This is a genomic window from Limibacter armeniacum (assembly GCF_036880985.1).
Taxonomy (GTDB): Bacteria; Bacteroidota; Bacteroidia; order Cytophagales; family Flammeovirgaceae; genus Limibacter; species Limibacter armeniacum.
The window spans coordinates 2,190,608-2,248,278 of record NZ_JBAJNO010000008.1; the positions used below are offsets into that span (position 1 = coordinate 2,190,608).

Below are 57,671 nucleotides of genomic sequence, written 5' to 3' on the forward strand. Positions count from 1 at the left end.
TCATGCTTTCATTTGCCCTTTCAGACAAGAATAAACTTTTCGAGAGTGGTAAGGGAAAAAACCTTGAGGACATGATCAAGACACAAAGCAAGGTCACGCTTGTATTGGAAGAAAAACTGAAAGAAAATACAAGACAGCTTTCAGAAAAGCAGCAATTGATCCATCAAAAGGAGCAGTTTATTGAAGAACAGGAAAAACAGTTGCATGAGCTGAAAGAATCGCTGTTTGAAAAGGAGTCAGAGGTGTTGAATGAGAAAGAAAGTAAGCTGAAGGTAGAAACGAAAGCAACTAAGCTGAAAAGAGAGCTGGATAAAGGGAAAGAAGTTGCTGCTTTAGTACAGTCAAGTATTGCGGCCGGATTTCAGAACCTCAATGCATTCGAATCTTCTTTTGTATTAAATATTCCTAAAAACGAGATTGGTGGTGATTTCTGTTGGAACCACACAATGCCTGACAATAAACGCATTGTTGTAGTGGCTGATATCAGTGGTGATGGACTTGAGGGAGCGCTTACCACACTATTTGTGGAAAGGATTTTGAAAGAAATAGTGTTGGTTGATGGATGCAGTTTATCTGGTGAAATCCTAACCAGATTGAATCAGTCAATCATCAAGCATGCAGCAGTAGAACCTGCTTGGCAAAACCTGATAATGACGGCTTGTGTTGTCGTATATGATATAGAAGGCAATATGTTGGAGTATGCAGGTGCCAAACAGCCATTGATTTATATCAAGGATGGGAAATTATATTTGCTTAAAGGGGAAAGGACTTATATTGGTTACCATGCCGAAAAAGAAGAGTTCAAAACCAAAAAAATCAAGATAGACAATACAATGGCATGTTACCTGTTTACCAATGGTTATGCAAACCAGCTTTCAGGTGAAACAGGGCGAAGAATCACAAGTAAAAGGCTGAGAGAACTTTTCTTCCTTATGAAGGACAAGCCTATGAAAGTACAACAGCATACTTTAGAGAATGTCTTGCATAAATGGCGAACTGGAAAACTCAAAAAAGAGCCAATCACGGATGATATCATGGTTGTAGGATTTCAGCTGAAACCATAAGTCTAATACCTCCAGAGTTTTTGAATGACTGGAGGTTTTTTATTTTTGACAGATCAAATTTCAGAGAGGAAAAGATTGAGACCAATGAGAAAATACAATCAGGTAATTTATATCCTATTTATAGGGTGTTTGACCCTTATTTTTAATACAAAAGCTATTGCCCAGCAGGATAGGTTTGAAGGGCGTTGGGTAGGAACAGCAGAGCTATTGCCATATCCTGAGTTTGTAAGTTTTTCGGTAGATACGTTGCCTGTGGTAAGGTTTTTTTACAATGAGATTCCTTCACACGTTCCTAAGTCTTATGAGTTTTCAAAAGATACCATCTACTTTGAGGTGGATACAGATCAGCTATATGCCGAGTATAAAGGAGTTTTGACCAGTGACAGCACGATGGAAGGGAAAATGACTGTAGGAGGAGAAGCATACGACTGTAACCTTCAACGAGTAACCCCTGCCAGCCTTGAAGATATCGGTTACCTATTGGGCTATTTCCAGTTTGAAAATGGTAAAGTAATCCAAATGGAACCGTTTTTTTTGGATGGTACCATCAATCCACTTCAACTACTGGATTATGAAACAGGTAAAAAGCGTGTCATTTTTCCTGTTTACCGAGATGAGCAGACTTTAAAGTTTACGGCGGGCAAAAAACTCCTGACTCCCGTGCCACTTGATTTTGCAGTAACCCTGCATATGAATAAAGTGGGAGAAGCTGAGCGTTTGTCTTTTACCGATCTGAGTGGAGAAACAATACCACTGAATGAAGGGAAGATGCTTCAAAATTTAGATAAGCAACAAGACATCTCTGCCACGAATGGAGATGTGACTTTATACGGTACAATCACCTATCCTAATAGTCAGGTAGATAAGCATCCATTGGTCGTTTATATTCCAGCGGCAGGACAACAGTTCAGAGGCAATATGCTAGACGAATACATTCGCTTATTGCCTTACTATGGAGTTGCTACTTTGGTGTATGACAAAAGAGGCTGTGGCGAATCTACAGGAAACCTTCGTGAAAGTACTTTTGAAGATCAGGCAGCGGATGTTGAAGCCCTACTTAAAGAGGCGTTGAAGCAAGAAAAAATTGACGTAGCAAATGTTGGCCTTGTAGGTTTCGATCAGGCAGGGTTTATAATGCCAATAGTAGCTAGTCAGTCAGATGAGGTCAAGTTTATTGTCAACCTGTCAGGAGCAGTTGTAAGTCTTGAAGAGCAGGAATATGGGGCATTGTCTAACAGGATGAAAGCGGATGGATTTCCTGAGCAAGATGTGAAAGATGCACTGGCTTATCATCAGCAGATGTTTGCTTACTTGAAAGGAGACCTTGATTCAGTAGCTTTCCAGCAAGCCTCAGATGCCATCAGTATCAAACCTTGGAATAACTACGTGACCTCATTTGATAACAAGGATTATATCTCATGGTGGAGCAGGTATTATAACTTCTCACCAGATAAGTACTGGAGACAGGTCAATGTACCGGTCTTGACGCTTTATGGTGAAAATGACCTGATTGTGGACACTGACAAAAACGTCCAAAGGATGGAGAAGTATATCAAGAAATCAAAAAGGAGTGGAAGTGACGTTCAAGTACTCAAAAATGCGAACCACCTGCTGATGCTAGGAGAGAAGCGTGGTGATTTCCAACTCTCGGAGATTGTTGGTTATGAGCCTACACTTTTTGATATCATCATCAATTGGGTAGGTAGCCAAACGGGGTTACAGGAAAAGTAAAAGAAGACATTTGTAATGTGAAAGGGTGTAGGCAATTGCAATTGCTTACGCCCTTTTTATTTGAAGTTGGGCTTTTAAAATGATTTGTTGGAGAGGGTAATAGATCAGTTGAATTGCTCTTTGTAAGAAGGTATCAGTTTAGCTGAAGGGTTTTGACTATATTTGCGCTATTCTATAGAACAGTCTAACAGAAAATTAAAATGACTAACAACGATATTTTACGCAAAATTCGATATGCATTTGACTTTAGTGATTCGAAAATGATAGAGATTTTTGCTTTGGCAGATTACAAGGTTACTAAAGCAGATGTAAGTGGCTGGCTGAAAAGGGAAGATGACGAAGGCTATAAAAGTTTGCATGACCTTAAATTTGCGATATTTCTAAATGGTTTGATTACTGACAGACGAGGTAAGAAAGATGGCCCACAACCAAAACCAGAAAAAACACTGACCAACAATATTATTTTTAGAAAGCTCAAGATCGCACTTAACCTCACTGATACGGATATTATTGAGATTTATAATCTAGTCGATATGAACGTGTCAAAACATGAATTGAGTGCACTTTTCCGTAAACCGACTCAAAGTCAATACAGACTTTGCAAGGATCAGTTCTTACGTAACTTTTTGTACGGGATGCAATTGAAATACCGAAAAAAGGGAAAATGATTTTGAGAGGTAGGGTATCACTCAACTGAAATAATGATAGATAAAAAAATGCATCATCCTGATAAATAATTTAGGATGATGCATTTTCATTTCAAGGCTATATATCTGATTAGTTCTTAGCAAAAGTAAGCCTCAGTGTCTTGATAACTGTAAGGAGAAAAATCAGTGCTAATAAGGCTCCAAAGATGGCAACCAGCTCAGGGAAGCGAAGTGCTTGCATAAAGAATTCCACATTACGCTTCTCTGTGATGACACCCTTATAGCTTTGCTTGGAACTGAAAACTTGTTTTGGTTGTCCAAGTAAATCTATTTTAGGTAAAATACTTTCCTGAATAGCCCCCTCTAAACCGTAAGCCCAAACCTCAGTATCTTTTGCTCTGGCAATATGAAAATGCTGATACAGGTGCTCCAAAGTAAAAGGTTGTTTATTCAACTCTTTAGACAAAGGCTTCTTTTCATTAAAAGAGCCTACAATAACTGCAGGGAAGCTATAATTGCTGTTTTGTCCGTAGACAATATGCTGTGCAAGTGCATGTTCCGCATTGTCACTGAAGTGATTAAAGAAAATGGGAACCTCCCTGTCAGAAGCGACTTTCATGGTTCCGTTTAGGTTATGCCAAGCTTCAGATTGCGCTGTCCTGCTATCCAATTCATAAGGAGTGAGGTATACTTCACGTTTGTGGCCATCTCTCCTGATACTATGCATTAGGTTCAGGTAATTATTATCTCCATCATATTGGCTTTCCGCTGTAAGAATCCTCTTGAAAAAGACTTTGGTGACGGTCATAAAACTTTTGTTTATAACACGCTGGTCGCTAGCATATGATTCAAAACTCAACCCAATATTATCCCATTCCAGTTTATGCTTAGCACTCCAAGTTGCAAAGTCTCTGTAACGTTGTTTAGATAGTTCATGGTTATAGGCATTCATCCAGTAGCCATCCTTTTTTGGAAGCAGTAGCCAAGCAGTAACGGGAATCCCTGCCTTATTTAGTTTTTGGACCACTTCCGCTCTGGAGTCAGATAGGTCTGTAAGTCCCATTTTAATACCTGCTTTCAGCCTTACAAGCTGCTTGATGCTCTCATCATCGAGTAGGACTTTTAGTTGGTAACCTTGAGATTCTGTAAAAAATGAAAGCTTGACAGGTTTGATTTCATCTTGGGCAAAGGAGTTAACTCCATATGCCATCATCATGATTGCTAATAAAAATGCATACAGTTTTCTCATCTTCCGTGATAATTTTTAGCTATAATGATCAACCCTCAAATAAGGTTATTAGGTAGATATTCTCAATCGATTTACAGGCAATTTATGTAATTGCAGGGTGACTTACCTGTTTTCTGTACTATAACTTTTCTTTGAACCTGAATAGTAAGTTATTCTTTCTTGATCGTGGTGTCCAAAATTTGGACTCTAGCCCTTTCTGTTCCCACTTTGTATTTACGCCATTTCAAGAACCTAAGTCCCTGATTGACGACGACAAAAGATGCCCCAATAATTACCGCCTCTTTGGCATCATACCTTGAGTTACTGACAGCTGGTTCTATAGCGGCTGCCAATAGGAAACCTCCACCCATAAATAATGTACCTGTTCGGAGTACCTGAACCCAACCTCTTTTAAACCTGAATTCCTCAAATTGACTAATTGGAATTGGAGTGTTGGACTTCTCCATGACTAGCGAGGTGTCTCCCAAAAACTTAATATGGTCATAAAAAAGAGTCTTGTCTCCTTTAAGTTTGAAATAGACTCCTTCTCCTTCCATTAGTCTTTCTCTTTTGGTTCCGTATTTATCAATGGCTAGAAATTTCTGAGCTTGAGCTGTACCTAAAAGAAGGAGGGAAAAAGTGAAAAAAAATAGGACTCTCTTAAACATAGATATATTGTTTAGTTGCTACGTGGGACTGGTCTAAATACTAGACAAGCACCTTTTTGCTTATTAAATTCAAATTAGCAGGCGATGGCCTTATAACAAAATACGGATTTCAAAATTGTAATTAAATAACAAATGCCACCCTTTTGGAGTGGCAAAATGAAAATGAGTTGTGTAGGATACAATTAGTCAAATAACATCCATCTAAGTCCATACTCGAAACCAAGCCTTTGTCCCATATATTCAGGTGTATCGTAGTACCCTTCCTTATAGGATCCTTCCAATACGTTGGTCATCTTCAGGAATACATTGGTTCTTCTGATCCTGAAGTTTATAAAGACATCTAAAAGCGGATAGTCCCAGATTTCCTGAAAATCCTGTAGATAAAACTCTTGTATAATTGGGTTCCAAGCATCAGCGTAATATGCAGATCGCCAGTGAGCATCAAAGCCAATCATAAACGTGAGTTGCTTGAGCTTTTTTTCAAAAGCTAGCTGGTATGAGGCAAACATCTCAGGAGTTCTGAAAACATCAGTATTTGGGTTGTCAGTATAGATATACTCACCAATTTGTCTGAAATACCAGAATTTCAAATCAAACTTGCCACCATAACGGTAATACTCCAGTGTTCCGTCAAGTTGTTGAGGTCTGGATTTCTGGTCATAATATAGGAAGTTGTCAATTGAAGTAAACTCACCAAAGACACTGATAAACCCATGTTTACCAAGAGGCAAAGATGGACCAATATAATATCGGGTCATGGTAGTGTTACTGAAATTGTTATTCCAGCTAAAGAATGGACTGATAAAATACTGGCTTAGTTCATCCTGTATGTAATCATTGAAGTAAAAGGCAACCTTTCCGTACCTCGAGTCCAATGCAGCTGTCAATGTAGTGGAACTGGTATTCAATAGCTCAGTTTCCCCTTTAATAGATAACTCGGAAGTGCTATCAGGTAATAAGAATGCAACTTCAGCTCCAGCAAACAACTGGTTATCCGGATGAAGTGGTATTTCATATAAAGCTGATTGACTTTCTCTAGCAGTATAGTTGATGTACCTGCCGTAAGCAGAAAGGAAAAGAGGACCAACCCTGCTTTTAGCACCTAATTGGTTTTCAATGGACTCAAACTTGATTTCATGAGTAATTAACTCAGGGTAATTGATGGTTGAGTCTTGATCTTCAGTCAGAAACCGCACGTAGAAATCGTTGTTGGAGCCATCATCCAAATAGCGGAATAACTCTTTGGATGTCTTGAATTTATGGAAAACTTGAAGTTTAGCGGTATCCAAAAGAGCATACTGATGATAGAGTTGCCAATTGTACTCTTTTTTAATGGTAGTTACATCATCTAGATTATTGCTTAGAGCACCACGGCTGAGTCTGAAAAGATCATCATAAGTAAGATCATCAGTCAATAGCTTATCTGTAGCCAACCCTCCAGTTTCTGTACCATCATGGAACTGTTGCAAGTAATGTGCCGCCAGTTTGTAACGGTTATTAGGAGTTTCATATCGTGTGGTAAGCATAAAGCCAGTATGTAGCTGACCAAAAATTCTTCTGGAAATTTGCTGCTGACCCAGTAATTCAGTTTCAGTCAAGCGGCTAAAACGTATACTGGCATTCCACCAAGGAGTAATATTTTGAGAAATGGTAGCGTCAATCACTGATCGACCATCCCCACCAATGATACCTACCCAGTCTGTTACAGGTGTTAGCGTGTTAAAATAGCGTATTGTATTGTCATTCCACCAATAGTTTTTGTAGGCAGTAATTCCAACTCTATTGCCAATATTTTCAGGTAAATCAATCCAAACAGGGCGCATACCACTATTCAAGTTACCTAAGTACTGGTACTTGAAATCATTCTTATCACGGTAATTGTATCTTTGGAAGTTTACTAATGATGTATCCATTGGATGTTCTCCCCATCTGATCTTGTACCAATCATCCAATAATATATATCGTGAAGTTTCAGGTCCATATTTCCATGAGGTATCCTGCTCCAAAACGACACCTTCCTTGTTTGGTTCATCTTCTGATACATTCTCAGTTTCATTTGATTCGGAGCCTAATTCGACTTGGGCATGTAGTGCGGTTCCGGCAAATGCCAGAATAAAAAACAGCAGGAAAGTTACCTTTCTCCACCATGCAGCATTCCTATCTCGGTTCAACGTAATCAATCCCTTGTTATTTAGCTTACTATCGATCAATGGTTTTGTTTTTAGGGGATATTCACCCTTCAAATTGAAAAAATTTGGCTCAAAAATACATTCTCAATATGAATATTTGAAGTCTATAAAGGCTTTTCTCACATTCAAAATGATCAGAAATGTAGGAAACACTGTCTTCATGTTTTTCATTTCACTACTGTTTTTATGAAACTTTAAGGGTCACTCGAAACTGAAAATCCTGAAATCAGCGACTAAATCTCAAATACCAACGGTTCATTGACAATTTTCATAAAGAGGTTAACAGAGCTGGCGTTGAGAAACAGCGTTTCTTGATGGCTGACACTGCCATAGTTTTCATGTATATGACCAGATACATGGACTTTAGGTTTAACCTGTTCGACACGGGTCCTCAACTCTTCACAACCTACCCTTAAACCCAAAAAAGTTTTGTCTAGTATCCCTTTTGGAGGACCATGAGTAATTAACAGGTCAGTGTCTTCAGGAATCAGTTTCCAATGTTTTGCAATATCTTCACCACGGTCACGGTTAAATGCCCAGTTGTTGAAGCGAGGTTGAATGGGGCTTCCCCAAATGTTGATGCCGTCAATTTGGCAACCACTGTCATTAAGGTAAATGATATTGTCTGGAATGATTGAGGCAATGGTCTTATTGTCTTCTTGCTCAAAAAAGAAGTCATGGTTTCCTGCTATAAAAATTTTGTAGCTATGTGGCTGGGCAGTAAACCATCTCAAAAACTTCTCTACTTCTTTCTGTTTGCCTCTGTAACTGATATCCCCTGCGTGGATCAGTACGTCTCCTGCCGGAAGCTGGAGCTGATTATGTTTGCCATGTGTATCTGAAATTGCCACAAAACGCATAACAATGACTTTTTAAAAAAGAAAAATAATTGAATTAGGTATTCAATTGTGAATTTGAATATAAAGGTAGTGCAATATTCTATGATTAGAAACCTGCTTGGATAGCATTATTTTTTACCTTCGCAGATTGAAAACGTGGCATTCTCAATTATAAAGCAAAATTGGATGAACAAGATAGGATGGGTGGTTGATACTTTTGAGCCTCTCTTGAAAGTGCATGTAGACTTGATAGACCAGGCATTTTCTCAATTTGATGAGGTACGTATCATCATCATTGAGAAAACAACTGACAAGATTAGTGGACAAACCCGTTATAATTGGCTTCGGGAAACTTATCCAACTTCAGAAATATTGCTTTTAACTGATTCAGAGCTTATTGACCTGAGCAGTAAATTCAAGAAAGGGGAGACTGTTTTTTCAACCGATAAAAAAATATTGAATGAAATTGTCAATCCTGATTTGGAGGCTGTCCTATGTAAGGAATTTAAAGTGTTAGATAATTGCAATAAAGTCACTGAAAAGCCTATTAAATATTGGAAGGAGTTTGCTCTAGAAGCAAGATCACATTTTGTAAAGAAAGTGGTTTTGTATGGTGCAGAATCTAGTGGCAAGACAACCCTGAGTAAGCAGTTGGCGAGGCATTACAATACTGTATGGAACCCTGAGTTCTCAAGAGGATACCTGGAAGCCAAGTACAGGAATTCATTTTTGTATAAGCAGGGTGACCCAGTAGTTGGACAAGAAGACAAAGTGCCAATTGCTTTAGGGCAAATGGCAACCGAAGATGAGATGTTGGAGAAGGCTAACAAGGTTGTGTTCTACGATACCAATATTGTGATGACCAAGGTCTATTATGACTACTATTTGAAGGATAAGTGTGAGTGGCTTGAGCAGGAGCTTCAGCAGCGGAAGTACGATCTTTACCTATTACTTACACCTGATATTCCTTGGGAAGCAGATGAAATGAGGGACAGCCCTGAAGTAAGGCAAGAAATTTTCGGTTGGTTTGTCAAGGAGCTGGAACAGAGAGGGATTTCTTATGTAGAAATATCTGGTGAAAATGCAGCAGAGCGTTTCAGATTAGCCCAAGAGGCTGTGGAACAGCATATATTTAAAGTGTTTTAATTTTTTCAGTTTAAATAAAGGATTGGCTTTCGATTGGAAATCGACTCCTAAATCAAATTTATCATTATGAGAAAACTTTTATTCTTTCTTACAGCCTTGATGGTGGCTAGTTTCATGACTTCTTGTGATAAAGCAGAAGACGTATTTGAGCAATTCAATATGACAAATGAGGCGACTGTAGATGGTGGGCAGGTAACGTTCAGTAACTTGACAAGTTCTTATACAATCGCTCAAGGTTATGTGGTTATTACCTTGAACTCATCTGTAGACTTAGCTGCTCAGGAAATTAAATATCCAATCCTTACAATTACCTATCCTGAAAGCCTGCATAAAAGCGGTCAGACAATTAGTCTACCAAAACTTAATGGAAGCGAAAGTGCTTCAGCATTATTTACAACTGGTAAAGAGCTGAAAGATAGCTATACAGTAGGAGTGGATGCAGAAGGATCTACAGGTAAACTAGTCCTGAAGACAGTGGATGAAACTACGTTGTCTGCTACATTTGAAATGACAGCTTATAACTCAAGTCTGGAAAAAGTGGAGATTACAGACGGTAAAATCGGTTTGAAGCGAGTTTACTAATTTCACTTAAAGGTATAAAAAAGGAAAGCCCGCTATAAACTTAGCGGGCTTTCCTTTTTATAAAGCTTTGTCAAAATTACTTCAGCCACTCATATAGTTCATAGTGCTCTTTCGTCATGCCAATCGCTTCATAAACCTGTTGAGCATTCAGGTTTGTTTTTTCGACGTATAACCTGATGCCTCTGAATTCGTCGCTTTTTTCAACCATTTCCTTCAGGTAAGTATACATAGATTTGAATACTCCTTTTTTGCGGTAAGATTCCTTTACATATAAGGAGTGTATCCAAAGTACATTGCCATTTCGCCAGTCACTCCATTCGTATACTGTGAGCAAACAAGCGATGACCTCATTGTCAGCTTCAGCTACCCAATAGTTGCCGATTTGTGGGTGATCAAATACGTGTTTAACTCCTTTGTTGACGGTTTCAGTATCAAGCTTCAGGTTTTCAGTTTCCCATGCCATATCTATCTGAAATTGCGCAATTGTTTGCAGTTCGCTTGCTTCAGGCTTCCTGATCGTGTAGTTCATGTTTTTTTTTGAATGGTATTTTAATTTTGAATCTATTTCCTGTGGCAGGCTTAACTCCTTTACCGATTTTAGTAGCATAGACATAGATAAACTCTGCACCGAAATAGAGAATCTGTGCAGAATAAAAGACCCATGCCAGTATGATGATGATTGAATTGGCAGCCCCATATACATTGGAGAAGTTTGTCCGGCTGATATGCCAGCTAATGGCTAGTTGTCCTAACAAAAACAAGAATGCAGTAATGGCAGCGCCAATGGTAACGTCTTTCCAGCGAATGATTGCATTCGGTAGGTATTTGAAAATGGCGGCAAATAGGAACGTCACCATAATAAATGGAAGAATCAGGTTTAGCGCAGAATAGAATGCCGAAATATTGATGGCAAAATATTCCTCAATAATGTTGCTAAGAGCAAGAAACAGGGTTTCCAGTATCAGTACAAAGACCACTACAATACCCAAACATATCACCATTATAAAGGAAATCAGTCTGTCTAGTGCCAATTGAACCAAGCCTGATTTTTTGTCATCATCCACTTTCCAGAACTCATTGATAGAGGTTTGTAATGTGTAGAATGCGACAGTTGAACTGAATGCCAGTGTTGCAATCCCTACAATGGTTTTGATGGTTGATCGGTTATCGGGGTTTGCCAGATTGTTGATAAAGAATTCGAGCTGTTTGGCTATATCACTTCCCGCAACCATTGTCACTTCCCGAATGATTTCTTCCTTGATCATATCTTCCCCAACAAAAGACCCTACAACGGAGATAATAATGTAAAGCATCGGAGGAAGAGAGAAGACAGTATAGTAAGCCAATGCAGCTCCTTGGATATAGGCTTTATCGTCGTTGAACGCCTTGAAGGTATCTTTCAGCAAAGAAAAAACAAGCGTCATAAAACGGACAAAGCGATACAGCCAATCCAGTAACAGGTTATTGGGTTTTGAGTTGATTTCCTTATGGAAATTGAGTCTCAGTAGCCTTATATGTGCTTTTATTTTATTTAATTTTCCGAACATGTGATATAAAGAAGAAAGCCTATTAAAGCATCTCTAAACAGGTCAATGTATTAGAGTAACAACTTTTGACTTATTTCTAGGCATTAAATTGAAAAAATGAAACCCATTTCTGCCATACGTCCTCCTTTTGTTGTCATAAGAATATGAAATTGCCTGATTCTATAATCTTTTACTTATGTAACTTTTTAAGGCAATTCTGGTTCAGAATGGGAAAAATCAATCCCAATTTTTGGATTTATTTTTTGATTCTCAAAATCAATATAAAAATCATGTTTAAAAATACCATTATTCTGATATCCCTCCTGCTATTCACCACGTCAGTTGCATTGGCTCAGTCAACACCTGAACTGGTATTGGAGCCGTATGGACATTCTGAAATCGTCAGGGATATTTCATTTACAGCAGACCGTGAAAAAGTGGTGAGTGTCAGCGAAGATAAGACTATCAGGATATGGGATGTCAAAAGTGGAGAACTCCAAAAAACGTGGTGGGGATATGCAGAAGAGGGGAAGGATGGTAGACTGAATGCCATGTCATTCTCAGCTGGAGATAAAATCTTGGCAGTAGGAGGTTACTTAAAAGGCAACGCTGTCAGGTTGATAGATTTTGCAAAAGGAAAGCAGGTTGCAACACTGAAAGGGCATACAAACGTGGTAACTTCTTTAGCATTTTCTCCTGACACAAAGTACTTGGCTACAGCTAGTGCAGACCAGACTATCAATATTTGGTATTTGCCAGTTTTACAGGAAGGGAAGTTTGAGGGAGATGAAAAGCCCAAGCTTGTCAAAACTTTAAAAGGTCATTCAGCAGAGGTGTATAGCCTTGCATTTTCTCCAAATGGAAAATACTTGCTTTCAGGAGGTATGGATGGCTCTGTAAAACTTTGGGAAATACAAAAGCTAGAAGAAGGTAAAAGCTTTGATCTTGAAGTGCCCAAACAACAAAAAATCACCTCAGTTGGGTTTTCGCCTGATGGACAGTGGATGGTAGCCGCTGCTTTGGGTGGGAAAATCATGGTTTGGAATACGGCAGGAAAACTGGATGCTTTCCTGACAGATTTAAAGGCGAGTGTGTTTGACCTGACGTTTTCTCCTGATAGTAAAAAGCTGGTGTCGCTGGATGCTACAGGGCGTATTACGGTATTCGAAGCACCTGTATGGAGACTAGCCAAATCTTGGGTTGCTCACGAGGGGATTGGGGTAGCCTTAGCTTTTGCTCCTGAAAATAATCGTGTATTAGCATCTGCGGGAGGAAAGGAAAATAGAATTCATTTGTGGGATATTGAACGGGGACGAAAACTGAGGACTTTTGAAGGTGAAGGAAAAGTTTTGAGAACAGTTGCAGCAGGGGAAAACATGAATGTTGGATTGGGAACAAAGCTGTCGGTAGTTAAAACGAAACATGCGGTGGAAATGGCTTTTGATTTCCTAAACCTCCAGATGGATTTACAAGAGCAGGATATATATGCTTTCACTGCCGAGGTTCACCGTAAAGGTCAGAATGTGTTGTTTTTGGAAGATCCATTGACATTGAAAACAAAATATGGACAAATAAAGGTAAGTGCAGATCAGGATAAAGCCATTGCTGCTTATACATGGCTTGAGAATGGTAATGTAGCCGTTGGTACTGGTTCTTCTTTGAAAATATACACACCTTCAGGAGAGGAAGTGATGGAGCTAAAAGGTCATTCAGGGAAAGTTTGGCGGACAGTGCCATTCAAGGAAAAGTACCTTTTGTCAGCAGGAGCAGACCAGACTTGCAGACTTTGGAATGTTGAAACAGGGGAATTATTGGCAACATTATTTGTGACAAAGGGTGGTGAATGGGTTTGCTGGTCCCCACTTGGGTATTATGAGGCATCGGCTGGTGGAGAACAATATATCGGGTGGCTAATAAATAAGGGAGAAGATGAGATGAGTGAGTTTTACCCTCTCAAGACTTATAGAGAAAGGTATCATCAGCCAGAAGTTCTGAAAGCAATTATAAAAAATGGAGAGGCGGATGCAACAGTTCAAAACTTGGGGTTGAATATAAAAGAACATGTCTCAACACCCGCTGAGATAGATTGGATAACACCAAGCAAGACAAACCTTAGAGTGAAGGGAAATAAAGTGAAGGTGACTTTTGAAGTGGTATCTGAAGAACCTATCAATGAGGTAAAGCTATTGATCAATGGAAGGGAAGTAAACGTTGAGAAACAGGAAGAGCCGACAGAACGAAATGGAAAAGCAGGCAAGAAGCTATCCTTTCAAGTGCCTTTGACTGAAAGCAGAAGTGACTTGCAGGTATTGGTACGCTCTAGTGGAGGAATGATTCTATCCGAAAAACGATTGATTGAGTTGGATAGGAATGAATCTGAATCAGGTGGAAATAATACCTCACTGGAGTTGGATGTAAATATGCCTGACTTGGCAGGAAAGCCTTTGGTGAAACCAGACATCTATCTTTTGAGTATTGGGGTTTCCAAATACGCGCAGTCACAGTACAATTTGCAACTGGCGAGTGTAGATGCACAAGCCATCACCGATATGTACACAGCCCAGTCAGAAAATGGTGTATTTAGTAAAGTGAATGTAAGGCAACTGACTGATGAGTTGGCAACCAAAGATGAAATACTGAAGGGAATTGGCTGGCTTGCTGAAAATGTGGAACAGAAAGATCTGGTGGTCATATTTATTGCCTCTCATGGAATAAATATAGGCAGTGATTTTTATGTATTACCCCACGATGCTGATATGAGAAACCCTACCAAAACAGCCTTAAAGTGGCAGGATTTTGCTCATACAATTTCAAAATTACCGGCAAGGGTGCTGATGTTGGTAGATGCCTGTAATAGTGGAATGCTAGGAGTAAATCAGTTAAGTGACTTATACCATGATCCTACAGAGTTTTTGAGAGGGATGTCATCTGAGGAAACAGGAGTGGTGATTATGTCTGCTTCGACAGGAAAAGAAAGTTCTTATGAACACCAAGATTGGGGGCATGGAGCCTTTACGTTTGCCTTGTTGGAAGGTATCAGGGATGGAAAAGCAGATGTGTCAAACGATCAATTGGTTTCATTGAGGGAATTAGATTTGTACGTAGCAGAAAAAGTGAGTGAATTGACTGAAGGCAAACAGCATCCAACCACCCAAAAGCCAAGTACAATCAGCAGCTTAATGTTGGGGAAAGTAAATTGAAACCTAATCAGAATTTATATTGCTTCAGGTGGACAGTTGTCCACCTTTTTTATTGTGAAAGATTTTAGCCAAGAAGATTTTTTAACAGTGGATTTCAATTTTTTAAGAAGGAAAAGTGCAACTGTTATCCTTCATAATGGCTTAATTGAAGATTGGATGTTACCTTTATTCAAATTAAGCTAAAAAAAATCATAGACCTCCACTGCAAGGTGGAGTGTGCAAACATATCTACTTTTTTATGAAAAAAATTTATTTGCTTTTCGCATTAGCTTGCTTCACACTAGCATCAGCTTCAGCACAGGATACAGCTGTTCAGGAAGAGCGTTATGAAGGCAACTTTAACGGTCAGGGGCAGAAGGATGGTTCAGGAACCTATTATTGGGCTGATGGCACAATCTATCAAGGCAGGTGGAACAATGACAAGATGCAAGGCAGAGGTAAGATTACTTATCCTGACGGAAGTTCGTATGAAGGGAACTTTTTGGATGGTATCAGAAGTGGCTTTGGCATCTTTACTTGGGCAAATGGAGATGAATACCAAGGAGGTTTCAAGGATGGCAAGATGCATGGTCGAGGCATTTTAACCCAAAAGGATGGTACCCAACATGAAGGCTCTTGGCTTTATGGTAAAAGCTTTGGAGAGGGGACACATACTTACCCTGATGGTTCCCAATATATTGGTGAATGGGTGGATAACAAACGTCATGGAAAAGGGATCATGTTGTATTCCGATGGCAGGGTAGAGCAAGGTGAATGGGAAAAAGGAGAGTATGTGCCATGTAAGTGTACAAAGGAAACGGTTTCTGTCGAAGAGGCTTTTTCTATGTCACAAGCAGTGTTTGTAGGGGAAGTGTTTTCCATTGTGACAAATGATGAAGAGGGATATGACCAGATTGGCATTGTCGTAACTGAATATTGGAAAGGAGAGCTTTACCCAGGAAGAAAAGTATATATGTATGCCCAGTATAGCTCTTGTGATTTTGTTTACTTCTTGGGAGAAAAATACCTGATATATGCGAATAAGCATCCATATCAGCGTACAATGTATTATCCTGATAAATGTACCCGAACAAGAAAGCTTGTAACTGCTTCAGATATGGCAGAGGTAAACCAACTGAGAGCAATGGTACCTTGTGACTTGCCTGATATAGAGAAAAGATCAGTTGCCTATGATTTTTCAGAAGATGAAGTATGTGGTTGTGATGGGGAAACCTATAAAAATCCATATCAGGCAAACAAGGCAGGGATAGCTCATTGGAAAGCAGGAGCCTGTGAAAATGATCAGGAGAAAAAAGAAGACTAAGTAGAATTTTTACAATAACATAAAATAAGGTAGACCATGTCACCTATTATCCAACCTGAAGAACTATTGAAAATCTACCAGCATGAAAATGTAGTATTGGTAGATGCTGGCAGTGGCGGACCTGCTATTGAGAATTATAACCATAAGCATCTGAAAGGAGCGCTTTATGTTGATTTGAACGATCAGTTATCTGATATCAAAGAGGATGCTGCAATTGGAGGAAGACACCCGTTGCCTTCCATTAGTCAATTCAATAAGGTACTGACAGACTTGGGAGTAGCGGCAGATTCACATGTCATCATTTATGATGATAAAAAAGGGGCTAATGCTTCTGCGAGATTTTGGTGGATGCTTAAGTCAGTTGGACACGAGAAAGTACAGGTATTGAGTGGCGGTTTGCAGGCAGCAGCGCAAGCTGGTATTCCAACTAGTTCTGAAAAAGAAACTCCAAAAGAAAATACCGCTTACAAGGCTACTGAATGGCAACTGCCTTTGGTAGGTATCAGTGAAGTAGAGAAAGTATCCAAATCACCAGACTATTTGGTGGTAGACGTTCGAGAGGAAGACCGATATAATGGATTGACAGAGCCAATTGATTTGATTGCTGGTCATATTCCGGGAGCGGTGAACATTCCGCTTAGCCAAAACCTGAATAGTGATGGAAGTTTTAAATCTCCTGAGGCACTGAAAAAGCAATACACAGAAGTAATTGGTAACAGGAATTCTGAAAATATTATTATACACTGTGGCTCAGGTGTCACGGCGTGTCATACGATTTTGGCTATGGCTTATGCAGGAATGGAAATTCCAAACCTATATGTAGGGTCATGGAGTGAGTGGTCTAGAAATAATAAAGAAATGATCACCGCAGCAAAGTAAGAATAAGTCAGGACAGAAATTTTAAAATTGATTTTCTGTCCTGTCTTTTTTTAACCTGATTTTTTATGAAACTAAAAACACAACAGGTAGCCCAACCTCAATCCAAACGCAACAGAGTTCAGTACTTTTTAATGGTAATAGCTGTAATTGGTTTAGGGCTATTATCAAGGACATCTGTAATACCTTCCATCATTTACCCATACTTGGGAGATGCTTTGTATGCACTTATGATCTATTTTATCATTGGATTTTGCTTCCCCAATAAAAAATCAATTTCTATAATGCTGATTTGTATAGGTATATGCTTTCTAATCGAAATAAGCCAACTATACAAAGCAGATTGGATAATGCTAGTTCGAAGCTACAAGATTGGCAGTCTTATCCTAGGTCATGGTTTTCTATGGAGCGATTTGATTTGCTATTCATTTGGTGGTCTAGTAGGTTATGTGATAGAAAAGACAACACTGAATAAAATAACGGTGCAATTGCGTTAAACTTAGTTTGTTTAATTTTTTTTCATCAAACCTTATTAGGATTGTTTATTCCGTATTGGATAGGTAAAATAGTTGGTTGGTATACGTTACTAAAAAATTAAAATTCTAATAGAAGCAATGGATAATAGTTTTGTGGATTTTTTTACAAGTGAAGAGTATCAGAGTGTTACTGTTTGTTTTCATTCGGAAAAAGATATTCCCTTCAAGTTTGGCGAAAAGTTAAACGAGATAAATGAGTATGCCTATATGAATGGGTATAATTGGGCTGCGGTTCTTGAAGCTTATTTACATCAAGAAGCCCCCGAATTATTAGTGGATTTGGAAATGATGCCTGAAGCTGGCTCTTGTTTTATGAGTTACAACCAATTGCATGAGTCAAATATTGACAAAGCCAAAAGACTTGTCGATTTGATAAATGACTTGGTTGTCAATGAGCGTGAACTAGTGGACTTTGTGAAAAATAATGGTGAAGAAATAGCGTGGGATTGACCTTAAGAAGGTAGGAAAAGACTGTAAGTACATAATGAAGCTTAAACAAAAAGTGGTTATTGACTTTAAGGAGTTCTTGACTACTGCAAAGTTCGATTATCTGAAAATTGGAGATACAAAAGAGTGGGTTTTAAATAACTTTCCTGATCCAGATTCTTTTGACGAGTACCCAGACATGATCAAAGATGACATTTGGCGGTATGGAAATATCGAACTTCATTTTCATAATGAAGCGTTATTTTTGATATACTCTGACTATATACAAGAATTGAATGGAGGTGATTCATTGGATTTGAAGAAATGGTTTTTAGAAGATATTCAAAAACTGACGTTACTTGATGTGATTTCGATTTTTAACAAGAACCATGTTGACTATTGTAAGAAGACATATACCACAGGACAAACCACAGTAACGCTTGATCTGTCTTCCGGTGTTAAGCTAGGTTTTTCACTAGAAGAAGCCGATGGAGAGGATACTGAAGGTTTTTATGAAAGGTCTAAAAGTTCAAACCAAGATATATTTATGCTCACTTCATTCAGTTTAATGGGGAGTTAAGGTTGGTCACTGGTCTTCCATCAAAAAATGATTTAAAAAGAAGGGAGCTATCTTAAAAGATGCTCCCTTCTTTTTAAATCACCTCAAAAGTTTTCTCAGCTAAAAGATTTCCATCTGTATCATGGGCTGTCATATGGTATTGCCCAGTAAGCAGTTCTTCTTTTGGATCAAAATACCATCCCAAGAATATATTGGAATTACTGTAACCGTTTTGTGTCCATTGGGAAGTGTATTGTATCACTTCATTAGTCTCTGGATTCCTATATGGGTGGGAGACCGTTACCTGATGTACCAATACTTTTGGTGCTGTTTCAGGATGTGTAGCTGTAAAGCGCAACCCGAAGTAAGTATCTGGCTCACCTTTGATCTGTGTGGTTTGTAAAGTACACAGTGGTTCACGTGCAGTTTTTCGGGTTGAGCCAGATTGAGGATCCGTGTTTCCCTCCATAACATACACGCCATAGTCCACAATATGACATTGAACTGCCTCTTTAGTCTTTATATGGTATCGTATATACAGCTGCTCAATATGATTACGAAGTTTGGAAGACTTGCTACGTTCAAGACTGATCACCAATGGATGATATTGTGGGAATGGTGCCAATATAGAAAGTAACTGGATCTGTACAGCTATCTTTTCTTTCACCACAAAAGGAGATACATCTACCTTGAGTGCAATCTTTGGAATCAGACGGAATTGTTCCTGCTCTACCAGCATCTTAAAGATGGCTTTTCGGTCAACTTGATTTTCCATCAGCATATCTAGGTACGCTTCCTTACTTAAGCCAGTCGTTATATCCAGACATTCATGGGAGACCATGCCCAGAAAACGGAGGGTGTTGCCTCTTACATGTTCACTTGCTTTTAGGAGCAAATCATTGAGACTTGCCTCATAAAAGCTTTCTCTGGAACTGAATTGATCGGGATTAATGCCATACCTGATAATATGCTCAACAGCTCTCAAAGGAGAACCACCCAATAAGTAACTGCTTACTTTGAGCCATTCCTTTTTGTAATCTACTTGTGACCATGATAGCAGTTCATCTATATGTTCTTGTGGGCAAGTATCATCAATAATGATTGCCTTGATTTGTGCTTGGTATATATTGTCCGAATCAAATCCGTTTCGCAACAGCCACAGCTCTTCTTTGCCCAAGACAGGCATTAGTTGGTCACCATCTCGCTTCAGTACCAAGTATTGCCACTCTTTTTTATTGCTCAGTTGTTCTTGACAGGCTTCCTTGGTTAAAGGAGGTCGCTGATCTACAGGTGTGTCTTGCAGTATTTGCTGAAGCAACTCATTGTGATTATGCCACTCATCCCACTCTACAAATTGACAATTGATCCCTTCAGCCTCCAAACGGTTTTTAAAGTAGATGGGTAAGTCATTCAGGCTGAATTTTGCCTTCAGTTTACGGATAAACAGTTCAAATAACTGTCTGTCATAAATTTTGGAATAGTCATTTTGAGGAAATGCTGAAGCGGCATCATCCACAATTGTTGATTGCGTGCTATATGAGAGGTACTGCAAGCCAATCTTCAAAGCGTTACGTTGCCTTTGGTGTATCCGCTGTAGAAAACTGACAGGAACAGGCTTATGCATTTCACTCCATTCCGCTAATAGTTGTTTGTAATATGGTTGCTTATAACTCTCATAGCGTCCTGCAAATTGCTGAAACTGGAATGCCCAGTAGCCTTCATCTGACAAACCTTGTGATTTGAAGCCATCCAACATATCCAGCATAGGCGCTACATTGTCATGCCAATCGTCACGGCGGTCATCCTTGTATGCCTTAGCCAACATATGGGTCATGCGGACTGGTGCCAGTGTAAAAATTAGTTTCAATAATCGATTCAGTGCATGGGAACAGGAAAGTTCTGGCTGTGTGCCAGCTAGGTGTGCCACATAAAGCAGTTTCTGAGTTTGGTCACTGAAGTTTCTGAGCCAATTTACCTCTCGCAGTTTGTCAGAGATTACATCATCGTACTCCAAGTTTTTCTCCAAAATAGCAAGAGCCTTCTCTTCGCTGGCTTTATAAGACAAGCGCTTTTCTCCATCCATCACATGCCCTTGGCGGATAAATTGCTCAAAGGCAAGGAAGTCCGGATAGTGTACCATAATTCCCTCAATGTAATCTTTATGGGCAGGATAGGCATAGCTGCCCGATTTTGAGGTCTGGATGGTGTCATCAGAAGGGAAAAGAGTATCCTTTCTCAAGTCAAGTAGCAGCTTATCCAAAGCATATTGCTCTACATAAACCTTGGAGGCTTGTGTCAGTGCATCGTCACGCCCAACCTTGCTATCCTGAGAGATAATATAGGATGCAGTAATAAGCAGTTCAATTATAAGGTCGTTGTCTTCATCTGTAATAGAGAATAGCGTGTTAGGTAATTTTTCAACAGCCTCAGACCTGTTTTCATCAATGATTTTCCAGCACTTTTCAACTTGGTTGCCATATATATCATCTGCAAATTCCTTGATTTCTGATAGCCTGTTTTCCAGTTTTTGATACCAGTTAATCGAAAAGACCTTTTCAAATGTCTCCTGATCACATAACTCAAAGTCTTCTATAATTAATGTAACCGTATCACTGTTAAATGACTCTTTTCCATTTAAGCGAAAAATTACTTCGAGGAATCGAATTAGCCATGCATCCTGTTTCTCGACCTCCATGATGACATCTTCATAAAATGCATCAAACAAAGGGTTAATTATATCATCAAGGTATCTCCAAACATACTTCATATTGAAGGCATGTTCGTCCAGTTCCTTATACAGATCAAATTTCCCTTTCTTTGAAGAACTGTAGATGTCCATTTTCTCCAAAGTCTCCAGTACTGATTTATCAGTGCCTTCTTCTATATATGCCCATACTTTATCACCATTTTTGACTGCTTGCGTGATAAATGTTTTCCAGTTGTCAAAAGGATGATTCTTTGTTGGTGTCTTCTCAATCTCTTGAGAGATTTTAGCTTTGTACTCCTGTATTGAAGGAACTATTGTTCTACCCAGTTTATCCTCCACATAGGACTTTATTTCGGCTATTTCCTCTTCAGCAGGTCCATTGATAAATGTTTGGGTTAGGTACTCATCAATATCAAAATCATCATCCCAAGTATCAGAAGGGTAATGAAGCATCATGATATCCATGACCATAGTCCGGAGAGGGTTATTGTTGTAATACCTTACATCATCGGTGTACTGAAGGAAGAGCTGCTCTTGAAAACGAGTCACCAGCAAATCCTTGAAAAGCTGAAAAGCTTCAGGGTTGTTTCTGAAATGTTCAATTAGGTCAAACTGACTTTCGATCCTCTCAGTTTCATCCATTCCATCCATAGTGCTATAACCCAACATATATTCTCGGGCACTGGAGTGATCACAATAACAGAATGCTTTGATAGTGTCAGGGGTGATACCAAACTTATCAGACCATGCGCCCAAATATGAAAGTGCCTCAGGCATATGCTCATCATCCCAGTAAGGCACAAAGAAACCTGCCAAAAGGTAGCCGTATTTCGGTTTTAGTGTTGCCAGTAAATCCAGTGGTTCAAGCCCAAATGGGCTTTCAGAAGTGATCCACATTTTTGAGGAGTCATTGATGCTTCGGGCAAAAAAGACAATGCTTTCACAGGCGGCCACGATATCCCCTTCCAGTTCGGGGTATTTTGCTGCACACAAGAAGCAAAGTGTTTCAGTCAAGAGCTGTTCTTTCAGATCATCGTCCTTATACCGTAATTCAGTCTTAATGTATTTAAGTAAGGCAGGATGTCGCTCAAAATCACTCAATGAAATATCCGTGGTTGGCTCAAAATGCGCAACACAGTAGTTGTCCTCAAACCCTTTACCTGACCTGATCAGCTCACTGTATTGTTTTAATGCTTCACGGATAGAAGCTATATCATCAGGGGTATAGCTGATGACATATAATGGATCATACTCTTCTTGTCTCATTTTAAAAAATTTTAAAGTCAGTTTTTGGTATTAAACTGTTAGGTGTTAAAAAAATGATTTTGCTACCTGACCAATATTGGATCAAGGTCAGGAGACTCGTTTAAATTTGGTTGAAATATTTCGATTTCTGGAATTTAAAATGGGAGAGACTAATAAATATAGACTCAATACCAATTTCATTACCATTTTTGAAATATGTGTAAAAATATAACAAACTATGATTGTTTAAAAGTGATTGATAGGGGTGGAATTCTAGAGTTCGTTAAGCCAGTTGAAGTTTGTGAAATTTGAAATAGATGTGTAATTAATTGTTTGTCAAAGTAGAAGGTTGTGTCTTAGGACTTTTGTTTGCTTTCTAATGGTCTAACTTTAATTTTTCATTTGGTAAAAAAATAAGCATATATTCACTTTCATTATGAAAAAAACATTATCAATCACCTTAATCTCATTACTCATTTTTTCTTGTAGTTATTCAGAAAAGCAGAAATCATCTCTTGATGGGGTTTGGGAATCAATAGGCTCATCCAGAATCATTGAGATAAAGAAAGATAGTTTTCAACTCTATGATTTTTCAGTAATATCCTGTTTACCAGTAAGAAAAGGATTAACATCCGAATTTGATGATGCAATCAAAGTCAAAGGTGATACACTTTTAATGAAAGTAGGGGTTATGCCTTACTATTATAAAAGAGTTGATAGCCTTCCTGAATTGTGTTTGGAAACAATCTCTCCCAAGAAAAAAAGTGACCCTGTTTATAATTTTGAAGTTTTTGCTAAAACCATAGAAGAGAACTACGTTTTTATGAAACTGAACCATCTCAATTGGGATAGTTTGTATACTTCGTTTAAGAGTAAGGTTACTGCAAATACGACAGATGTAGAACTTTATCAGTTGATGCATCAATTGCTGAAGGGTATCCATGATAATCACGGCTATTTGGAAGCATCAGATGCAGTAGATCAAGAGTTGGAAAAGCAGGAGCAATCCATTGTTGATGTACATATGAAAGAATATGGTGATTTTGAAATTGCAGATATGGTCGCAGCACATTACCTGAAGGAAGATTTAACAAAGGATTCATGGCTTATCCGATGGGGGGAAATGGACAATGGCTATGGTTATATTTTGATCAAAGCCATGTGGCTTTTTGCGGATTTACAGCTCACAGAAGCAGATGTAAATGAAAAAGGATATGTTGACGCATATGTATCGAAGTTTCACCAAATGGATGAAGGGCAATACATAGAACAAGAGCGGAAAGCAGTTGCTAAACTGATGGACGGTGTAATACAAGACCTGAAGAATGCTGAGACCATTCTGATTGATATTAGGTTTAATGGAGGTGGACAAGACGCTGTAAGCCTTGAAATCCTGAGCAGGTTGAATAACACAAGGAGAAAAGTAATAACTCAAAAGCTAAAATATAAAGCAGGTTACTCACCTATAAATGCCATTTATTTAGAAGCGAAGGATTCAGCTTATCAAAAACCTGTGTTTTTACTAACTTCACAACAGACTGCTAGTGCTGCTGAAACGATGGCTTTGGCTGCTATGTCATTACCAAATGTCAAGAGAATTGGCGCACATACATCTGGTGCGCTCTCAACAGCTTTGGAAAAAACACTGCCAAATGGTTGGCATTTTACCATTTCCAATGAACTGTTTATGGATACAACAGGCACTTTTTATGAAAACAAAGGAGTTCCTGTAAATGCTCAATTAGATTACCCAGAAGATAGGCAAACATTTTTCAGAAGTGTCGCCAATGATTTGGAAGGAGATAAAAAGAAAGTACTGGAAGTGGTTGAAAATCATTTAAGCAAGTAATCAAATGCTAATTATATGGCATGTTTTAAACCTATACGAATGTCTTATTTTGATATCCATAACGGTATGAATTAATTGGATATCAATTTTTTAAAAAACTATTTCATACTATGAGCCATTACAATAAAGAGTATTTCGACTGGCAAAAAAATATCGGTGCATTTGGCGGAAGCGCAAACCTTTTCAAGTTTGACGATTTTGTGAGAGAAGACACCAAGGTGATTGACTTTGGCTCTGGAGGTGGGTTTTTGCTTTCCAATATGAAGTCAACAGAAAAGGTTGGAGTGGAGATTAATCCAGTCGCAAGGGAGAATGCTAATAAAATGGGCATCAAAACGGTTGAAGATGCAAATGAGCTAGAGAATGAATGGGCAGATGTGATTATCTCTAATCATGCTTTGGAACATGTAGAAAGTCCACTAGACGAATTAAAGAAATTGAATACTAAGCTTAAGAAAGGTGGTAAAATCGTATTTGTAGTTCCGTATGAAAGGAATAATAAATACAAAGAAGGGGATATCAACTTTCATTTGTATACATGGTCTGAAATGAATTTGGGTAACCTATTTAGCTTGGCAGGGTTTAAAGTTATTTCTGTTGGGGAGTTGAAACATAAATGGCCTCCGAAGTTCGCCAAGATTAGGCAGGTATTTGGAGATAGTATTTTTCATCTCTCTTGTAAAATATATGGAAGGATAAGTACTGGTGTTAGCCAAATCAGAATTGTAGCTGAAAAATAGGCTAACTATCTATTCGATAGATAAAAAGGAGCTCAGTCCAAATTGAGTTCATGATAGTAGGATAAGCGAAGGTTTGTCCTACTTTTTTTATACTCTAATGTGAATGATGGATTAGAGAATGTCTTTATACTCCTGCATCACTCTACGGTACACTTTTTTATAACCAACTAAAAACCAGTTTTTCAGATGGTGTTTTGGGACTAATTCCCCTCCAAAACTTCTTCCAAAGTCCTTTGATCTCATTACCTACTTGGCGGGATCTCGTACAGAAATGTTCCTGCAACAGATCTTTTCCCTTTCTGAAATAGCTGTTCTCCCTGTAACCGTGGTTCTTTACTTTTATGTTTTGTACTTTTTCATGGAAAGCCACGCCAAATAAGTGACAAACAGCAAAGGCCATACACACCACAGCAAAAAGTCTTTCAAGCCGATCCAATTTGGTCAGGTGAGTGGCTTCCAGGTTGAATCCCCGCCCTTTGAGCGACTGGAAGAACACCTCGATGCTCCACCGTTTTCTATAGCTTGACAGCAAGCCGCTTTTCATCAGGTTTGAGACTACGATCAGGTAGTCCTTTCGCCCGTTTTTATCCTTGGTCATCTGCATGGAAAGAGTCAGGTCCATTCCATAGATCGTCGCTCTTCGGTCAGTGCAACGAAAACCTTCTTTGCTCCATACCTCTCCTGTTTTCTCCACACCATCGATGTTGATTTTGTGGTGTGATGGAATCCGAACGCAGAAGACAATCCCTTGCATGGTCATAAACCGAAGCCACTTTTTGCCGATAAACTCTCGGTCTGCAATCACTTTCCCGATCCGCTCGGGAGGTACAATCTGAAGCACTTCCTTCAGCAAATCAATACGCTCCTGCTGGTGGCTGTTTCCTTTTTTGTCCAGTAGCCGAAAAGCCAGTGGGAAACCCACGCCATGACTGTAGGCCGTCACGGCCAGAATATTCACTGCCTGCTTTCTGGACTGCCAGTTGGTTCGGTCAATGCAGAGGGTGATCTTTCCGGATGGCAGGCAGGAAAACAACCATGCCATCAGGGCCTGATAATTGAACACAGCTCCTGACATAAAGCGTTTGACTTGCTTGGTCCGAGAAGCTTTTTGTGCCTTGGATGGCAAGTTTTTGGCTATCTGATGAAATTGCACATTTTCATCTTCCACCAAGGCCGTAATTAGCTTGGCTAGTACCTGTTTGCTTGGTTTGCCTTTGACGATTTGGAAACCGCAGAGGATTTCAAGTATATTTGCAGTCAACATAAAGGTAAAGGTCTGGCTTGTGGTTTTGGCGAACGGCAAAGTTAGACCTTTGCTTTTTCTTGCCCCAATCAGCCCTTAAATAACCTGCAAATATCCTGTAATCCAGTATTACACCCTTAACTCACTTTGTTATTAAAACTGTACCGTAGAGTGCTCCTGCATAGTAGGTGGTTTTTAATGCCGAACTAACTCCAGATTGTTATCCAGAGCTATATTTCTTGTATCTCTTAGGGAATGATTCTGAATAACTAGATAATACTCAGGTCTCAAAGTATTTATATGTTTTGGGGTGATCCTTAGCTCACGTTAATCTGCTTTGTAAAATTCTTACCTCTTTATTCTATTCCATTTTTTGCTGCTTCTCAACCTTAAAAAGCCCTTTATAGATATATATGGGGTGTTTTTGGTAATTACGCACCTTAATTGTTTATGAGTTAATAATTGTCAATTAAATAATTTATATGGAAATATTTTACATGTAAACTAAAAAATTGTTATGTTTGTGCATCATCTAACATAATCCTTAAAAATCATGGCAATACTGAAAATTAACTCGAGTGTACAAACAGATGCATCTGTAAGCAGAAAATTGGTAGAAGAGGTAGTGAAAACAATCAACACTTCTGATGCAAAAGTGATTGATAGAGACCTTACAGAAGGACTTCCATTGCTGACTCAAGAAATGGTAGGTGCATTTTATACTCCAGAAAATGATCGTTCAGCAGAACAGAATAAATCAATTGAAGTATCTGAAAAGCTGGTAACAGAACTGCAAGAGGCGGATACTATCGTGATTGGTGCTCCAATTTATAACTTTGGAATTCCTGCATCACTTAAAGCATATTTTGATCTGGTAGCTAGAGTAGGCGTTACTTTTAAATATACAGACGAAGGACCTGTAGGTCTTTTGGAAGGTAAAAAAGCTTACGTTGTTATTGCAAGTGGTGGTGTGCCAATGGGTGCTGATTGGGATTTTGCATCTAGTTACCTGAAAACTGTTTTGGGTTTTATCGGTATTTCAGATGTAACATTGATTGATGCTTCACAGCTGTTGTCAGGTGCAGAAGCAATTGTTGAAAAGGCTAAAGAGCAAATCTCTACATTGGCTACTGAAGTAGCGTAATGGTATTTTCATTTATATTGTACTTTCTAAAACCGTAAGTCAAAGGCTTACGGTTTTTTTGCTTTTGTAAATTCAGTCAGGGACATATGTATTTATGATTCAATATTTAAAATGTTGCCTTTCAGGTGTTTTCATCGAAAATATTCTGTGAAGCAAGCGATTGTGCCTAAATAGATGTTATCAAAAGAAAGAAAGTTTTCAGAATCGGGTTATTTGGGTTAATTTTGCAGGAATTTTCAATTCACAGGCGAAAGATGAAGAAAGTAGCATTTTATACATTAGGGTGTAAGCTTAACTTTTCGGAGACCTCTACCATCGGGCGTATGTTCGAGGATAAGGGGTACCAAAAAGCGGAGTTTTCTGACACCCCAGATATATTTATCATCAACACTTGTTCTGTTACGGATAATGCAGACAAGAAATGTAAGAAGATTGTAAAGGAGGCTAAAAAGATTTCCCCAGATTCTTATGTAGCCATCATTGGTTGTTATGCTCAGCTAAAACCAAAAGAGATTTCTGAAATTAAAGGGGTAGATGCAGTATTGGGTGCTGCCGAAAAATTCAGGCTGATCGAACTGTTGGATGGTTTTGTAAAGACTGAAGAGCCAAAGGTGTTGGCTCAGGAAATTACAGAAACCAAGGAATTTGTATCAGGTTACTCAATCAATGACCGTACACGTACTTTCCTAAAGGTACAGGATGGTTGTAACTATAATTGTACTTTCTGTACTATTCCATTGGCTCGTGGTAAAAGCCGAAGTGATACTGTTGAGCGTGTTGTACAAAATGCGGAAGAAATAGCAGCAACTGAAACCAAGGAAATTGTATTGACAGGGGTCAATATTGGTGACTTTGGAATTATTGATGGTAAACGTGAAGTACGATTCTATGATCTTGTAAAAGAGTTGGACAAAGTAGAAGGAATTGACCGATTCCGAATTTCATCTATTGAGCCAAACTTGCTATCCAATGAGATCATTGATTTCTGTGCTGATTCAGAGCGATTTGTTCCTCATTACCATATTCCTTTGCAGTCAGGGTCTGATAAACTTCTGAAACTGATGCGTCGCCGTTACAAGCGTGACTTGTATGTTGATAGAGTAAATCAGATTAAGTCAGCTAATCCTGATACTTGTATTGGGGTTGATGTAATTGTCGGATTCCCAGGGAAACGGAAGAGGATTTTCTGGATACATACCATTTCCTGAATGAGCTGGATATCTCGTACCTGCACGTGTTTACGTATTCTGAGAGAGCCAATACAGAAGCACCTCTAATGGAAGGAGTTGTTCCAATGAAGGAACGTCACAGAAGGTCAAAGATGCTTCGTACACTTTCTGAGAAAAAGAAGAGAGCATTTTATGAGAGTCAGTTGGGTAAGAAGTTTACTGTACTGTTCGAGCACGATGTTGAAGACGGCTATATGTTCGGGTTTACAGAGAACTATGTTCGTGTAAGAGCGAAGTATGACCCAATGTTGGTGAATGAATTGAAAGAGTGTGAGTTGGTGTCCATCAATGAGGATGGAACGGTTGAGGTAAAAGAGCCTGAAGTGGTTTATGAAACTCACTGATCAAAATATTTTGATACAAACTAAGCGGTATGGAAGCAATTCTGTACCGTTTTTTTTGTCTTTAAATAAGCAACTATTGAAATGAAATGGAGAATTTCTCTCCTATGTTTTCAAGGATATAGATTATCTGTTTTTCTAGGTCTTGTTTAGAGGTATAAGCATACTTAGGCAACCATGTATATTTTATTTCTTTCCAGAGTCTTTCAATCAAATTAAGCTCAGGAGAATAAGGAGGGATAAAGAAGAGTATAAGTCCTTTATCCCTCCATTTTTCGATTTGTTCCTTGAATCTATGACTTCGATGTGTAGGTGCATTGTCTAACACGACAATGGTTGGACGAATTATGTCACTGGCAAAGCGATCAAAGCACTCAATAACTATTTCAGAGTTGGCAGCCCCTTGAAAGAGAAAAGACTTGAATGATTGTGTTCTACTCATAAACCCGAGTACGGTCAGATTTGCACTTGGCACGGAAGGAAGCAATATCCTTTTACCTTTTAGTTGCCATGCATAAGGCACACTTGGGATAAGGTTGACGCCCATTTCATCAAAGAAATAAAGATCGATTCTTCCCTGCTCCTCCTTTTTCTTAAGTGTATTCAGCCATTGGTGGGCTTTTTCAAAGTCTTCCTGATTCCGTTTATGCAGCAAGCTTTTGCGGCTTCTTTTCCATCGGTAACCCCATTTCTTCATCCAACGTCGTAGCGTTGAGACTTTCACCCACTTTTGACAATGCTCCTTGATGTAGGTTTGAACTCTTGACAAGCGCTGTACGCCATCCTTTAGGAAATCAATGATTTTTTTTCCTCTGACGCCTTGAAACTTTTGCGGGGATGCTGCTGTGGCTTGCTATCATACAGACCTGAAAAGCCGTGCTGTTGCCAATGCTGAATCCAACGGCTAACCGTTTCGATTTTATTCACTTGCAAGATCTCAGTTAACTGTGTAAAGTTAAAGCCTTGGGCGTAAAGCAGGACTGCATGAGAACGGAGGCGTACCCGTGAGGAGGTATCGTACTTATACAGCTTTTCGAGCTTGCTGCGATCTTCTGGTGTCAGAGTCAGTTGTGGTTTCATGATATCACAACAAAACTTCCGTTTTCAATTGTTCCTCTGCTTAAATGGTAACTACCTGTAGAAAGGAAGAGCGAGTTTAGTGTGAAAATAATATTGATTATAAAGTTGATATAAAAGTTTTTAGATAGCCGATATTGTTGTTGTTCAAGTTTGATTCGTATAAAGTGCTATCAAAAATACCAAGCTTACAATGTTATCATATTAGGAATATTATGGAAGATGACATTTTATTTATATTTTGCATCATAATTGCACATAACCCAAATTGTACATTTCAAAGTTAACATTCACGATTGAGTGAGCTGCCTGTGACCAATCACAGAGGAGAAGTGAGCGAAGTCAGTGATTCAATTTTTTAATATGAAGCTAAAAACTATTGTACTGACACTTACCTCAGCGGTGGTGTTACTATCCCTTCATGCATGTGTTTACAATGATGCAGTAACAGTTTTCGAAGAGGAGTATATTTTTACATCAGCCGATATCGAAGGGTATGAGGACTGGACAGTATTGGGACATTCGGATAGGCCTGACATCAATCAATACCGGACCATCTATATTAACAAGGCAGAAGAAGCTGACCGAACAGATGGTTTATACCCTGTAGGAACTATTATCGTGAAGGAAGGTAGAAACCATGGAGACCGTTCACAGATTGTTGCTTTGCAGGTGATGGCAAAACGAGGAGGGGAGTTTAATCCATTAGGCAATCACTGGGAGTGGGCTTATACGGCAAGTGGTGATGTAGAGGCACTGGATAATAACCGTGGTGACAATGAAATAACATTAAATGGTACAACTTGTATCAGTTGTCATCAGGGAGCCAATGACCTGGTTATAAAATCGTACAAGGAGTAGAAGTTATACTTTCTCATCGAACTTGATTGAACCAACTTTCACAAGGACTTTACCTTATGATACGAATACTTATTATCTCTCTCTTACTGTTGTCAGGAAGTTATAGCTTTGCGCAACAGCGTATGTTGTCTAAGACAGGAAAGATCCATTTCACTTCTGATGCTCCTTTGGAACTGATAGAGGCTTCATCCAATTCTTTGAAAGGAATATTGGAGATGCCTACCCGTAAGTTCGCTTTTTCTGTTCCTATCAAATCCTTTCAGGGGTTCAATAGTGCATTGCAGCAGCAGCACTTTAATGAGAACTACATGGAAAGTGATGAGTTTCCTAAGGCTACTTTTACCGGTAAGATTATCGAAAAAGTGGACTTCAGTCAGCCAGGAACCTACCAGGTTAGGGCTAAAGGTAAACTGAATATCCATGGAGTAGAGCAAAGCCGTATTTTCAAGGTCAAGCTGAAAGTAGATGATACAGGTATTCACTTTTCATCAAAACTGACCATCCCATTGTCAGATCACAATATCTCTATTCCACAGATTGTACATCAGAAGATTGCAACAGAAATAGATGTAGACCTAAAAGGAACCCTGCTAAAGCCTCAACAATAATAATATGCAAACAATCCGATATCACTTGAGTGTTCTGCTGTTACTCTTGACAGTGCTGACAGGATACTCTCAACAACTATATTTTAAGCAATATCCATTTGGTCGAAAACTGAAAGAAGGATACCCAACAGCTTTGTTGCAATCAACTACTGGAATGCTTTGGGTGGGAACGAACAAAGGGTTACTCCAGTTTGACGGCAAAGATTTCCAATTGATCGGAGAACAGAAAGAAGAGGTGACCGCTTTGGGAGAAAGCCATGACGGGACGATTTGGGTAGGCTTCAAGGATGGCGCTCTATACTTTCTGAAGGAAGAAAAATTGCAACCTTTTGAGACTGATGAAGGAATGGCTGTGGAGGCTGTTTCTGATATAGTCTTCGATAAGGATGGAACGCTATGGTTCGCTACATTGGGTGATGGACTTTACTATTACAAGAATGAGCGTATGTACCGCTTGGACGAGGAAGACGGATTGCCTGATACCTATATTTATGATTTGGAACTGGACAAGCAAGGAAATATTTGGGCTGGTACTGATGGAGGGATTGCAGTTTGCCACCTGAACGAGCAAAATGCTGACATCAAAGTGATTGATTCAAGTTTGGGGCTTCCTGATGATATTGTCAAGAAAATTATCTTTTCACCTGAAAATGAAAGTTTCTGGATAGGAACGGAAGATGAAGGACTCTTTAGTTATGATCCTTCTACACAGGTATTTAAGCCAGTAGTCAAAGATGAGTGGCCGTACGGTTCAGTGCTGGACATGACTTTGAGTGGGAATGAATTGTGGGTGAGTACAAGTAGGCAAGGCATATTGGTTATGGATTGTAAAGATCAGTCCATCTTGAATTACACCAAAGAGCATGGATTGTCTTCAGGTCGTCTTCATGCTTTAATGGGAGACAGAGAGGGCAATATATGGTTAGCCGGAAGGCAAAGAGGTTTGGAAAGACTTCCTGCCAATCGCCTCTGGTTTTTCAGAAATATGAGTGAGCAAGTTCAGATTGTAGCTGTCGGGGCAGATCAACACCATGCGCTTTGGTACCTTAACCATGGTAAATTGTATCACTACCAACAAGGAAAAGCTACTCTGATGGAGGAATTACCAGCGCAGGTTACAGCCATTTCGCTTTATGTGGATCCTTATAATAACAAATGGATTGGTACCTATGGTGATGGTATTTATTGTTTGAAGGAAAATGGCACTTTGCTTCATTATAAAGAGGAGTTGCCTGACCCAAACATCATCAATATTACTGGAGATGGGGACGCCGTTTGGTTGGCTACTTTAAGAGGAGGTTGTCGCCTCACATTAGGGGAGGGGCATAAACCTAGTCAGATTGATGTTTTCGGAACAAAAGAAGGGTTAGGGACAGATTACCTCTATCAGGTATTTGTTGACTCCCAAAAGCGAGTGTGGTTTGGAACTGACGGACATGGTATTTCTCTGATGGAACAGGAGCACTTTCAACAACTGGACAGTGCAGCAGCTTTGGATGAAAAAGTGATCTATGGTTTTGCAGAAGACGGCAAGCAACGTATCTGGATCAATGTAAAAGGAGAAGGACTATACTGCTTTACAGAAAATGGAAAATTGAAGCATTATGGAATTGCGGAAGGTTTGAGAGATCTGGATGTGAAAATACTTTCTTCCGATATCAACGGAAACCTGTTGGTTTTTCATGAGGCAGGGTTAGATGTATTTGATATACAAGAAGAGCATTTTGTCTATTTGGGAGCAGAGGATGGGATTTCAGAAGAGAAGCCTTTTCAAAATGCTGTTGGCAAGAATGCTTTTGGGGAAGTTTATTTCGGTACAGACAAAGGCATTGTTGGATACCGTCAACTGAATCATGTTGGGCAACGTGCTCCGGAGTTGATCATTGAAGAAATCAAGCTGTTTGGTAAAGAATTGCTTACAGGTGATGCGTTTAAGCTAAAACATAACCAAAACCACCTGACCATCAATTTTGAAGGACTTTGGTATGGGAATCCTGAAGGCTTGCGTTTCCGCTATCAGCTGGAAGGTTATGATATGGACTGGATATATACATCTTCCAATTCACTGACATATTCTTATTTACCACCGGGGCATTACCTGTTTAAGGTACAAACTTCTTATGACCCGTTTTTCAAAAACTTTTCTGAAGCTCAATTTACACTTGAGATAGCACCACCTTTTTGGAAAGAACCTTGGTTTATTCTTTTGGCTGTAGGAGCAATGCTAGGGTTGATTTATTGGGCTGTAAAAAGAAGGGAAAGGCAATTGAAACTTGAAAAGCAACTGCTGGAGGAAAAAGTAAAGGAGCGAACAGAAGAGATCACCTTGAAGAATGAAGAACTGCAAGCTGCCTTTGAAGATATTGAAAACAAAAACGATAAAATTACCAAAAGCATCAACTACGCAAAGCGTATACAGCAAGCTATTTTGCCGCTGAGACATGATCTGGAAGAGGCATTCCCCAATCATTTTGTCTTGTATCAACCTCGTGACATTGTAAGTGGAGACTTCTATTGGGTTACGAAGCAAGGTGATAAGACTTTCTTTGCTGCCGTAGATTGTACAGGGCATGGTGTGCCGGGTGCTTTTATGTCAATGATCGGTGCTTCTGTACTGAATGAGGCCGTAAAAGAACCTGACATTACGCCAAAGGGAATCCTGAATAAAATGGATCAGGCTGTAGTGGCATACCTGAAACAAGATGGTGTTCACAATGAAAAGGTCAACGCCATGGATGGAATGGATATTTCGCTTATCTGTTGGGAACCGAAGGAGAAGCGATTGACCTACGCTGGAGCAAAGCGACCACTTTATATGATTCAGGAAGGAGAATTGAAGGAGTTGAAAGGTGATCGTTGGGCAATTGGTGGACATGGGAAGTTTCTCAAGGATGACTGCAAGCTGTTTACGGATCATACCATTATTATAGACAAACCGACTTCTTTGTATTTGTCTTCTGACGGATATGCGGATCAGTTTGGAGGTCCAAACAATAAGAAATTTACGACCAAGAAACTCAAACAATTACTGTTAGAACTAAGCCAACAAACTCCTGAAAAGCAGGAATTACTTTTTGCTGAAGAAATTGAACGTTGGAAGGGAGGGTGTAAACAAACAGATGATATTTTATTTGCCGGAATTTTTTTAAACCATGAGAAAGCTAAAAACTAACCTAGGACTATTTTTGCTATTGTTGCTGCCCATATCACTTTTTGCCCAGGATAATGATCTGCTAAGTGCATTGGAAGAAGCTACCCCAAAAGAAACTTTTCCCGTTCATGCTTTTAAGGGGACGAGAATTGTTAATACACAGTCTGTAGATATTCAGCCAGCTGGAGAGTTGCTGTTTTTGATTTCTCACCGATTTGGTGCTTTAAACTCAGGCGTAAGTAAGTTTTGGGGATTGGATGAAGCTGTTATCCGTATAGGCTTGGAGTATGGTATCAATGATAAGTGGGCAATAGGAGCAGGCAGAAGCAAGTATCAAGCAACCTATGATCTGTATACAAAATACAAGTTGCTGCAACAGACGGAAGGTGGGGATGCATTTCCTTTTTCAATGGTTTGGAACAGTAATATGGCCATCAGGACTGAGAGTTTTGATTTACCGGAAGTTGAAGCTGAGTTTGTCAATAAGTTGTTTTATACCCATCAGTTACTTGTTGCCAGAAACTTCGGATGGGGCTCTTTTCAGCTGTCCCCAACTTATACCCACAACAATATCAGAGAGCTTGAAGCAGAAACGAATGATATGTTTGCACTTGGAATGGCAGGGCGTATTAAGTTGACAAACCGATGGTCTGTTTTGTTTGATTACTACTACTTGTTTGATGATGAATTGAAAACCTTATTTGAAGAACCTTTGGCGCTTTCACTGGAACTGGAAACGGCCGGACACGTTTTTCAGTTTATTTTCAGCAATACCAATCATATGACAGAAAAACTGTACCTAACTCGTAGTCAGGGGAAATGGTCAAAAGGAGATATTCATTTTGGATTTAATATTAGCAGAACGATTCCAATCAGAAAAAGATAATTTATTAAATAGTAATATGATTATGCGGTATAGAAGCAATTCTATACCGTTTTTTTGTATTAATTAGATGGGAATTAATCTTTTGAGAAAATGATAAACCAAAGCTATGGAGGATATTTTTAAGTACTTTTGGGTACTACTGTTTCTTACTGTACTCTTGAATGGGATCATTCTAAATGCTAAATCGAAAAAGTATATTGAGCAAAATCCGACATTGGAAGCAGGCTATAAAGGTTATATCAAGAAATTCATGCTTTTTGGAAGTATACCATGTTTGCTCATTGGTTTTGGAAATGAATCAGGATTGACAAATAGTGTTTTTGATTACCTTATTCCCAATATTTCGAATCCTATAGTAATCTTATTTCATTTGATGATTGTCGTGTATTGGGTTATGCGAATGAGATGGATTTATTTTAAGGAAGGAGCAGAGTTTCTGGAAGCACATTCCGGTTTATTGAGAGACCCAAATGTTACTGCTAAAAAGATAAAGTTGTTGACACCTCTTCCGATTATTGGATGGTTTGTGATGATAATATTAATGTGGGGGAATATATTTCCAGTTTAAAACTTTAAAAAAATGACATTAGAAAATAAAAGAATTATCCTAACAGGAGCAACTTCAGGAATTGGTAAAAGCTTGGCAATCAGACTTGCAAAACATGGTGCTAAATTGGCTGTTTGTGGTCGATCTTCTGAAAAAATGGAAGTATTAACAGCAGAGCTTCAATCAGCTGGTCAAGCACATTATTCAAAAACTTTTTCCATAACTGATGAAAATGAAATTGTTCAATTTGTAAAGGAGTCAGCAGAGCAACTTGGAGGAGTAGATGTGTTGATCAATTGTGCAGGAGCCAATACAGCAAGAGGTCAGATAGGGGAGATCAAGACAGCTGATTTGGATGAAATGTATGCAGTGAACTTCCGTGCGCCATTTATTTTTATGCGAGAAGCCTATAACCTGATGAAACCCCACCAAAATGGAACTGTAGTAAATGTACTTTCCACCGTTTGCCTGTTTTCCAATGAAAATATAGCGGCTTATACCGCAACCAAAGCGGGAATTGAAGCCATGACAAAAGTGTTCCGTAAGGAAGCAAGGAGAGAAGGGATCAAAGTGTGTAGCGTTTATCCTGGCGGTGTAGATACCCCTTTCAGAGCAGCAGACAGACCAGATTATATGTCTGCTGATAGTGTAGCAGATGCCATTATTGCTATGTTGAATATGCCTGAAGATGTGGCAGTACATGACCTGATACTTAGACCAATGGTAGAAGATAATTTCTAAATAAGCTTAGTATGAAGCACTTTCTCAAATACTTATTTCTTATTGCTACTTTCACTATTGTGCAAAGCAGTTTTGCACAGCAACCCAAAGAAAAGCTTAACTGTCCGATAGAATATGATAGTCTTCATGGGATGGATGTCTATTGGATAGTTGATAGGATGCCTATACCTGAAGATGGAAACATGAACGATGTATTAAAAGGGATTGGAAAATGCTTGAGTGTTCCTTCAGAAAGTGAATTAAGGACTCATGGTAAACCTTTAATTTCATTCGTTGTAGATGAGAATGGTGTTGTTATTTCTGTTAGAATAAAGCAGGGAAATGTATCTAAAGACTCAGAAGAGAGAGTCTATGAATTCTTAAAAACAATTTATTGGAAGCCAGGGAAGTGTAAGAGTAAATATGTGCCAGTAAGAATGGATTTAGTATTTAGTTGCATAAAACTTGGTTGATTAAATAATTGATATCATATGATAAGCTTTCTAAAATATATTGTACTTATACTATGCATAACTTTTTCCCATTATTGTTTCTCACAAAATGATGTGCAAGATCTTACTTGTAAAATCAAATATGATAGTCTTCATGGGATGGATTGTTATCTAAAAGTAGATAGAGAGCCAATTTTAGAAGATGGTATGGGGAATCTACTAAAGTTGATTGGTAAGAATTTAAGAGTTAGAGAGATCGATAAACGTACATCAACTGGCCATATTAAATATGTCTTTTCATTTATAATTTCAGAAGATGGAGAAGTGATTTCTATAAGGTTAGAAAGAGGGAAGCTTGATAAAGAAGTATATGATAAGCTTTATAATTTGTTTAAATCAACAAATTGGCAGCCAGCTAGGTGTAATGATGATTATGTTCCAATAAAGATAGAGTTACCTATTTATGCTACTCTTGGGTGATTATCCGAAAAAGGTAGCATTTATTCCTTCAAAATTGAGTGCTTTGGGTTTATAGAAAAATAAAAGAGTTGAAATATGAAAGTGACACTTAAGGTTACCTTGTTTTTATTAATCACTTCTATGTCATTTTCTCTTTGTGCGCAGCACGATAGTGTTGAAGTTGAAAAGTGTAAAGTAGAGTATGATAGTATTCATGGAATGGATTGTTATGTGTCAGCGGACCGAAATGCAACACCTGTTGATGGGATAGGTGAGCTATTTAAAACTTTTAGGAAGACGCTGAAATTAAGTAAGGAAGATAGGGAACTCAATGAATTTGGTAAGTATTTTTTTTCTTTTATTGTTGATGAAAATGGAACTGTAATTTCGGTTAAATCAATTAGAGGGAAAATAACAAGACCTTCTTTAGATTTAGTATATGATATTTTAAATTCTACAGAATGGATTCCTGGGAAATGTGGAGATAAGTATGTACCTATGAAAATGATACTACCTTGTCAGATTTGTTTTAAATAGAAAATGAGTTATTCCAAATTAATATTTGTGATAACTCATTTTCTGGTGTAGCATCTAATGCAAATTATTTCAAAATCTGAGCTGTATGCTCTTTTGTTTTAACTTTCCCGATAATATCCTCAATATTACCTTCCTCATCTATTATAAAAGTTGTACGTACCGTTCCCATATATTCCCTGCCGTACATTTTCTTGAGTTGCCATGTTCCGTACAGTTCGTGAACTGCTTTGTCCTCATCAGCAATCAAACGGAAAGGAAGCTCGTGTTTTGCGATAAATTTCTGATGGCTTTTTTCTCCGTCTGTACTCACACCAATCACTTCATATCCTTTTGCTTGCAACGCCTCATAATTATCTCTCAGGTTACAAGATTGTGCTGTACAGCCTGGTGTATTGTCTTTCGGGTAAAAGTACAGAACCACTTTCTTTCCTTTAAAATCTGAAAGTTTGATCTCGTCTCCATTTTGGTCTTTGGCGATAAATTCTGGTGCTTTTTGTCCGATCGTTAATTCCATTTTTGAATAATATGGTTTTGGATGAAAAAAATATTCTTTTCTGGTATGTCTAACCAATCAAGCCACTAATTTAGCAATGTTTTTTGTGGAATCACCTTTCTTGAAGGTGATCTACAGTAGTTGAAAACTGAATGTCAAGCTAAATGTTAGAACCAATTGCCATATTTTTTCTGGTGGTTTACGCCTTTTCATTACTATTCTTGAGAAAGGGGTGGAGAGAACTGCCTTCGTTGGGTTTTTCAAGGGATAAATTATCAAGTACTACCCAAGTTACAGTTTTGATTCCTGTCCGAAATGAGGCTGCCAATATTCTTAATTTGCTAAATGACTTGACAGCTCAAAGTGTTGAAAACTTTGAGGTAGTGGTAGTTGACGATCATTCTGATGATGAAACTGTCCGATTGGTTAGACAATTTGAACCCGGAGATCATTTTAACCTTAGGTTTATTACAGCTTCTAAAGGAGTTGGGAAAAAGAGTGCGCTTACTTTGGGTATGTCATATGCCAGTGGTGAATTGATTGTGACGACAGATGGAGATTGCAGGGTGCCGGAAAAATGGTTGGAAACGATACTGAGGTATTATGATACTTTTCAGCCGCAAATGATTTGTGGCGGAGTTACATTTCATCAAGAAAAAAATCTATGGCAAAAGATGTTGACCGTAGAGTTTATGAGTGCCATCGGAACAGGAGCTGCAAGTTTAGGGTTGAGGAAACCGAATATGTGTAGTGGCGCAAATCTGGCATTTACAAAAACCGTTTTTGAGGAAGTGGGAGGTTATCAGGGTACAGAGCAGATCCCTTCAGGAGATGATGAGTTTTTGATGCATAAAGTTGCGGCAAAATACCCTGAGCAAATCCTTTACTTGAAGGAAAAGGAAAGCATAGTAAAGACACAGCCACCGCAATCAATCTCTGCTTTGTACCATCAAAGGAAACGTTGGGCAAGCAAGTGGACTTTTTATGAAAATTTATCAACCAAGGCTGTTGCGGTTTATGTATTCTCTTTTCATTTGATTTACATTCTCTTAGCAATTGGGGTATTTATAGGTTGGATCAAACCATTGATTTTTATCACCCTATTTACAATAAGGGTAGCTTTAGAATGGTTTTTTTTAAAAGATATATTGTGTTTTTTTGGGCATCGAAACAAGCAATGGTTAATTCCTCTTACAGCTCTATGGTACTCTCCTTATGTGGTGCTGATTGGCTTGACGGGAACTTGGGGAAGTTATGACTGGAAGGGAAGACAGCTGAGCAAGTCTTTGAAACCCTCAGAAGAACGAATAGATTAAACACTATTATATCATGACAGATTTGGAATTTGAAGTACTGGATGAATTGTACTTTGTCACTTCCTTCAAAGCACTGAAAAATGAAATCGAAGTGGAAGAAGCAGTGCTTAAAAATTGTCTGAAAGAACTGTTGGAAAAGCAGTGGGTACGTTGCTTTAAGACAGTCGATACAGAGGAAGATGAAGAGGGATTGGATTTTGAAAATAAATACGCTGAATATTACTACCTTGCTTCAAAGAAAGGGCTGATGGCTCACAATAGAAGCTAACTATTTTCAGCCTGCTAAAAACTGGAACATTTTCAGGTGCCAATTTGGATGTCTATACGCTTATCTCATAGGTTTCATTGGTGCCGAAACCCGTATTTTACATATGTACGACATATATTCTGACAGGAATCCTGCATTTTTTATCAGACAAAAGCTTTTTGGGAGTAAGGTAACAGTCTTTGGACTGGTGATGATCGTTTTTGCATTGGTGATTGCATCATTGGGGTATCTGATTATGCCCGATGACACGCCCTATGCCAATGACGGTATGCTTGAAATTGCTCGCCAACCTCCCGGCTTCAAGGTGAAAGTGCTGAAACTCAAAAAAGACTTTGACGTGCCAAGAGCAGGGCTTTTTGAAAAGATGTTCTTTGGTCAGGAAAATCCTTACGAATTGGTTCCCCTAGCTGAAGAACCGATAGTAGAAGGGGATTCAGTTTTTTATGTGGTTTACCCTGGTATTGAGAAAGAGAATGCCCGTACAACAGAGAGGTTGACCCTTTCTTACCCTATCGTCAGATGTGTAAAGTCGATTTATGTAGGCAAATCAGAAAAGCTTGGTCGTAATATACCCGTCAATTTTGTAACCTCTGAAGACCGTTACATTTTCCTTGATCCTGATGAAAGTGTTCGTTCTGTCTTGAAAGAAGACTTATATGAAGAGTTTTGGGAGCAGAATATAGAGGAAAAAGTTTACTATCTGGGTACTGATAAAATTGGTCGAGATGTAATGAGCAGATTGATGTATGGTGCTCGTATTTCACTGATGATAGGCTTTTTGGCAGTGTTGATTTCCTTGCTTACAGGGCTTTTCCTTGGCTCAGTGGCAGGTTTCTTTGGTGGAATTGTAGATAGTGTAATCATGTGGCTGATGACTGTTGTATGGTCATTGCCGACGATTATGCTGGTAGTGGCCATCAGGCTTGTACTACAAAGTGATGACATCTGGGTAACCTTCCTAGCTGTAGGTCTGACTATGTGGGTGGAAATTGCCCGTATAGTAAGGGGACAAATTACCTCTATCAAGCAGAAGCAGTATGTTGAGGCTGCCAGAGCATTGGGATTCTCCAAACGAAGAATTATTTTCAATCATATCCTTCCAAATATTGTAGGCTCACTTATTGTTGTGAGTGCTTCCAATTTTGCCACGGCGATACTGGTCGAAGCAGGCTTGAGCTTCTTGGGACTTGGCGGACCACTCAGTATGCCATCATGGGGAGTTATGATTAAGGAAGGGCTGTCGGAGCTCACACCAAGCGGACAATGGCACTTGATTATCCTGCCTTGTGTGTGTATTAGCCTGATGGTACTTGCCTTTAACTTACTGGGGAATGGATTGCGAGATGCGTATGATCCCCATACCAAATAATTGAACTAACTTATACTGTAAATAGACAGGGACAAACCCTGCAAAATAAAGTCTTAACTGCACATGGCTATTTCTGTAGAAAAACAGCTGATGATAAAGGAGCTTGAATTATCATCACTCTTTGAGACCATTGACGCCATCAACGGTAATGCCTCTGAGGATAACCTGTTCAAGCTTTTCAAACTGACAGTAACTTCCAACCCAAACGTAAAGAGTCTGTTGCTCTTTGTAACGGATGATCAAGGGGATTGGAAATGTGTGACTTCTCATGGTAGCTCAAAGGACTTGAAAGAATGGCGTTTGCCAAAGGCGTGCCTCAAATATACTGAGCCATCAAACTTCGATTGTGAAGAGGGAGACTTCTCAGGTTTTGATATGATTATACCTGTATTGCATAAGCAGCAGTCTTTGGCGTATGTATTGATTGAAAAAGAACCGGTTCCTGCAACAGAGGAAAAGCTAACGGTCAATTTTATTGAGGCTCTTGCTAATATTATCATTGTAGCTGTTGAGAATAAAAAGTTTGCTCGTCGTGAAGCACGTCAGCGCGAGTATCGTAAGCAATTGGAAATTGCTCGAAATGTCCAGTCTTTTCTTTTCCCGAAAGAACTTCCTAATGGCGATGAGTTAAGTGTAGCGGCAAGTTACCTGCCTCACCATACAATCGGAGGTGACTATTATGATTTTATTCAGATAGATGAAGACCGTTTCCTGATGTGTATTGCAGATGTTTCAGGAAAAGGGATACCGGCGGCAATTCTGATGTCTAACTTTCAAGGAGGAGTCCGTACGCTGGTAAGACAAGAAAGCAAGCTTGATTATATCGTAAAAGAGCTGAACCGCCTGATTATGGAAAATGCACAGGGAGAGAACTTTATCACGGCATTCCTGATGATCTATGATAAATCTTCCAGAACACTTTCATATGTCAATGCAGGACACAACCCTCCATTTCTTTTCAGAGGTGGGGAGTTCGGTAGACTGGAAGCCGGTACAACAATCATCGGAAGCTTTAAAACACTTCCTTTCCTCGAAAAAGGCATTATTGAAAACATTGATGACTTTTTCGTGTTCTGTTTCACAGATGGCTTTACCGAAACTTATAATGACCAAGGAGAGGAATTGGGAGATGAGCAACTGTTGAAGTTTTTGGAAGCGAATATTCATCTGGACCAGCAGTCGCTGCATAAAAACATGATTGCCCACCTGAATACTTTTAAAGGACACCAAGCTTATGCAGATGATATTACTTTGCTGTCATGTAGAGTAAAACTGCCTTGAAGCTAACATTGATAACTATCTGAAAATTAATGCCAATAAACATTTTTGGCAACCTGCTTATATGAAAAATGGGCTACTGAATGTAGCCCAATTGTTTTTTTGTTATTGTAACTAATAAGGTAAATTGTATAACAGTGAATGAAACTGTTGACAGTTTAAGTAGTTGTAACTAAAGTATTTTACCAAAAACAATCCTTGCGATTATATCAACAATGAAAGAGCTAGAACTGGAAAGCTTCATGCATGGGCTTGAGAGGAGAAATCCTGGTCAGCCTGAGTTCCACCAAGCTGTAAGAGAGGTGGCTGACAAATTAATTCCCTTCATTAATAAGAATCCTAAGTACTTAGCAGCGAGTATTCTTGAGAGAATGACAGAGCCTGATCGTGTGATCAGCTTCAGGGTGACTTGGCAAGATGACGAAGGAAATGTAAGGGTTAATAGAGGATTCAGGGTACAGTTTAATGGTGCCATAGGTCCATACAAAGGCGGTTTACGTTTCGATAAGTCAGTTACTTTGGGAACACTGAAGTTTTTGGGCTTTGAGCAAGTATTCAAAAACAGTTTGACTACACTTCCAATGGGTGGTGCCAAAGGTGGATCGGACTTCAACCCGAAAGGAAAATCGGATAATGAGGTGATGCGTTTCTGTCAGGCATTTATGAGTGAGCTGTTCAGACATATTGGTAAAGATACTGACGTTCCAGCTGGTGATATCGGTGTGGGTGCCCGTGAGGTAAGCTATATGTTTGGTCAGTACAGAAGACTGGAAAACCAGTTTACAGGTGTATTGACAGGTAAAGGACTTGCTTTTGGTGGTTCAAATGTGCGTAAGGAGGCTACAGGTTATGGTAGTGTTTACTTCTCACGTGAGATGTTGGCTACAAGAAATGACTCTTTGAAAGGTAAGACAGCAATTGTATCAGGTTCAGGTAATGTGGCTCAATTTACAGCAGAGAAGTTGATCCAGTTGGGTACTAAAGTACTTACAATGTCTGATAGAAGCGGTTATATTCATGATCCAGAAGGAATTGATGAAAGCAAGCTGAACTTTGTGATCAAGCTGAAGACAGAAAGCCGTGGTTCATTGGAAGAGTACGTGAAGGAGTATCCTAATGCAACTTTCCATAAGGATGAGACACCTTGGGGTGTAAAGGCAGATTTGGCTTACCCTTCTGCAACTCAAAACGAATTGGATGAGAATGATGCCAAAAAGTTGATTGCCAATGGTTGTATGCTGGTTTGTGAAGGCGCAAACATGCCAAGTACCATCGGAGCGATCAAAGAGTTTGAGAAGGCTAAAATCCTGTTTGGTCCTGGTAAGGCTGCCAATGCTGGTGGTGTAGCGATTTCAGGCCTTGAAATGACACAGAACTCCATGAGGTTGCAGTGGTCATTTGAAGAGGTAGATGAGAAATTGCAGATGATCATGAAGAAAATCCACGACAAGTGTGTGGAGTATGGTCAGGAAGAAGACTGGATAGACTACGTGAAAGGAGCGAATATTGGTGGCTTTGTAAAAGTGGCTGATGCGATGCTTGCTTATGGTGTAGTTTGATAAATAGAAAAATAATTGTATTATTTTAAGCCGAAAGTGAATCTATGATTCCTTTCGGTTTTTTTATTATGTTAGTATTCAGGTAGGAGATTTCCTCTGAAAAAGATAGCCCTTAAGAACTGCTCAAACTTTTTGATAAAGAATGAAAATAATTGAATGCCCAAGAGATGCCATGCAAGGTTTGGATAATTTTATTCCCACTGCAGATAAGGCCAAGTACATAAGTGCCTTGATGAAGGTAGGTTTCCATACTATTGACTTTGGTAGTTTTGTCTCACCAAAAGCCATCCCGCAAATGAAGGATACAGCAGAAGTACTCGAATTGCTCGATTTTGAAGGAGCTAAGTCAAGACTACTGGCTATTGTGGCAAACTTCAGGGGAGCTCAGGATGCTATGGAGTTTGATGAGATTGCCTATATCGGTTTTCCATTATCAATTTCTGAAACATTTCAACAGCGCAATACCAACAAAAGTATTGATGATGCTTTGGAGGAGGTAAAGCAAATGAAATATTTGAGCGGTCGCTACAACCGTGAGTTAGTGGTTTACCTATCAATGGGTTTTGGAAACCCATATGATGAACCGTATAGCCCAGCCATCGTTGCTGAGTTTGTGGGGAAATTGGCAGAATTAGAAATTGATATTGTTTCGTTAGCTGATACCATTGGGGTAGCAAAGCCAGAATTGATCACCTCTCTTTTTACAGAGTTGATACCTGCCTATCCCGATATTGAATTTGGCGCACACTTGCATTCCACACCGGCAACTGCTTATGAAAAAGTAAAAGCTGCTTATGAAGCAGGGTGTCGCAGGATTGATACAGCAATGGGAGGTATGGGAGGTTGCCCTATGGCAAAAGAGGATCTGACAGGAAATTTGGCAACTGAGACTTTGGTAGAATATTTAAAGTCGATTGACAGTTTGCCAAATTTGGATATGAAAGCGCTAGAAAAAGCTGCTGCAATGAGATTAGAATTGATTTCTGCATGAAAAAAAGGACTCTTTTGTTAATTTTGTTATCTGCTTGACAATCTTCAAAGTCAAAAATTGTATTTACGGTTAGGGTTTACTGTTTTGATTTTGGTTTTTAAATAAAGCAGTGTGGTTGACTTTGAGGGTTTTATGGGAAGTATACTGAGTTTGAGAATGAGAGTTACTTTGTGTAGTTGGTGAAATAGGTCAATTTTTTATAGGGACTATATCTTTAAATTTGAAAGAGAAATGAGAATAGAAGTGTGCCACTCACCAGAGTTGATTCACCTGTTTGACCTGTCTGGTAAGATAGCTGTAGTAACAGATATATTAAGAGCTACATCTTGTATGGTGGCAGGAATTGGTAGTGGAGCTGAACAAATTGTACCTGTTGCACAAAAAGAGGAAGTTAACCCATATAAAGAAAAAGGATTTGTGACTGCTGGTGAAAGAGGTGGTGAAAAAATTGAAGGGTTTGATATTGGGAATTCACCATTTGAGCATATGGAAATTGCTCAAAAAGGAAAGTCAGTTGTCATGACTACAACCAATGGAACAGTTGCAATTACTAAATCAGCCGTTGAGGCAAAACAGGTAATTATTGGAGCATTTTTGAATATTTCATCAGTGGTCCAATACCTGAAAGAATCAGGAAAAGATATTGTCATTGTATGTTCAGGGTGGAAAGGGATGTTCAGTATGGAAGATACCCTTTTTGCAGGTGCTTTGGTCGATAGACTTGAAAGTGTAGCAGAAATTGTGGATGATGCAGCACTTTCTTCCATGAGTCTTTACAGAGCTGTAAGTGGGGATTTGCTTGGTTATATGCAAAATGCTTCACATGCAAAACGCTTGAGCGGGTTGAAAGCCGTAAAAGACCTGGAATATTGTATGACAAAAGATGAGTTTGATGTGATTCCAGTTTTGAAAGATGGTGCATTGGTTAAAATGTAACCAGTTGGAATCTAAAATGCGAGAGATTGAAACAAAATGAAAAATAAGTTAGAAATAAAGAAAAAAGTGAGCATCCGAAATAGGAAGGCTTCACATGAATATCAATTTATTGACAAGTATGTGGCAGGTATAGTCCTGAAAGGTAGTGAGATCAAATCTATCAGAATGCAGAAAGTCAATTTACAGGATGCATTTTGTCTTTTTATAGATGGTGAACTTTTTGTGCGTAGTATGCACATCAATCCATATGAGATGGGTGGGTTTGCTAATCATGAGGCGAAGGCAGACAGAAAGCTTTTACTTTCCAAAAAGGAGTTGGAGAAGCTGGATACCAAACTGAAAGAAAAAGGATTGACGATTGTTCCTACACATCTCTTTATCAATGATAGAGGGTTGGCCAAACTAGAAATAGCCTTGGCACAAGGTAAGAAGCTTTATGACAAGCGTAATGACCTTAAAGAAAAGGCCATTAAAAGAGAGATGGATAGGAATTACTAGAGTATTTATGCTAAAAGCAATCAGACATGGTGGTGTTTTTTAACTCCAAGCTGATACCTGAAGAGCAGGTTCTGATCAGCTATAAGGACAGGTCTTTTCAGTATGGGGATGGTCTTTTTGAGACAATGGTTTTTACGAAAGGTAAAATCCGTTTTATCAAAGACCATCTTGAACGTCTTAAAAAAGGAATGAAGGCATTAGCAATCAAAGGTGGTAAAGAGCTTACTACAGATTGGTTGCTTTCCACGGTTAGCTTGTTGGTTAAGGAAAATAAGTTAAAGGGTGATGCCAGGGTTAAGTTACAGCTTTGGAGAAAGGAAGGCGGACTTTATACGCCAACCAATGGAAAGTTTAATCTCTTGGTGAGTGTTCAGGACTTAAAACCTGCTGAAACTACTGCACTTCAAACTGATTTTGCCGAAACTACATTTGTCAAGCACTCAGTGACATCTCCTTTTAAGACTACATCTGCATTGACATATGTGTTGGCTGGTATTGAAAAGAGTGAAAAGGAACGTGATGATATGATCCTGATGAATACTGAAGGATACATTGCTGAAATGATCAGCAGTAATATTTTTTGGATTAAGGATGATGTGGTTTATACTCCAAAGACTGCTGTTGGATGTGTAGCTGGTGTAGCCAGACGCAATGTAATCACAACGCTTGAGGCAAGTGGTTACAAAGTGAGAAAGGTAATGGCGAGAAAATTTGAGTTGCTTCAGGCAGATTTCGTTTTCAGTGTCAATACAATGGGAGTGAAGAGCGTTATTCAGATAGGAGATGCAGGGTTTAGGCAAATGGATGCCTGGAAGGTCTTGATGGAGAGAGCCTATCATTGATTTTTATTCTGACTATCATCTAATCAATATATGTCCGGTCATTTTCCTTAGATATGGGGAAGTGACCGGACAGCAATTTTTTTCGTGCTTTAGCAATTTCTACTAGAACCTAAAATATTTTCTATTGAATTCAGCTTTAAAATACTTTGGAGTGCTGATGTCTTGGTTACTTCTTTTTGGAGTGACAGGACAAGTACTCGGACAACAGTATAGAGTTAGTGGGACAGTAAAAGATAAAGACACAGGTGAGTCTTTACCTTTTGTGAATGTCCGTTTTCAAGGTACAACGGTTGGTGTTACAACAGATTTGGAAGGTAAGTTTTCCATTTTGACGGATGTTGTGACTGATTCCCTTACAGCGTCTTATGTAGGGTACACGCCTCAGACAATTCCTTTCTTAAAGAACCGCCGAAAACACAGTTATCACTTTAAGCTATCTCCTGATACACAAATGTTAGGAGAGGTGGAAGTGATTGCAGGAAAGTATGAGAATCCTGCTTGGGAAGTTTTAAGAACTGTTGTGAAAGATAAAAAACATAACGACAGAGACAGGCTGAAGCAGTATGCTTATGAGAGTTATACAAAGTCTGAACTGATCATAAATAATCTTTCTGAAAAACTGAAGAAAAGGAAAGTAGTACAGGATGTGCTCGAACTTGCTGAAAAATCAGCAGCAATGAAAGGGAAAGACGGTCAGACAATGATGCCATTATTCGTTTCTGAGTCTTTGCAAGATGTATATGTAGAAAATCAGCCAGCAAGAAAGCATATTGATGTCAATAAGACCCGTGTCGTAGGAATTGGTATTGAGGATGAGGGGACTATTTCACAGATTACGACTTCTACATTTAAGGAATATAATTTCTATAACAATTACGTAAGGCTATTGGGTAAAGACTTTGTATCACCCATCGCTGATAGCTGGAAGTTCTACTACGATTATGAATTGGCGCTTCAGAAAGAACAGATAGGGAAATATGAATGTTATAGGATTGATTTCAAACCTAAACATGAAGGTGATTTGGCTTTTGAAGGCACGATGTGGATTACAGATTCGACCTATCATCATGCATTGGTAAAAGTTGATGCAACAATATCTAAGGAAGCCAACCTGAACTTTATTGAGGAGATCGAAATTCATCAGCAGTTGGAACAAGTCTCAGACAATGGGCTTACGGCATGGATTCCATCTTCAACGGCAGTCTTGGTAGATGTAGAAGAAATTAATGACTATACAGCAGGTGTTTTAGCCCGTTATAAGGTATCCAACAAAGACTATCAGCTAACCTATGAGCCAGTAGACGGGATGTTCGATCAGGAACTGACTGTATTGGAAGGTGCAAATGAAGACAATACAGATGAATTTTGGGATAGTAACAGACACGGAGAACTGGATGAAGGTGAGCAAGAAGTTTATCAGCTGATTCGTGATGCTAAAGACCTTCCTCGGGTTAAATCCTATATTGAAGTAATTGACTTACTTGTATATGGTTATAAGGATTTAGGGAAAATTGAGTTTGGTCCATTATCCTATCTTTATGCTTTCAACAATGTAGAAGGAAGTCGTTTTCAGTTGGGCTTCAGAACAAATAACCGTTTGAGTAAAAGTTGGGCTTTTAGCGGATATGGAGCCTACGGTACAAAAGACGAACGTTTTAAGGGAGAGCTAATGGTGAGACATATTTTAGATAGGACACCTTGGACTGAAGTAGGGGCGTCTTTTAAATATGATATCGAGCGATTAGGCGTATATAATGACGACCTGAACTTAAAACGCTTGTTCAATGCTGCTGTCAGGTTCGGAAATTACCGACTTCCATTTGAAAGTCAGGTTGGGAAATTGTGGGTACAAACAGACTTGTTTTTTGGCTTGACAGCCAGAGCGACTTTCCGTTACAACAAATTTTCTCCACTTTACCAATTTGAATACGATCTCCCTCAAAAAGATGGCAGTGTAGTGAATCAGTACAGCACCACTGAGCTGATTACAGAACTGAGTTATGCGCCAGGGGTGAGGAGAGTAGAAAATCGGAACAACTTTAGAAATATCATCAGTTGGGGCACTCTTCCTGTCTTGACATTTAGACATACTTATGGCTTCCCCGGCTTATTTGGAAGTTTATTTGAGTACCATAAGTTTGACCTTTCAATCAAGCACCGTATAAGGTTAGGGGTGTTAGGCAGAAGTAAGTTAGACCTGTCAGGTGGGTTTGTGCCATCCAATGTACCAAACCCATTATTGGCTATCCACCTTGGTAACCAATCGGGAGTGGTTTACAATAAGGCTTCCTTCAACATGATGGAGTTTTTTGAGTTTGCGAGTGACAAGTATGCATCACTAAGGTTGTACCATTCTTTTGATGGTATGATTCTGAACCGTGTTCCACTTATCAAGAAACTTAAATGGCGTCTCTTTATTACTTCCAATGCCCTTATTGGCGATGTTTCTGAACAGAATATGCAAAGCTCCCGTACCTATGACGAAAATGGCAACTTGATATTACCATATTCGTCACTTGGTGGAAAGCCTTATATGGAAGTAGGTTATGGAATTGAAAATATCTTTAAGTTCTTAAGGGTTGATTTTGTCCATAGAACAACCCATTTGATGCCAAAGTCACGAAAGTTTGCCGTGATGGTATCTGCCCAATTCAGGTTATAATTCACTCATCGGGTGATTCTTATATTTTTTCAGGATGTCCTTGGTTGGTTGATAATTGCTACAGCCATCCAAGGACTTTTCAAAATACTGTAAGGCTTTCTGATAGTTTTTACCCTTCAAATAAGCTAAGCCAATATTGTAATAGATACCCGGGTGATAGGGGAGTCTTGAGATCATTTTGGCATAAACATCCCTTGCATCAGACATATTCCCTTTTTCTGCCAGAAAATTAGCTTTAGATAGCTCCTCAAAATCAGGATCTCTGTTTCTGGAAGCAAACAAGTGCTGAATGCCAATCAATATGCTTCCAACCAAAAGTGTAAGGTTCTTCTTGAAGTAGGCTTCAAACATCATTTTCTCCATGGTATCAGAGCAATAGTATTTGATTGTTTCAAATGCAGTCTCTTTTGGGAGCATGTACATCTTGTATGCCCTGTAATTGGCAATTCTATCAAAATACCCAGTTTCAGGGCAAATATTGTAACGATCACCCCTAGAGGCAGCATAACCGTGCTTGTTGAAGATGGTACTGCAATGTTGACAATATAGGTAATAGGATGGATGAAGTCCGTCAGTATCGATTGGTGTGTGACAGTTTGGACACTGCGTTTTCAGCAGGCTGCTGCCATGGTGAGTAGGATCCTTTTCCTTTTTCTCATGTATACGCATTTTTCCAAGTTTTCTGTCAATCATTCCCTCAAGTTCTCTGGCAAAACTGAATGTCTTGATCACGATACTGTGATGTCCATCCATTACTTTACCTGCAAGTGAACTTGAGATCGTAGCAAATGGATAAAGGGAAATAATCACATAGTTCTGATAGCGATTTACTTGGTAAATGTCTTCATAGTAAACAATACCTTTTCCTAGGTTAAGCTGTTTGTCGTTGACAGAACCTAACTTAGGAAGTAGACTGTCAGCTTTCCCATTTTCATTAACAAACCTGAAGGTAAATGTGAGTAATGATAAATCTCTCAATGCGGATCCTTTGTCTTATGATTTAATATATTTTATAAAAGTAGTACTGATTTTTATAAAAAATATGAAATATGGCAAAGAAGCGAACAAAAAGTGAGTTGAAAGCGTAAGTGGACATATAGGTTACACCTTAACCAATAAAATCAATTGCATTAGGAATGCCTTTTGCAGCCTCAAAAGAATAGATAAATAATTTGACACTAGAATGGGAAAGCCGCTCAGTTTTACTGTGTGGCTTTTTTGATTGATGAGAAGGGGGTATTCTTTTATTGAATCCTAAAAAAATACTAAAAGTATGTAAAATGTTAGCGCACGGTAAGGTTTTTGACCTTATTAAATAGGATTTTTAACGTAAAGCGAACACTTTAAATTATAATTGGTGTTTTGTAGTAAGAGAGTCATTTATTGATGTTTAGGTGCCCTAATGTACATATTGGTACATATAGCAGCGCAACATCTTCTTAGAATATTCAAATATTAGGTTGGAAGAGTAAATATTATTATCGTTATTTGAAATTGATTAAATAGTAATTGATTCCTTCGAAAGAGGGCTAACAATAAAGATTAAATTAATTTGACACTAGAAATACAGAAAACCTGACCCTATTGGGGTCAGGCTTTTTTTGTGATTAATATCTAGGTTCGACTACTAAAAATGATTGAATCTTATAGCAATGAAAGAAGAAAAAATCAAGAAAATTGCGGGGGAAGAAGTAAAGAAGATAAAGCGTCTGTTGACGTTGGGTGCCATCGATCGAAACTTGGTAACCTTTGATCTTTTTATGGAAGGCGTAATTGAAGATTTTAATATCCCTAAAGACCAGCATGAATTGCTTGAAAGCGAATTAAGGAACGCAATGAAAGTTCATAACCTCAAGCTGTTGGAAAACAACTAGATCAGGTTTTTAGAAGCTTTTTGAACAACTGTTAAAGAGAGGTGATTCATTTGGAATAGGTTTTTTTGACAAAAAAATATTTCATTTTATTCAATAAATTGAATGATTTAAAGTTTAAAAAGTGGAGTATTGTAATTCAAATACCTGCTGATTGAAACTGCTTTCAGTATAGGATACCTGTCCTTGATTACAGGTTCAAGTATTCGTGAAACTAACAATAACAAACATGAAGAAATTTTTTAGAAGGTTGTTCGGAAGCCGTTATGAAGTGGTTTTCCGTATGTACCACGTAATTCCAGGAATGCCCGTTAAGCCAACTGAGAAACGCTTTTCATTTGAGAAAGGTGAGAAAGAGGAAGCTGAGGATTTCTTTTCAAAGGTGGTTACTTCTACCAATGAGCATAGAGTAGCGCCATCAGAAGTTGTTCTTTTTAAAGCTGGTAAAGCTTTCAGAACTGAAACTTTTGGCCCAGTTGAAGAGATCAAAAAAGACTTTGTTGCATAAATGAAAAGCCGGGAATTGACCTCCCGGCTTTTTTATTATTAATTTTCCAATTGAATGACACCACAGCCTATGCGATCACCTGCTGCTCCAGATGGCTGAGACTTCATATCATCAGCCTTGGCATGGATGATTACAGCCTTGCCGATAATATCCTTTTTGGCATCATCACCACCTATTGCCCATTTATCGGTTTCAAAAGAAAGTGTACCTTTTCCGTCTTCGCTAATTTCAAGGTTTCCAATATCTCCCATATGGAATTCGCCATGTCCCCATTCACCATGAGGTTCTTCAGTGGGATTCCAATGTCCTCCTGCTGATTTTCCGTCATCAGAGCTGCAATCCCCTTTTTCATGGAGGTGGATGGCGTGTACACCTGGCGCGACATTGCTGACTTCAACTTCCATTTTGACTTTACCACCTTCTTCAGTAAATGTGACCGTACCTGTCAAGTTACTGCCACTTTTGGCATCAAGTTGTGCCATCGCCTTTTTTGAGATAGTAGTTGTAGCTCCCTCATCCATCACTTCTTTAGCGTCTTTCATGTCGTCGCCATCATGATCTCCATGGGCATGAGAGTTATCTTGCTCTTGAGCGGGTTTATTACAACCTACAAATAGGAGTGCAGTAACAATCGCTATTGAGATATTTTTCATCATTAAATTATTTTGAGTTACAGAAATTAGAATTGTAAATGATTATTGAAGGAAGGTATTTGGAGAACTGTCGGTAGTTCACTGGTTGGAGCGGTATATTAAAGTGAATAATTGGGAGAGAGTAGGGCATTAATAAAGGTTTGAATAAGGTTCGTTAATGGCTTCTAAAAAGCCTCTGTTAACCTAAAATAAATACCATAATCTTTTCTTCCAACTCCTACGTCTAATCCTGCATTGATATTTCTGTCAGGAATCATTAGGTACCTGATTCCAACACCGCCACCAGGGAGCAGAGGACTCCAATTGTCATCTTCACTTTCTTTGTCATAAGCCATTGCCAGACCGAAAAAAGCTACTCCTCCCCATTTACCCTTGATTTTTTGGCGGTATTCTGCTTGTGTCGTATAAACCTGATTACCTCTGTACCGACCTTCACTGTAACCTCTGATATCATTTCTTCCAACTACTTTCTGACCTTCAAATGGAACATCGCCCAAGCCGGTATAAGCAGTTACTCTCCACGCCAAGGTAGTCATGTCATTTAATGGTTGGTAACTGTTGGCTTCGATGTACAGGGTATTATATTCGAGGTCGCTCCCGATCCACTTTTGGTAAAAGCTGAATCTGGAGTTAATGAAAAATCCTTTTGAAGCATTGTATTGACTGTTTCTGGTGTCATAGGAAAGTGGAATGCCCCAAGCCACAATGTTCTTTGCACTATCTGTTGAGCTCATTCCTTCTCCTTGATAGTCGAACTCTGTATTGAGTTTTTGAGATTGAAATAACAGCCCACTATAAAACTTTCCGAGTACTCTTTTTTGTATTGAAGCAAACATAAATCTGGAAGTAGTGGTATAATCTACATAATCGGGGGTAGGGAGAAACTCATCTTCATAATACTGGAAGTTGATATTACCAGTTCCAACTGCCCAAATGACCCTCCAATTATCATTATTGAGGTAAAGTCTTTGGAATAGTAGTGTGATCCAAGAGTCATTAGTTGTATAGAAACCAACTAATCCCATTGTTGAAGGAGGAGACTTTAGGTTTTTTTCAGGATTGATTTTGAAGAAAGCCATCAGGTTTACACCCAGCTTGACCCCCATTTGTGTGTTGTAGCCTACTAGCGGGATACCTGCTATACTGATATTCTTTTGAGAAGTTGAATCGGTTTGTGCTATTGCTGGGAATCCAAAAAGTAAGATTAAAAACAGGGTAAAGAGTTGTTTTTTCATAATTAGGAAATGCGGTTTGAAAGGAATGGAGTGGTATAGGTGATAATTCTTAAATCAATTCTAAACTATTTTCGTTCAGGTGTTTAAACACTATCTGTCGTTTGCTGCTTGAATCCCTTTCTATATTTATGAAATCCTACCTAACAATTTCTTATTTTTGTGCTTTTACAAATAGGATATTTTTAAGCTGAATCAGCGATGTGGTTGATTCAGATTGTCACAGAAATCTGTAACACTAGATGGCATACCTGATATACGATACCGAGACCACCGGTTTACCGAAGGACTTCAATGCACCAATCACAGACCTTGAGAACTGGCCACGAGTTGTCCAGCTAGCATGGCAGCTGCATGATGACCACGGTAAGCTGTTGAATGCTCAGAACTATCTGATCAAGCCGGATGGTTTTACCATTCCATTTAATGCAACCAAAGTTCACGGGATTACAACCCAACGTGCGGCTGAAGAGGGGCATGACCTGAAATTTGTCTTGGAAGAGTTTGCCAAGGACTTGGCATTCACTGACCGTCAAATTGGTCACAACCTTAACTTTGACGTGAATGTGATGGGGGCTGAATATATCAGAGTTGGTATTGAAGAGCCTCCTGTTATGGAAGTGGACATCATTGATACAATGAAGTCCTCTACAGATTTCTGTGCATTGCAAGGAGGTCGAGGCGGACGCTTTAAGCCTCCGACCTTGACGGAACTGCATACCAAGCTCTTTGGTAAGCCGTTTGATGCTGCTCATGATGCAGCATTTGACGTTGAAGCAACCGCTCGCTGTTTCTTCGGTCTGATAGCTAAAGGTGTTGTTACCCCAATTAATGAAGTCCCTACAGCAGAGGTGGTGTATGAACCGCCAGTGTTGGATGACTCTAACTTTGTTCAAAGAAAAGAGAAGAAGTCTACAAAGGGTCGTGGTAACATCAGTAAGGAGGAAGGTTTAGCCAGACTGAAAGACACTCCTTTTACCCATTTGCATGTTCATTCTCAGTTTTCCATTCTTCAAGCTACTTGTGAGATTGGCACAATGGTAAATAGGGCTAAAGAAATGGGAATGCCTGCTGTTGCTCTGACAGATATGGGTAACATGTATGCCGCTTTTCATTTTGTGAGGGATGCACTGAAAGAAGGTATCAAACCGATTGTAGGGTGTGAGTTTTTCCTGACTGAGGATAGAACCAAGCAGAAATTTACGAAAGATAATCCTGATAGAAGGTCACAGCCTGTCTTTTTGGCTAAACATAAGGAAGGTTATCACAACCTGGCTAAGATGGCTTCCGAAGCTTTTATATCAGGGATGTATGCAGGTTATCCCCGAATTGATAAGGAAGTAGTAGTGGCCCATAAAGATGGTTTGATTGCTACGACCGGAGGTTTGGGTTCTCCTGTCAATAACCTGATTCTGAATGTAGGTGAGGAGCAAGCCGAACAGGAATTTGTTTGGTGGCTGGAGCAGTTTCAGGATGATTTCTACATTCAGTTGATGCGTCATGGTTTAGAAGAAGAAGACCACGTAAACGAGGTGTTGCTAGGTTTTGCTGAAAAATATGATGTGAAATATTTTGCAGCCAACAATGCCTTTTACATGGACAAGGATGGAGCTGATGCCCATGACATTCTGCTTTGTGTAAAAGATGGAGAAAAGAAGTCAACGCCAATTGGTAGAGGGCGTGGCTATCGTTTTGGTTTCCCAAATGATGAGTTTTACTTCAAGTCTCCTGATGAAATGAAGGAGCTTTTCTTCGATTTGCCTGAAGCGATTGAGACTACCAATGAGATAATTGATAAGATTGAGGAATATAAGTTGGCAAGGGATGTACTCTTGCCTGCCTTTAAGATACCAGAAGAATTTGTTGATCCTCGTGACGCTGAAGATGGCGGGAAAAGAGGTGAGAACCTTTACCTCAGACATTTGACCTATATCGGTGCGAAAAAGAGGTATGGAACGATTACACCGGATATTCGGGAACGTCTGGACTTTGAGTTGATGATTATTGAGAAGACGGGGTACCCTGGTTACTTCTTGATTGTACAAGACTTTACCTCACAGGCGAGAGAAATGGGTGTTTCGGTAGGGCCGGGTCGTGGTTCGGCAGCAGGAGCTGCAGTAACTTACTGTATTGGAATTACCAATGTTGACCCGATCAAATATGACCTCCTGTTTGAGAGATTCCTAAACCCTGACCGTGTATCCCTGCCCGATATTGATATTGACTTTGACGATGAAGGTCGTCAGAAGATTATCAACTGGGTAGTTGATAAATATGGATATAAGCAAGTGTCTCATATCATTACTTATGGTACGATGGCAGCCAAGTCTTCTATTCGAGATACGGCAAGGGTAATGGACCTGCCTCTAATGGATGCGGACCGTATTGCCAAGTTGGTTCCCGATATCAAGCTGGGTAAGCTTTTCAAAATGGATGAAGATACCATGAAACAAAAGCTGAATTCAGAACAGATCGAGATGGCCAATGCCTTAAAGGCAATATCCCGTCAGGATGACTTGGAAGGCAATGTGCTGAACACTGCCCGTGTATTGGAAGGTTCGGTTAGGAATACGGGTATCCATGCCTGTGGTATTATCATTACACCAGATGATATTACCAAGTTTATTCCGGTTTCTACAGCGAGGGATGCAGACCTGCTTGTAACGCAGTTTGACAACTCTGTGGTAGAAAGTGCGGGTATGCTGAAGATGGACTTCTTGGGATTGAAAACCCTTACCGTCATTAAGGATGCAGTAAGACTGATCAAGAAGCTGCATGGTATTGAGATAGACCCTGATGATATTCCATTGGATGACCGCAAGACTTATGAGCTTTATCAGCGAGGTGAAACAAACGGTACGTTCCAGTTTGAGTCTCCT

General features: G+C 39.1%; 50 protein-coding genes and 1 pseudogene (2 of these 51 running past the window's edge). 37 read left to right on the forward strand and 14 right to left on the reverse strand.

The features are described 5' to 3' along the window. The 3 genes from V6R21_RS14935 to V6R21_RS14945 all read left to right on the forward strand — a co-directional run. On the forward strand, positions 1–1,064 hold the 3' portion of the coding sequence (locus tag V6R21_RS14935) for a 7TM diverse intracellular signaling domain-containing protein (protein ID WP_334244431.1). It extends 1,153 nt beyond the left edge of the window; only the last 1,064 of its 2,217 coding nucleotides appear in the window; its start codon lies beyond the left edge, outside the window; the stop codon is at positions 1,062–1,064. 84 nt (positions 1,065–1,148) lie between these two features. Next, positions 1,149–2,795 (forward strand): alpha/beta hydrolase family protein, encoded by a 1,647-nt coding sequence (locus V6R21_RS14940; protein WP_334244432.1) that lies wholly within the window; start codon positions 1,149–1,151, stop codon positions 2,793–2,795. 200 nt (positions 2,796–2,995) lie between these two features. Further along, positions 2,996–3,463: a YehS family protein gene (locus V6R21_RS14945; protein WP_334244433.1), complete on the forward strand. Its 468-nt coding sequence runs from the start codon at positions 2,996–2,998 to the stop codon at positions 3,461–3,463. Between the two features lie 109 nt (positions 3,464–3,572). Here V6R21_RS14945 and V6R21_RS14950 read toward each other — a convergent pair whose 3' ends face one another. From V6R21_RS14950 to V6R21_RS14965, 4 genes are all read right to left on the reverse strand, one after another. Next, complete coding sequence (locus V6R21_RS14950; RefSeq protein WP_334244434.1) at positions 3,573–4,691, reverse strand: hypothetical protein; 1,119 nt, start codon at positions 4,689–4,691, stop codon at positions 3,573–3,575. A gap of 149 nt (positions 4,692–4,840) precedes the next feature. Beyond that, positions 4,841–5,338, reverse strand: a complete 498-nt coding sequence (locus V6R21_RS14955) for a hypothetical protein (RefSeq protein WP_334244435.1) — start codon at positions 5,336–5,338, stop codon at positions 4,841–4,843. Positions 5,339–5,520: 182 nt separating this feature from the next. Further along, positions 5,521–7,548, reverse strand: coding sequence for a putative porin (locus V6R21_RS14960; RefSeq protein WP_334244436.1), 2,028 nt, complete (start codon positions 7,546–7,548; stop codon positions 5,521–5,523). 212 nt (positions 7,549–7,760) lie between these two features. Next, on the reverse strand, positions 7,761–8,387 hold the full coding sequence (locus tag V6R21_RS14965; RefSeq protein WP_334244437.1) for a metallophosphatase domain-containing protein: 627 nt from the start codon (positions 8,385–8,387) through the stop codon (positions 7,761–7,763). A 165-nt stretch (positions 8,388–8,552) separates the two neighbouring features. Between V6R21_RS14965 and V6R21_RS14970 the strand changes: the two genes are divergently transcribed. After that, the gene (locus V6R21_RS14970; RefSeq protein WP_334244438.1) at positions 8,553–9,512 is read left to right on the forward strand and encodes an AAA family ATPase; all 960 of its coding nucleotides are present in this window, start codon (positions 8,553–8,555) and stop codon (positions 9,510–9,512) included. 66 nt (positions 9,513–9,578) lie between these two features. After that, positions 9,579–10,094 carry a hypothetical protein gene (locus V6R21_RS14975; protein ID WP_334244439.1) on the forward strand — a complete coding sequence of 172 codons (516 nt, stop codon included), beginning with the start codon at positions 9,579–9,581 and terminating at the stop codon, positions 10,092–10,094. A gap of 76 nt (positions 10,095–10,170) precedes the next feature. On the opposite strand, the gene V6R21_RS14980 is transcribed toward V6R21_RS14975, so the two are convergent. Beyond that, positions 10,171–10,623, reverse strand: coding sequence for a GNAT family N-acetyltransferase (locus V6R21_RS14980; RefSeq protein WP_334244440.1), 453 nt, complete (start codon positions 10,621–10,623; stop codon positions 10,171–10,173). Next, on the reverse strand, positions 10,598–11,641 hold the full coding sequence (locus V6R21_RS14985; protein WP_334244441.1) for a YihY/virulence factor BrkB family protein: 1,044 nt from the start codon (positions 11,639–11,641) through the stop codon (positions 10,598–10,600). Before V6R21_RS14985 ends, V6R21_RS14980 begins: the two co-directional genes overlap by 26 nt. Before the next feature lie 269 nt (positions 11,642–11,910). Between V6R21_RS14985 and V6R21_RS14990 the strand changes: the two genes are divergently transcribed. From V6R21_RS14990 to V6R21_RS15015, 6 genes are all read left to right on the forward strand, one after another. Beyond that, entirely contained in the window at positions 11,911–14,820 is a 2,910-nt protein-coding gene (locus V6R21_RS14990; protein WP_334244442.1) for a caspase family protein, read from the forward strand. Between the two features lie 238 nt (positions 14,821–15,058). Next, a complete protein-coding gene (locus V6R21_RS14995) occupies positions 15,059–16,123 on the forward strand; it encodes a hypothetical protein (protein ID WP_334244443.1) in 1,065 nt (354 codons plus the stop codon). A 36-nt stretch (positions 16,124–16,159) separates the two neighbouring features. Next, positions 16,160–17,002 (forward strand): sulfurtransferase, encoded by an 843-nt coding sequence (locus V6R21_RS15000; RefSeq protein WP_334244444.1) that lies wholly within the window; start codon positions 16,160–16,162, stop codon positions 17,000–17,002. A 65-nt stretch (positions 17,003–17,067) separates the two neighbouring features. Further along, complete coding sequence (locus tag V6R21_RS15005; RefSeq protein ID WP_334244445.1) at positions 17,068–17,496, forward strand: ribosomal maturation YjgA family protein; 429 nt, start codon at positions 17,068–17,070, stop codon at positions 17,494–17,496. 117 nt (positions 17,497–17,613) lie between these two features. Continuing rightward, entirely contained in the window at positions 17,614–17,985 is a 372-nt protein-coding gene (locus tag V6R21_RS15010) for an Imm51 family immunity protein (RefSeq protein WP_334244446.1), read from the forward strand. A 34-nt stretch (positions 17,986–18,019) separates the two neighbouring features. Beyond that, entirely contained in the window at positions 18,020–18,541 is a 522-nt protein-coding gene (locus V6R21_RS15015; protein WP_334244447.1) for a hypothetical protein, read from the forward strand. Positions 18,542–18,614: 73 nt separating this feature from the next. On the opposite strand, the gene V6R21_RS15020 is transcribed toward V6R21_RS15015, so the two are convergent. Next, positions 18,615–22,493: a DUF3859 domain-containing protein gene (locus tag V6R21_RS15020; protein WP_334244448.1), complete on the reverse strand. Its 3,879-nt coding sequence runs from the start codon at positions 22,491–22,493 to the stop codon at positions 18,615–18,617. Between the two features lie 415 nt (positions 22,494–22,908). On the opposite strand from V6R21_RS15020, the gene V6R21_RS15025 reads away from it, so the two are divergent. Both V6R21_RS15025 and V6R21_RS15030 read left to right on the forward strand, forming a co-directional pair. Then, entirely contained in the window at positions 22,909–24,321 is a 1,413-nt protein-coding gene (locus V6R21_RS15025; protein WP_334244449.1) for a S41 family peptidase, read from the forward strand. Between the two features lie 110 nt (positions 24,322–24,431). After that, positions 24,432–25,061, forward strand: a complete 630-nt coding sequence (locus V6R21_RS15030; RefSeq protein WP_334244450.1) for a class I SAM-dependent methyltransferase — start codon at positions 24,432–24,434, stop codon at positions 25,059–25,061. A gap of 157 nt (positions 25,062–25,218) precedes the next feature. Here V6R21_RS15030 and V6R21_RS15035 read toward each other — a convergent pair whose 3' ends face one another. Continuing rightward, a complete protein-coding gene (locus tag V6R21_RS15035; RefSeq protein ID WP_334244451.1) occupies positions 25,219–26,325 on the reverse strand; it encodes an IS4 family transposase in 1,107 nt (368 codons plus the stop codon). A gap of 532 nt (positions 26,326–26,857) precedes the next feature. Here V6R21_RS15035 and V6R21_RS15040 point away from each other — a divergent pair. Both V6R21_RS15040 and mtaB read left to right on the forward strand, forming a co-directional pair. Beyond that, positions 26,858–27,448 carry an FMN-dependent NADH-azoreductase gene (locus V6R21_RS15040; protein WP_334244452.1) on the forward strand — a complete coding sequence of 197 codons (591 nt, stop codon included), beginning with the start codon at positions 26,858–26,860 and terminating at the stop codon, positions 27,446–27,448. Positions 27,449–27,702: 254 nt separating this feature from the next. Further along, a pseudogene (gene mtaB, locus V6R21_RS15045) lies at positions 27,703–29,021 on the forward strand (tRNA (N(6)-L-threonylcarbamoyladenosine(37)-C(2))-methylthiotransferase MtaB). A gap of 73 nt (positions 29,022–29,094) precedes the next feature. On the opposite strand, the gene V6R21_RS15050 reads toward mtaB, so the two are convergent. Next, positions 29,095–29,787, reverse strand: coding sequence for an IS630 family transposase (locus V6R21_RS15050; RefSeq protein WP_334242230.1), 693 nt, complete (start codon positions 29,785–29,787; stop codon positions 29,095–29,097). 17 nt (positions 29,788–29,804) lie between these two features. After that, entirely contained in the window at positions 29,805–30,098 is a 294-nt protein-coding gene (locus V6R21_RS15055; protein WP_334242229.1) for a helix-turn-helix domain-containing protein, read from the reverse strand. Between the two features lie 360 nt (positions 30,099–30,458). Here V6R21_RS15055 and V6R21_RS15060 point away from each other — a divergent pair, with 360 nt between their 5' ends. The 9 genes from V6R21_RS15060 (at position 30,459) to V6R21_RS15100 (ending at position 38,316) form a co-directional block, all read left to right on the forward strand. Beyond that, positions 30,459–30,956, forward strand: coding sequence for a cytochrome P460 family protein (locus V6R21_RS15060; RefSeq protein WP_334244453.1), 498 nt, complete (start codon positions 30,459–30,461; stop codon positions 30,954–30,956). Positions 30,957–31,012: 56 nt separating this feature from the next. Next, complete coding sequence (locus V6R21_RS15065; protein WP_334244454.1) at positions 31,013–31,564, forward strand: YceI family protein; 552 nt, start codon at positions 31,013–31,015, stop codon at positions 31,562–31,564. 4 nt (positions 31,565–31,568) lie between these two features. After that, positions 31,569–34,736 (forward strand): two-component regulator propeller domain-containing protein, encoded by a 3,168-nt coding sequence (locus V6R21_RS15070; protein ID WP_334244455.1) that lies wholly within the window; start codon positions 31,569–31,571, stop codon positions 34,734–34,736. After that, positions 34,717–35,601, forward strand: coding sequence for a DUF5777 family beta-barrel protein (locus V6R21_RS15075; RefSeq protein WP_334244456.1), 885 nt, complete (start codon positions 34,717–34,719; stop codon positions 35,599–35,601). Before V6R21_RS15070 ends, V6R21_RS15075 begins: the two co-directional genes overlap by 20 nt. A gap of 106 nt (positions 35,602–35,707) precedes the next feature. Continuing rightward, positions 35,708–36,169, forward strand: a complete 462-nt coding sequence (locus tag V6R21_RS15080) for a hypothetical protein (protein WP_334244457.1) — start codon at positions 35,708–35,710, stop codon at positions 36,167–36,169. A gap of 12 nt (positions 36,170–36,181) precedes the next feature. Beyond that, a complete protein-coding gene (locus V6R21_RS15085; RefSeq protein WP_334244458.1) occupies positions 36,182–36,889 on the forward strand; it encodes an SDR family oxidoreductase in 708 nt (235 codons plus the stop codon). Between the two features lie 11 nt (positions 36,890–36,900). Then, entirely contained in the window at positions 36,901–37,341 is a 441-nt protein-coding gene (locus tag V6R21_RS15090) for an energy transducer TonB (protein WP_334244459.1), read from the forward strand. 93 nt (positions 37,342–37,434) lie between these two features. Continuing rightward, positions 37,435–37,800 carry an energy transducer TonB gene (locus V6R21_RS15095; protein WP_334244460.1) on the forward strand — a complete coding sequence of 122 codons (366 nt, stop codon included), beginning with the start codon at positions 37,435–37,437 and terminating at the stop codon, positions 37,798–37,800. Between the two features lie 75 nt (positions 37,801–37,875). Further along, a complete protein-coding gene (locus tag V6R21_RS15100; protein ID WP_334244461.1) occupies positions 37,876–38,316 on the forward strand; it encodes a hypothetical protein in 441 nt (146 codons plus the stop codon). Positions 38,317–38,380: 64 nt separating this feature from the next. Here the strand turns inward: V6R21_RS15100 and bcp are convergent, their stop codons facing one another. Continuing rightward, a complete protein-coding gene (bcp, locus tag V6R21_RS15105; RefSeq protein ID WP_334244462.1) occupies positions 38,381–38,830 on the reverse strand; it encodes a thioredoxin-dependent thiol peroxidase in 450 nt (149 codons plus the stop codon). 143 nt (positions 38,831–38,973) lie between these two features. Between bcp and V6R21_RS15110 the strand changes: the two genes are divergently transcribed. The 10 genes from V6R21_RS15110 to V6R21_RS15155 all read left to right on the forward strand — a co-directional run bounded on the left by V6R21_RS15110 (position 38,974) and on the right by V6R21_RS15155 (position 50,528). Further along, entirely contained in the window at positions 38,974–40,125 is a 1,152-nt protein-coding gene (locus V6R21_RS15110; protein WP_334244463.1) for a glycosyltransferase, read from the forward strand. 13 nt (positions 40,126–40,138) lie between these two features. After that, positions 40,139–40,393 (forward strand): transporter, encoded by a 255-nt coding sequence (locus V6R21_RS15115; RefSeq protein ID WP_334244464.1) that lies wholly within the window; start codon positions 40,139–40,141, stop codon positions 40,391–40,393. Positions 40,394–40,496: 103 nt separating this feature from the next. Beyond that, on the forward strand, positions 40,497–41,762 hold the full coding sequence (locus V6R21_RS15120) for an ABC transporter permease (protein WP_334244465.1): 1,266 nt from the start codon (positions 40,497–40,499) through the stop codon (positions 41,760–41,762). A 63-nt stretch (positions 41,763–41,825) separates the two neighbouring features. Continuing rightward, positions 41,826–43,043, forward strand: coding sequence for a PP2C family protein-serine/threonine phosphatase (locus V6R21_RS15125; protein WP_334244466.1), 1,218 nt, complete (start codon positions 41,826–41,828; stop codon positions 43,041–43,043). A gap of 212 nt (positions 43,044–43,255) precedes the next feature. Continuing rightward, complete coding sequence (gdhA, locus tag V6R21_RS15130; protein WP_334244467.1) at positions 43,256–44,599, forward strand: NADP-specific glutamate dehydrogenase; 1,344 nt, start codon at positions 43,256–43,258, stop codon at positions 44,597–44,599. A 142-nt stretch (positions 44,600–44,741) separates the two neighbouring features. Continuing rightward, the gene (locus V6R21_RS15135) at positions 44,742–45,590 is read left to right on the forward strand and encodes a hydroxymethylglutaryl-CoA lyase (RefSeq protein WP_334244468.1); all 849 of its coding nucleotides are present in this window, start codon (positions 44,742–44,744) and stop codon (positions 45,588–45,590) included. A gap of 231 nt (positions 45,591–45,821) precedes the next feature. Further along, positions 45,822–46,526: a 2-phosphosulfolactate phosphatase gene (locus tag V6R21_RS15140; protein ID WP_334244469.1), complete on the forward strand. Its 705-nt coding sequence runs from the start codon at positions 45,822–45,824 to the stop codon at positions 46,524–46,526. 36 nt (positions 46,527–46,562) lie between these two features. Continuing rightward, on the forward strand, positions 46,563–47,024 hold the full coding sequence (gene smpB / locus V6R21_RS15145; RefSeq protein WP_334244470.1) for an SsrA-binding protein SmpB: 462 nt from the start codon (positions 46,563–46,565) through the stop codon (positions 47,022–47,024). Between the two features lie 26 nt (positions 47,025–47,050). Beyond that, on the forward strand, positions 47,051–47,866 hold the full coding sequence (locus V6R21_RS15150) for an aminotransferase class IV (RefSeq protein WP_334244471.1): 816 nt from the start codon (positions 47,051–47,053) through the stop codon (positions 47,864–47,866). A 157-nt stretch (positions 47,867–48,023) separates the two neighbouring features. Continuing rightward, complete coding sequence (locus tag V6R21_RS15155) at positions 48,024–50,528, forward strand: DUF5686 and carboxypeptidase-like regulatory domain-containing protein (protein WP_334244472.1); 2,505 nt, start codon at positions 48,024–48,026, stop codon at positions 50,526–50,528. On the opposite strand, the gene V6R21_RS15160 is transcribed toward V6R21_RS15155, so the two are convergent. Beyond that, entirely contained in the window at positions 50,523–51,506 is a 984-nt protein-coding gene (locus V6R21_RS15160; protein WP_334244473.1) for a tetratricopeptide repeat protein, read from the reverse strand. The two genes, V6R21_RS15155 and V6R21_RS15160, sit on opposite strands and share 6 nt — an antisense overlap. A gap of 674 nt (positions 51,507–52,180) precedes the next feature. Here V6R21_RS15160 and V6R21_RS15165 point away from each other — a divergent pair. Continuing rightward, complete coding sequence (locus V6R21_RS15165; protein WP_334244474.1) at positions 52,181–52,402, forward strand: hypothetical protein; 222 nt, start codon at positions 52,181–52,183, stop codon at positions 52,400–52,402. 226 nt (positions 52,403–52,628) lie between these two features. Continuing rightward, positions 52,629–52,907 (forward strand): hypothetical protein, encoded by a 279-nt coding sequence (locus V6R21_RS15170; protein ID WP_334244475.1) that lies wholly within the window; start codon positions 52,629–52,631, stop codon positions 52,905–52,907. 38 nt (positions 52,908–52,945) lie between these two features. Here V6R21_RS15170 and V6R21_RS15175 read toward each other — a convergent pair whose 3' ends face one another. Further along, the gene (locus V6R21_RS15175; RefSeq protein WP_334244476.1) at positions 52,946–53,560 is read right to left on the reverse strand and encodes a superoxide dismutase family protein; all 615 of its coding nucleotides are present in this window, start codon (positions 53,558–53,560) and stop codon (positions 52,946–52,948) included. Between the two features lie 164 nt (positions 53,561–53,724). Further along, positions 53,725–54,795: a BamA/TamA family outer membrane protein gene (locus V6R21_RS15180; protein ID WP_334244477.1), complete on the reverse strand. Its 1,071-nt coding sequence runs from the start codon at positions 54,793–54,795 to the stop codon at positions 53,725–53,727. A 239-nt stretch (positions 54,796–55,034) separates the two neighbouring features. On the opposite strand from V6R21_RS15180, the gene dnaE reads away from it, so the two are divergent. Next, positions 55,035–57,671, forward strand: partial view of a DNA polymerase III subunit alpha gene (gene dnaE / locus V6R21_RS15185; RefSeq protein WP_334244478.1) — the 5' portion only. 1,632 nt of this gene lie beyond the right edge of the window; 2,637 of the gene's 4,269 nt are visible here — the first part of the coding sequence; its start codon is at positions 55,035–55,037; its stop codon lies off the right edge, out of view.

Coding starts and splice junctions, on each gene's coding strand:
- V6R21_RS14940 (WP_334244432.1), top strand. CDS start 1,149: ATGAGAAAATACAATCAGGTAATTTATATCCTATTTATAGGGTGTTTG.
- V6R21_RS14945 (WP_334244433.1), top strand. CDS start 2,996: ATGACTAACAACGATATTTTACGCAAAATTCGATATGCATTTGACTTT.
- V6R21_RS14950 (WP_334244434.1), bottom strand. CDS start 4,691: ATGAGAAAACTGTATGCATTTTTATTAGCAATCATGATGATGGCATAT.
- V6R21_RS14955 (WP_334244435.1), bottom strand. CDS start 5,338: ATGTTTAAGAGAGTCCTATTTTTTTTCACTTTTTCCCTCCTTCTTTTA.
- V6R21_RS14965 (WP_334244437.1), bottom strand. CDS start 8,387: ATGCGTTTTGTGGCAATTTCAGATACACATGGCAAACATAATCAGCTC.
- V6R21_RS14970 (WP_334244438.1), top strand. CDS start 8,553: ATGAACAAGATAGGATGGGTGGTTGATACTTTTGAGCCTCTCTTGAAA.
- V6R21_RS14975 (WP_334244439.1), top strand. CDS start 9,579: ATGAGAAAACTTTTATTCTTTCTTACAGCCTTGATGGTGGCTAGTTTC.
- V6R21_RS14980 (WP_334244440.1), bottom strand. CDS start 10,623: ATGAACTACACGATCAGGAAGCCTGAAGCAAGCGAACTGCAAACAATT.
- V6R21_RS14985 (WP_334244441.1), bottom strand. CDS start 11,641: ATGTTCGGAAAATTAAATAAAATAAAAGCACATATAAGGCTACTGAGA.
- V6R21_RS14990 (WP_334244442.1), top strand. CDS start 11,911: ATGTTTAAAAATACCATTATTCTGATATCCCTCCTGCTATTCACCACG.
- V6R21_RS14995 (WP_334244443.1), top strand. CDS start 15,059: ATGAAAAAAATTTATTTGCTTTTCGCATTAGCTTGCTTCACACTAGCA.
- V6R21_RS15000 (WP_334244444.1), top strand. CDS start 16,160: ATGTCACCTATTATCCAACCTGAAGAACTATTGAAAATCTACCAGCAT.
- V6R21_RS15005 (WP_334244445.1), top strand. CDS start 17,068: ATGAAACTAAAAACACAACAGGTAGCCCAACCTCAATCCAAACGCAAC.
- V6R21_RS15010 (WP_334244446.1), top strand. CDS start 17,614: ATGGATAATAGTTTTGTGGATTTTTTTACAAGTGAAGAGTATCAGAGT.
- V6R21_RS15015 (WP_334244447.1), top strand. CDS start 18,020: ATGAAGCTTAAACAAAAAGTGGTTATTGACTTTAAGGAGTTCTTGACT.
- V6R21_RS15020 (WP_334244448.1), bottom strand. CDS start 22,493: ATGAGACAAGAAGAGTATGATCCATTATATGTCATCAGCTATACCCCT.
- V6R21_RS15025 (WP_334244449.1), top strand. CDS start 22,909: ATGAAAAAAACATTATCAATCACCTTAATCTCATTACTCATTTTTTCT.
- V6R21_RS15030 (WP_334244450.1), top strand. CDS start 24,432: ATGAGCCATTACAATAAAGAGTATTTCGACTGGCAAAAAAATATCGGT.
- V6R21_RS15035 (WP_334244451.1), bottom strand. CDS start 26,325: ATGTTGACTGCAAATATACTTGAAATCCTCTGCGGTTTCCAAATCGTC.
- V6R21_RS15040 (WP_334244452.1), top strand. CDS start 26,858: ATGGCAATACTGAAAATTAACTCGAGTGTACAAACAGATGCATCTGTA.
- V6R21_RS15055 (WP_334242229.1), bottom strand. CDS start 30,098: ATGAAACCACAACTGACTCTGACACCAGAAGATCGCAGCAAGCTCGAA.
- V6R21_RS15060 (WP_334244453.1), top strand. CDS start 30,459: ATGAAGCTAAAAACTATTGTACTGACACTTACCTCAGCGGTGGTGTTA.
- V6R21_RS15065 (WP_334244454.1), top strand. CDS start 31,013: ATGATACGAATACTTATTATCTCTCTCTTACTGTTGTCAGGAAGTTAT.
- V6R21_RS15070 (WP_334244455.1), top strand. CDS start 31,569: ATGCAAACAATCCGATATCACTTGAGTGTTCTGCTGTTACTCTTGACA.
- V6R21_RS15075 (WP_334244456.1), top strand. CDS start 34,717: ATGAGAAAGCTAAAAACTAACCTAGGACTATTTTTGCTATTGTTGCTG.
- V6R21_RS15080 (WP_334244457.1), top strand. CDS start 35,708: ATGGAGGATATTTTTAAGTACTTTTGGGTACTACTGTTTCTTACTGTA.
- V6R21_RS15085 (WP_334244458.1), top strand. CDS start 36,182: ATGACATTAGAAAATAAAAGAATTATCCTAACAGGAGCAACTTCAGGA.
- V6R21_RS15090 (WP_334244459.1), top strand. CDS start 36,901: ATGAAGCACTTTCTCAAATACTTATTTCTTATTGCTACTTTCACTATT.
- V6R21_RS15100 (WP_334244461.1), top strand. CDS start 37,876: ATGAAAGTGACACTTAAGGTTACCTTGTTTTTATTAATCACTTCTATG.
- bcp (WP_334244462.1), bottom strand. CDS start 38,830: ATGGAATTAACGATCGGACAAAAAGCACCAGAATTTATCGCCAAAGAC.
- V6R21_RS15110 (WP_334244463.1), top strand. CDS start 38,974: ATGTTAGAACCAATTGCCATATTTTTTCTGGTGGTTTACGCCTTTTCA.
- V6R21_RS15115 (WP_334244464.1), top strand. CDS start 40,139: ATGACAGATTTGGAATTTGAAGTACTGGATGAATTGTACTTTGTCACT.
- V6R21_RS15120 (WP_334244465.1), top strand. CDS start 40,497: ATGTACGACATATATTCTGACAGGAATCCTGCATTTTTTATCAGACAA.
- V6R21_RS15125 (WP_334244466.1), top strand. CDS start 41,826: ATGGCTATTTCTGTAGAAAAACAGCTGATGATAAAGGAGCTTGAATTA.
- gdhA (WP_334244467.1), top strand. CDS start 43,256: ATGAAAGAGCTAGAACTGGAAAGCTTCATGCATGGGCTTGAGAGGAGA.
- V6R21_RS15135 (WP_334244468.1), top strand. CDS start 44,742: ATGAAAATAATTGAATGCCCAAGAGATGCCATGCAAGGTTTGGATAAT.
- V6R21_RS15140 (WP_334244469.1), top strand. CDS start 45,822: ATGAGAATAGAAGTGTGCCACTCACCAGAGTTGATTCACCTGTTTGAC.
- smpB (WP_334244470.1), top strand. CDS start 46,563: ATGAAAAATAAGTTAGAAATAAAGAAAAAAGTGAGCATCCGAAATAGG.
- V6R21_RS15150 (WP_334244471.1), top strand. CDS start 47,051: ATGGTGGTGTTTTTTAACTCCAAGCTGATACCTGAAGAGCAGGTTCTG.
- V6R21_RS15155 (WP_334244472.1), top strand. CDS start 48,024: ATGTCTTGGTTACTTCTTTTTGGAGTGACAGGACAAGTACTCGGACAA.
- V6R21_RS15165 (WP_334244474.1), top strand. CDS start 52,181: ATGAAAGAAGAAAAAATCAAGAAAATTGCGGGGGAAGAAGTAAAGAAG.
- V6R21_RS15170 (WP_334244475.1), top strand. CDS start 52,629: ATGAAGAAATTTTTTAGAAGGTTGTTCGGAAGCCGTTATGAAGTGGTT.
- V6R21_RS15175 (WP_334244476.1), bottom strand. CDS start 53,560: ATGAAAAATATCTCAATAGCGATTGTTACTGCACTCCTATTTGTAGGT.
- V6R21_RS15180 (WP_334244477.1), bottom strand. CDS start 54,795: ATGAAAAAACAACTCTTTACCCTGTTTTTAATCTTACTTTTTGGATTC.